We start from the raw sequence: 57,671 nt of genomic DNA on the forward strand, positions 1-57,671 counted from the left end.
TATGCCTTTTTAACTGTTTTTTTACTGACTGCGTAAAGTTTCAGCAACACGCTGTTTTTATGTGCAGAATAAGGCGGTGCATGATCTTCACCACATCATCTGCTATAAAAGGAGTAACTCTTTATTAACGTTGGAGCCCAATATGGCGGACTTACGCAGTTATCAAGAACATGAGCCTATTATTGGCGAGCGCGTCTATTTAGATCCTAGCGCGGTCATTGTAGGAAATGTCTCTCTCGGAGACGACAGTAGTGTTTGGCCGATGGTTGCCGCCCGAGGCGACGTAAACTCAATCAGTATCGGCAAAAGAACCAACATTCAGGACGGCACCGTATTACATGTTACCCGAAAGTCACCATCGAACCCTGACGGGCATCCACTTATCATTGGTGACGATGTGACCGTCGGTCACCACTGTATGTTGCATGGATGTCAGCTCGGTAACCGCATTTTGGTCGGTATGTCTGCCGTTATCATGGATGATGTTATTGTTGAGGATGATGTAATTATTGGGGCAGGGAGTTTAGTTCCTCCCGGCAAACGCCTGGAAAGCGGTTATTTGTATGTTGGCAGCCCCGTTGAAAAAAAACGTAAGCTTAATAAAGGAGAGTCTGCGTTTCTCAGCCAGTCGGCGCAAAACTACGTAGACCTGAAAGACGACTACCTACTGCAGGTAAGCCCCGTTTCCTGATATTAATGAAAACGACGGTTTTCGATTCTTTCAATAGTCAGTAGGGAGGTTAAGTCTTTTAACCTCCCAGCTATGACATGAACAACACCTGACTTTATTTCGACCACACCTTTTACCCAAAGTAACTTGCTGGTCAAATAGGCTTGTCTGAACTGTCTGGCCGTATGCGCCCAAACAACCACATTTATATTGCCCGTTTCATCTTCTAGAGTAAAAAATGTAACACCACTACTTGTTCCGGGTCTCTGTCTACAGGTTACTAAACCAGCTACGGATAACACCTGTCCTGAGCGACAGTCGGTTAATTCTTTTGCGACAACGCATCGACTCAGCTCTTTTGAGTGAGCTCGTAATAAGGTAACAGGGTGGCGTCTTAAACTGAGACCCTGTGTTTCATAGTCTGCTTTTATGTCTTCAACCTCCTGAGGCGCCGGTAACTGACGAGCAGGGCAGTCGGATACCTGAGCGAACAACGGCATTTGGCTGTCTCGTTCACTGAGGCTTTCCCAGTGAGCTTGGTATCGGTGTCCTAAAACGCTTCGCAACGCATCCGCTTTTGCCAACGCCTGTATATCAAACTTATTCAGTCCTGCGTTTTCTAAATCTTTCAGCCCTTTAAAGCCTGCTTCAGGTCGGTGCTTTAACGACTCTTTTATACGTACTTCTGACAAGCTCTTAATTTGTCGTAATCCAATTCTTACAACATTGGGCTCCTGGCTTAGCCACTCATAATCCCAGTTACTCTTATTAATATCAGCAGGTAAAAATTCGACATTGTGCCGCTGTCCGTCCTGAACCAGTTGGGAGGCAGAATAGAACCCCATCGGTAAGCTATTCAGTAAACCGACATAAAATGCGGCAGGATAGTGCGTTTTGAACCAAGCTGAGGCATAGGCTAGATTCGCAAAGCTGGCAGAATGGGATTCCGGGAAGCCGTACTGCCCGAAACCACAAATTTGACGAAATAAGCGCTCTGCAAAGTCCTGCGTATAGCCTCGCTCCCGCATTCCTTTTATTAGTTTATGCTCGAAGTGCGTTAACTGACCCCGCTTACCCCAGGATGCCATGGCTCGTCGTAATTGGTCGGCCTCTCCACCGGTAAACCCAGCTGCAACCATTGCCAGTTTTATAACCTGCTCCTGAAATATTGGCACGCCTAGAGTACGCTTCAGTACCGATTGAACCTCTTCGCTGGGATAGTTCACATTTTCCAGGCCATCTCGGCGCCGTAAATAAGGGTGAACCATGTCGCCTTGAATAGGCCCGGGTCTGACAATAGCAATTTGAATAACCAGATCGTAAAACGTTTTTGGTTTCAGCCTTGGCAGCATGGTCATTTGCGCCCGCGACTCAATTTGGAAAATACCCATAGAGTCAGCTTGGTGAAGCTGCTTATAAACGGTTTGGTCTTCCTGAGGGATATTTGCAAGGGTTAATGACTTACCGTTATTTGTGCCTTTCTCGTTCACTAACGCAAGCATTTTACGTAGTGCTGTCAGCATTCCCAGCGCCAGCACATCGACCTTAAGCAGACCCAGTGTTTCTAAATCGGTTTTATCCCATTGAATAACGGTGCGCTCAGGCATCGATGCATTTTCCACCGGAACCAGCCGGGCAACCTCGTCGGACGCAATAACAAAGCCGCCAACATGCTGAGATAAATGTCGCGGCGCTCCTTTTAACTGCTCGACAAGCAAGAGTAGCAGTTGTCCTTTTTTAGACCCAAATACGTTTGGGTGTTGCTGCATCAACTGTTGTTGCCAACTGTCTTCCTTATCTCGGGTATCTAAGTTCTGGCTATAAAACTGTAACTGTTGCTCAGAAAAACCCAGCGTTTTTCCGACATCACGAAAAGCGCTTTTAAAGCGATAAGTGATCACCGTTGCTGCCAGTGCCGCTCGTTTTCGAGTGTACTTTTTATAAATGTATTGAATGATCTCTTCGCGACGTTCGTGCTCAAAGTCAACATCAATATCTGGCGGCTCATTACGCTCTTTCGAAATAAATCGCTCAAACAACACTTCTATTTGCGAAGGGTTAACCGCGGTAATACCTAAGCAAAAACACACCACCGAATTCGCCGCTGAGCCTCGCCCCTGATACAAAATGCCCTGGCTGTTGGCAAATTGAACCAAGTCATAGATAGTTAGGAAAAACGCTTCGTACTGCATTTCCTGTATAAGCTTCAGTTCTTTTTCATACTGAGCTTTAACACTCGCAGGAATGCCTGTTGGATAACGTCGCCGCGCACCGTCTTCGGTTAACTGCCGTAAATACGCCGTAGCGGACAGGCCTTTCGGCGTAAGCTCTGCGGGGTACTCATAACGAAGCTCTGATAAGCAAAAATGACAATGGTTGGCTATATTGCTTGACTCATTCAGCCATGCCGCCGGATAGCACTGCTTTAGCTCTTGCAAACTTCGTAAATGACGCTCTGCGTTACCACTTGCAACACCACTGTTTTCATACAAACTATGGCCTTCGCGTATAGCACTCATAGTGTCAAACAATGGTTGTTGCTGCTTTGTGGCCATACGCACGCCACCGGCACAAACTACCCTGGCTTTTAATACTTTATTAAGCTCGACGATTGCATTGAATGTCTCGCTGTCATCGGCCTGGTAATGCCTTTCGTACAATAGCCAAAATCGCGAATGCCAAACATGGCAAAGCTTTTTGCCAACAGCCACGAGTTGAGATTGCTGAAAATCCGGAAGCCATAACAAAAAGCAGTCCGAAAAACCCGTAAAAAAGTCCTCAATATTCGCCTGGTAACTGCCTTTTTTCGAGCGCCCACGAAATTCAGTAATTTTCTGGCTCAATTCAGCATAGGCTTCTCGCGTTGGAGCTAGGACGACAAAAGTGCCGTAGTCAGTAATATGAAACTCACTGCCTATAATGAGCTTAATATCGCGCTGCTTAGCCTCTTCATAGGCTTTAACAACTCCTGCAACCGAGCATTCGTCGGTAATGGCTATAGCTGAGTAGCCTAGCTTTTCTGCTCTGCATACCAACTCTTCTGGCGCAGCCGCTGAGCGCAGAAAGCTGTAATGACTGAGTGCGTGTAACTCTGCAAATGCCATCATAAGATCTCAGGCTGACTGGGTGTGAAGCCAGATCAGCTAAACCATCCCTGCAAATACCACTGGCCGGACTCATAAAAAAGCCAACCTTTGCGATGCTTACTGTCCGTCGCTATCCAGTAGTCTCGCTCTATTGGTTGGTTGTCCCACCATCCGCAACGTTTTCGCTCCGGACCGTTGCTTAAAGACCACTCATCCAAATTGACCCGTTCAGGGTGATTTAGCCATAAAGGCCGCTTAACAGGCTTGACGGAGAAACCGCCGAAACGGCAGGGCGGTTGTTTGTATTCATTAATACCGGGCCTGGGATCATCGCTCACTGCCGGGGTATAAACCGCATTTTCGCCAAGCTTCACCTGTAATTTTCCAATGAGAGGAAATAAGCCCTGGGTGTCTTTTGCATCATGAAAAAAGTGACTTTTTTTTACCGACAATGAAGAAAAGTCTGATGCCTGAAGAGACACTTCCAAAACAGGCGCACTTAAAGGAGCTTGCTCCATTTTTAACTGCAGTAATGACCAAAAACTTTGCGCGCGCCAACTGGGGCTTGCTGTCGCAACTCTAACCTCTGAACAACTTTTATCACGCTGGTACAGCTGAAACTTGATATGCTGCACAACTTTTTGGCGTTGATATAAAAAGCTCTCTAATTCATTAAGCAGCCGCTTCATAGGAAAGCGTAAGCCCTGCCAATTAGATACCTCGGAAACTAAGTCGACGTGCTGAAAAAATCGCTCGGACGGCTGATAAAAGTCACTCGCTCGCTGCGTTTTCAACTCACCTTTTAACTCTTGTATATAAAACAGAGCTTCTTTTCCAAGTTGCCGGCCAATGTCACTAACCGGTATGTCCAGTAAATCACCAATAGAGAAAATGCCTGCAGATAGTGAGTCTCGAACGACTTTGTCCGGCAGTCCGCTACTTTTTATGGATAAACCTTTTAACTGGTGACAGGTTTTTTCGTCATTCATTGTCAGCGGGGCATCGGCTTCAGCCAGCACTTTCGCTGCTAACGCATTGTTAGTCACCGCCAGCTGCGATCTCACCCCCAATTGTTTTACCGCCAAATGCAACGTTTTCGCCGTATTCGACAACCCACCGTACAACTTTTCGAGGCTATCGAGCTCTACGTATATGCCCTGCGGCGGCTCTAATACCAATTTGGCCGCCCACTGGTACAAATGGTCAGCCACGCCACAAAGAAGCCTTTCTTCTTTTGCCACACTGTACTCTTTTAACTTTAAGTCTTCGCAGAGGGCTATAGCCATAACACTGGCAATGCCCTGACTAACTCCTGCCTGCTGAGCAACTTGATTACTTTGCTCAATAAGTGACTGTCCGTTTTGAACCTGATAAAGCGCGACCGCCTGTTTCTCAAACTCGGGCTGTGCTCTTAACAGGCTATCTAACAGCAACTGCGGAAAGTGACAATATAACCACATTAGCTCAGCTCTATATTCTCAACAGGCCATCCAGACTTGCGCTTTAAAATATCCAGAGCTAATCCATTTTCCGTTAAACGTATTTTTAACCGGTTACTATAGGGTCGAGCCTCCGGGTGATCGCTAAAGCCGCTAATAACGATGCCCATTTGCCCGGACTCTGCCGCTTTATACCAGCGCCGGACTTTCGGAGACGTCGTTTCTTTTTGCGGAAGCCAGGCAAACGCCATGGCGTTTTTCGTCTGTAATATCTGTTCAAGAGCCCAGCAAGCATCACTTCCTTTGGCCTCAACCACAACATGCATAGCATCGGCTAAGTCATGATAATGCAGACTGGCGGCAGACAACTGCGCCGGTGGATTTACCCAAAACACAGCAACCCCCTGTTCAATAGCTTGTTGCACAAGCGGCAATAACAACCGCTGCTCTGAAAAAGGCGCCTCTAACTGCCATTCATGCAGTCCGGGAGTTTGCCAACCACCACCTAACAGCTCATCAAGCTTGGAAAAGCCTGTTTTTATGTAATGGTCAGCTTGAGATGCTTTTGTCTGGCCCTGCCAAACAACCCCTTTTTCTATCAGTCGCTGTAGATTTGGCTGCATACTGCCCTCCAATACTGTATATTTATACAGTATCATTATTTTTTACCCTTTCGCAACAGACATAAAGCACGGCTTAAGTTATTATTTCTGTAACTATTTACTTTTAGGAAGGCACCAGGAAATATGCTGACATCGTTACTTATTCCCTTCAGAGTCATCGCTCACTTACTGTGGGGAGTTATCACAACCGCTATTATCGGCGTTTTGATTATTGGTGTCGGTGTTTTCAAAATTCTTCTGCCTTTTCCTGCAACTCAACGCTTGTGTTCAGCCGCCGCTAACGGACTATTCCGCGTCTGGGCTTACTGCATGTCAATGATGTTCCAGCTGACTCAACGCATGGAATGGCATATAAAAGGTGACTTAGATCTCCATGAAAACGGCTGGTATATGGTCATGGCGAATCATCGCAGCTGGGTGGATGTTCTTGTATTAATGCACTTAACCCGCCGCCATATGCCGACGCCTCGCTTTTTCTTAAAATCTCAGCTTATGTGGATACCCATTGTCGGATGGGGATGCTGGGTCTTAGATATGCCTTTTATGAAGCGTTATTCAAAAGACTTGATAGAGAAAAAGCCTCACCTAAAAGGCAAAGATATCGCCACAACCACACGGTCATGCGCTAAATTCCGACATATCCCAACAACGGTTGTTAATTTTTGCGAAGGCACTCGCTTTACGCCCGAAAAGCATAAGAAAAAGAACAGCCCGTTTAAAAATTTATTGCCTCCAAAAGCAGGTGGAACAGCTTTTTCCATGCAAATAATGGGAGAGCAATTTGAGGCCATTTTAGACGTGACTATTGTTTACCCAGGTAACGATTCGCGCCCTGTTGTTTGGCATTTACTCAGCGGACGACTCAAAAACGTTTACGTGGATATCAAAACACTGCCAGTTACGGCGGACTTAATTGGCGACTACGCTAATGATCCGAAGTTCAAAGAGCACTTTCAAAACTGGCTTAATCAGCGTTGGCACGAGAAAGATCAAACCATTTATGATATCCGTAAGACCATCACGGAAACCCGATAAGGAGCGTTGCCATGGACTTTAAGTTTGTAAGCCAGTGGCTGAAAAGTATGGGCATCGAAAACAATTTGCAGGAGCTCAGCTTAGTCATCGGTGTGACTATTATATTAGTCGCAAGCTATATCACTTACGTCATTGCCCGTTGGGTATTCGACCATGCTATTGAACGTGCGCTACGCCGAGCGCCGGAACGGTGGTATCGGGCATTAGTAGACAGTGGTTTTTTCAAACGCTGCGCCAACTTAGCACCGGTTGTTATTATTAATAGCTTTATTCCGGTGTTGTTCACCGGCGACTTCGAAAGCTGGCAGTCACCCCTGCGAACGGCTGTCGGCATTTATCTTACCTGGGTTATCACCAGTATTCTGACGTCTATTGCTAACTTTGTATCCATCGCCTACGACTACACACCAAAAGCGCGAGATGTGCCTATAACCGGCGTTATTCAGGTTGTGAAATTGGTCTTGGTATTAATGGCCATCATTATCACTGTGGCTATTATCATGAATAAGTCGCCCATGTACTTGCTCAGCGGCTTTGGTGCCATGACCGCCATACTCATGGTGGTGTTCAAAGACACACTGATGGGCTTTGTCGCTGGTGTTCAGCTTGCCACTAACCGCATGGTTGCAATAGGCGACTGGATAGAGCTGCCTGATCACAATGTTGATGGCACCATACAAGAAGTCGGGCTTATTACGCTTAAAGTCGAAAACTGGGATAAAACCATTGTGTACCTGCCAACCTATGTGCTGATTCATCAGTCCTTCAAGAACTGGCAAGGCATGATTGAAACAGGCGGTCGCCGTATGAAACGCTCTCTGATGATTGACCTGGATAGCTCAAAGCTACTGTCTGACGACCAGCTCGAAAAGGTTGTTGATACGTATTTTGGAAAGTCAGTGGATGAATGGCTTAAGGAAAACGATTTAGAAAAGCCTGTCAGTAACCTAACCGCATTTCGAATTTTTGCGGATGGCTACCTGAAGCATCATCCTAAAGTGCGCGAGGACTTAACCTGCATGGCTCGTCTAATGCAGCCAACCGCAGCTGGCATTCCATTAGAAATTTACGCCTTTTCAAAAGATACCGAGTGGACCAAGTACGAAGCGATTCAAAGCTCTATTCTTGAGCACTTGTACAGCGTATTACCGGAATTTGGCTTACGGAATTATCAGTACCTGAATAATCAAAACGCCTTCTCCAATAATGAAGAAGGCGCTTATTGTAAGTACAACCCTTAAAGCTTCTTACTGTCCAGGCAGGTTACTTCTCTAATAAGTAGCCTGCCAGATCCGTAAAGTCACCGGCAAAGTCATCACTGTCACGGAAGCCCTGTGGCAGCATTTTATACTTACCATTAACGATAAAAGTTGGAGTTGCATTAACACCTAAATTAGTCGCTCGGCGATCCATTCTCGCGGCAGCCGTTCTTACCGTGAAGCTTTTCATTGCTTTATCAAACTCTTCGCCAGAAACACCGTTCACAATAAAGACGTTACGAATGTCTTGTTTGCTGGTCAGCATATTATTCTTGTTGAAGTTGTAATCAAAAATAGCCGCTGACAGTTCGTCGCTTTTACCCAGCTTTTCCGCTACCACAAACGCCTGAGTCATTTCCTCGCCGACATTACCGCGCGGGCTGATAAAAGACACGTGGGCTTTTTGAAACGCATTTGGATATTCTGACTTCATCTCTTTAGCGATAGGTTCAAAGCGGTAGCAATGCACACAGTAAAACGAGAAGAATTCTGTAATTTCAGGCTTGCTGGTCGCTTCGTCTGCAATCACTTCGTAGTGCACGCCTTCCTCAAAGTCCTGAGCCTGAGCGACACCAACCACTAACAATAAAGAGCCAATAATACTGACTAACCAATTTTTCATTACGTCTTCCTGTTATCTGCTAAAACTATCCGTTAAAACCAAGGTTCAGCGGCGCATCGTCAAGCCCCGCCAGTTGTTCTTTGAGCGCAAGAATTTGCTGCTCCCAATAACGACTTTCCGCAAACCACGGAAATGCCCGCTGAAATGCACTGTCTTGCCAACGCCGCGACAACCATGCCATATATTGAATGATTCTGAAACTACGCAAAGGTTCAATTAAAACCACTTGTTCGGTGTCAAAATCACAAAAATCTTCATAGCCACAGACTAACGCATCGAGTTGCAGCGTCTGCTCTTCTTTAGGCCCGCTCAACATCATCCAGAGATCCTGCACCGCAGGGCCAGAGCGACAATCATCGAAGTCGACAAAGGTCAGTTTGTCATCGTATTGAAGAATATTGCCGATATGGCAATCTCCGTGCAAGCGTTGAAACTCAAATTGATTCAGTGGCATGCTTTTTAGACGCTCTGCTAACGGGTCCAAAATGGCAAAAAAAGCGTTTTTTAACTCTGCGGGCAGCAACTCAGACAGCTTCAGCTCGACCACTGACTGCGCAACGAAACCGTCATAAGTAATTGTCTCACGACTTTCGAAACGGCCGGCTTTTGCGACCGCATGCATTCGGCCAATTTGGCGACCCAACCGCTCTAACTGGTCTAAATCATTAGGCTCAAAAGCGCGTCCACCAACACTTGGGTAGACACAAAAGCGATAACCGTCGAATTCATGCAGACGCTGACCTTGCAGCGCCAAAGCAGATACCGCCGGTACTTCCGCTTGCGCCAATTCTTCAGCAAAGTTTAGCTCTTCTTGTATTTGCTCTGTGGTCCAGCGACTGGGACGATAGAATTTCGCGACATAACGTTTGCGTTCGTCGTCCGTGAATTGATACACACGGTTTTCATAGCTGTTAAGCGCCAGCAATCCCGAAGCAGGATACAGTCCGACAGATTCCAACGCATTAACAACAATATCTGGCGTCAGACCCTGAAATGCAAAGTCTGACGAATGATCCAGTAAATTACTCATATAAGAAACGGCTTTGGTGCTCAGTTGTGATGTCCGGATTATCAACGGCTGTCACCACAAAGTAAAACTCTGTCACCTGGCCATCTAATAAAGTAGGGGGTACCGCTAAGGTCACCGGCATTGTGCCCACTTCACCGGCAGAAACATCTTTTGTCGTTTCTCCAATGAGTTCGAACTGTTCAAAGCCTTTGACTTCTATTCGGTATGTCTGGTCTTGCTGCGATTTATTCACTAATTTAAGGGTGAAGGCGTTTTCAATTTGACCTTCAATGTTCTCACGATACAACTGATTACGGTCACGAAGCACATCGACTTCCAATGGAATACGCGTCGCTACATCCCATATCAAGACAGCACTTACCGCCAGCAACATAATAAAGTAACCAATACTTTTCATGCGCCACGGGTTGGTCTTCTGCTTTTTATCTTTTGCCGCCAGGTTACGTTCTGTAGTGAAACGGATGAGACCGCGTGGGTAATTCATTTTGTCCATAACGTCATTACAGGCATCGATACAAGCCCCGCAATCTATACACTCGTACTGGAGCCCGTTACGGATATCGATACCTGTGGGGCAAACCTGCACACACATATAACAGTCGATACAATGGCCCAAACCTTTTTCGGCAGGGTCCGCTTTTCGCGATCGGGGACCTCGCGGTTCACCGCGTTCGACATCGTAAGAGACTGTGTAAGTGTCTTTATCGAACATGGCTGACTGAAAGCGCGCGTACGGGCACATGTGCGTACACATAATTTCGCGCATATAACCGGCGTTTCCGTAGGTACAGAAGGTAAAGAAGAGCACGCTGAACGTAGCCCAAAAGCCGGCGTCTAATGTGAAGAAATTAATAAAGAGTTCACGAATATCGGTAAAGTAACCAACGAACGTCATGGATGTCAGCAAAGCGACCAACACCCAGCTTACTTGCTTACCGGTTTTTCGCCACAGCTTGTCGAAATCCATTTTGCGTTCATCAAGCTTAATACGCTTATTACGCGGCCCTTCAAACTTCTTTTCAAACCACATGAAAATAAAGGTCCAGGTGGTTTGCGGGCACATAAATCCGCACCAGACCCGGCCAAATATCGTCGTTACAAAAAACAGAGCAACCGCCGCGACAATCGCAAACCAGGCAACTACGGTGAAGTCCTGAGGCCACAGGGTCAGTCCATAAATTCGGAAGCGTTGCTCCATAATATCGAGCAAAATGGCTTGCTCGCCCTGATAAGTAAGCCAGGGCAGCAGCGCAAATACGCCCAGGAGAATAAAACCAAAGCTGCGCCTGAAGTACTCTAGAGCACCTTTTACGCTACGCACATAAATGCGGCTGCGGGGAGAGTAATTGTTGTTGTGCTTTTGTCCGTCGGGGCGCTGGATTTTAACTTTGTCCGCAGACTGAACCGTTATCTTTTGCTTTTGTTCCATGAACAATACCACTTAGTGTCACAGCGAGGTGCGCCTAGTATAACGGATCATACTGCCCTGCGCAGCTCACTGAGCTGAATCAATTATACAATCAAAAAGTATGTTACAACCTGCTTCCACATCATGCCAATGCGACCACTCGTCGGGCGCATGGCTGACACCATTAACAGACGGTATAAAAATAAGCCCGGCATCGGTTAATTCCGCCAAAAACTGTGTATCGTGACCAGCACCACTGGGCATTTTCAAACACGAATACTTGCGTGCTTTGGCTTTATCGAGAATTTTCTGAGTCAGTGCTGTTGAACAGTCTTTTGGGTTAAGCCAGCTGACTTGCTCATACTCAAACTTCAAGCGATGTTTACGCGCAATGGCTGACAAAGCTTTGTTGCACGAGTCTGCCAGCTCCTTCATCACATCGTTACTCATATCGCGGCCGACTATGGTGAATATAGCTTCACCCGGCACGGTATGCGGACTACCCGGCTTTAAGTCGACTTTACCGACGGTAATACGGGTTTTGTCCGTGCCATCTTCAGCAATAATTCGGTCAATTTCATGGGCAAAGTCGGCCAATCCCATAAACGCATCGCTACGCATATTCATTGGTGCTGTACCAGCATGGTCCGCTTTACCTTTTAAGTGCACTATCCATTTGAAAACACCGGATATGCCTTCCACAGCACCAATGGTTATTTCCTTTTGGAACAACACCGGCCCTTGCTCAATATGCAGCTCATAAAACGCTTTAAGTCGCTCCGGTGGCCAGGCTGCATCAAGCACATCCATCACATTCATACCGTGTGCAGCCATAGCATCTTTCAAGTACACATTGTCGGCATCGTGCGCTGACATTAACCAGTCCGGGTTTATAACGCCCGCTATTGCCTGCGAGCCCATCATACCACCAAATCTACCTTCTTCTTCGGCTGTACCGACTACCCAGACAGGATGCTTCAATTTAATATCGTTTTCTTTGATCGAGCGCAAAACTTCGAATCCGGCAAGCACGCCCAAGGCACCATCAAAAATACCACCAGCGGGAACAGTATCGAGGTGAGACCCGGTTAGCACAGCCGGCTTCTGGGTAAAGTCGCCGATGCCGAAAAAAACATTGCCGGCACCGTCCATAAAGGTTTCAAAACCCTCCGCTTTGGCCTGTTCCATCATCCACTTTCGGGCTTCCATATCGGCGTCAGTAAAGCCCCACCGATACACCCCGTGATCCTTGTCGTTATAACCAATATTGGATAGCTCCAGGACAGACTTCTTTAAACGGTCAGCATTAATGCCTTGCATAATTCCTCCTTTGCCTTTGTTTTAAGCTTAGGACAAAACCAGCAGAGCAACCAAACGAACATAAAAAAGCCCGCACCATGACAGTGCGGGCAAGCGTTGCATGGGGCAAAGGGGAGCCCCAAGAGGGTTTACGACAGTTTGCGTGCAGTCAAAGCTGCATTAAGTACCGCCGCCAACTTAATGGATGATTGAATCGCTTGTGCTGTTACGTCGTGTTTCAGCAACGTTTGCACGTGCGAGTCAATACACATTCCACATCCGTTCAGTGCTGACACTGCCAGTGAAAAAAGTTCAAAATCGGCTTTATCAACACCAGGGTTAGCCATTGCGTTCATGCGCAGACCGGCTGGCATTTTGCCAAACTGCTTATCACTCGATAAGTGCAGGAACCGGTAATACACGTTGTTCATGGCCATTAAAGACGCTGCGGTTTTTGCCGCTGTCTTCACATTGTCTTCGATTTTACCTTCGGCTTCTTCTTCCACAGCTTCGATAAGTTCGTTATCCGCCAAGCTGTACACCAAAGAAAGCGCTGTTCCGTAGAACTGGTCAGCCGTTAAGCCTGACGCTTCCACATTCGAGAACAAACTCGACAGGTTCAGCTTGGTATCCTTGCTGTGGTCACCGAGTAACTGCTTATAATCGGCAATTGACATGGATTAACTCCTTATTAAAGCGTGTCGCCACCAACGGCGCGGTTACATGGGCACAGTTCGTCAGTTTGTAAACCGTCTAAAATACGCAGAATTTCTGCTGGGTTACGACCCACGTTCAGGTTGTTGACCGATACGTGTTGAATCACGTTGTGCGGGTCAACAACAAAAGTTGCACGCAAAGCAACGTTTTCTTCTTTGTCACGTACGCCCAGACCGTCGACTAAAGAGCCGTTGTCCGCAAAAGAATACTGATTCAGGCGGTCAAGATCAGGGTGCTCACGGCGCCATGCTAATTTCACAAATTCGTTGTCGGTGCTGCCGCCCATAACAACCGCGTCACGGTCTGCGAAGTCTTCGTTCAGTTTTGCGAACTCAACAATCTCAGTTGGGCAAACAAAAGTGAAGTCTTTTGGGTAGAAGAAAATAATTTTCCATTTACCGGCAAAACTGCTGTTGTCGATGGTTTCGAACGCGCTTTCGCCGTTTTCTTCAGGCATGTTGAACTTAGGTTTTGCTGCAACAACGCTGAATTCTGGTAATTTATCGCCTACTGTTAACATAAAGTGTCTCCTTGATTGGGATTTAAATCTATTCGTTCCTTAACGAGTCGAGAGCTAGTGTACGGATGGATACAGATTGGATAAAACGAATAAAACGGATTATGATAATCGGAAATACCAATTAAGTTCGTTGCAAAAGGAAAACCATGAGCAAATTACCCAGTTTAAAAAACCTCAGTTATTTGCTGGCGTTGCATCAAGAGCAAAACTTCAATCGTGCAGCGGCTGAATGTAATGTCAGCCAATCGACGTTAAGTAGCGGCATTCAAAACTTAGAAGAGCAATTGGGCTGCCAGCTTATTGAACGTGACCATAAGTCATTTTTGTTTACGGCATTAGGCGAAGAAATTGTCGAGCGCGCACGGCAAATTTTAAGTGCCGCTGAAGAGCTCAGCCACTATGCCCAGGGGCAGGGCAATGTTATGGAAGGCCCGTTGCGTTTAGGCGTTATACCCACTATAGCCCCTTTTGTTATTGGTCAGTTAAGCAAGCGATTGCAGGATGCCTACCCGAAATTGCTACTGCAAATTTCCGAGGACACCACGCAAAACCTACTGCTTCGCCTTAAAAACGGCGAGCTCGATATTTTATTGCTGGCGTTGCCAATGGACATTCAGGGCAATCAGAAATGGGTATTGGGTCGCGACCCATTTAAGCTGGTTGTGCATAAAGAGCTAGCGGATAACATTGGTGAGCCGGTTGACTACGACAAACTTCCTGACAGAAGTATTTTTCTGCTGGAGAAAGAGCATTGCATGACAGGGCACGCGGTAGCCGCTTGTCAGTTAACCGACTCAGTAAAAATGAACCCTTTTACTGCCACCAGCTTACACAGTTTGGTGCAAATGGCAGATGCCCGGTTAGGCGCAACCTTTATTCCGCAAATGGCGATAGATCAGGGGATTCTCAGTAACACCGACTTAGTGCCGTTAAAACCAACCGGGCAAGAGGCGTCTCGTGATATTGGCTTGGTATACCGCCCTACGACCAGTCGTCGTCAGACATTCCGCAAAGTTGCGGAGGAAATAGCCCAACTACTGCCAATTAATACCTTACGCTAACAGCGCCTGTTAGCGTCTTCTTGCCGGCGGCAATGGGTATCGCTCTGCCAGACTGATACTCTCGCCGTCCGGCTTTATAACCCGGGCGTGGCGTCGGTTAAGCTGGCGCGGATCGGTTACGCCACAAGAGTGCGCAATGATGTTTACCCCGTATTCCATGTATTTATGATAGTTCGCCACGCGCTCGCACTTATCGGTTGGATCGAGCCCCTTCATCAGTTTAGGATCGTCCGTCGTAACCCCGGTCGGACAAGTGTTTTTGTTACACTGCATGGCTTGTATACAGCCCAGCGAAAACATAAACCCTCGGGCAGAGGTTACAAAGTCAGCCCCCATTGCAATAGCCCAGGCAACATCAGCCGGGGTTATCATTTTACCTGAAACAATAACTCGCACACGCCCATGCAACCCAGCTTCTGTGAGCTTATCTATTAACACCGGCAGGCTTTCTGATACTTTTAAACCGACATAGTCCATCAATGGTTGCGGTGCAGCACCGGTACCACCGTCAGCACTGTCGAGCGTAATGAAGTCAGGCGCGGATTCAACGCCTCGCGTTAAAATCGAGTCAATCAGTTCATCGATCCAGCTCGGGTCGCCCATCACGAACTTAAAACCGGTTGGCTTGCCAGTAATACGCCGAACCTTATCGATAAAGTCGAGCAGCTCTTCGTTATTACTGATTTCTGGATGGCGGTTAGGGCTAATAGCATCTTTACCAACTTCGATGCCACGAATTTGCGCAATTTCCTCGTTTACCTTAACCCCCGGCAAAATACCGCCTTTACCCGGTTTAGCGCCCTGGCTCAATTTTATTTCAAACATTTTCACGTTGTCGTGGCGGCCAAGTTCCGCTAAACGGTTTTCATCCAATCGACCTTCTTTATCTCTCACCCCAAACTTTGCTGTACCCATTTGGAATACTATGTCGCAATGACCCATAAGGTGGTAAGGCGACAAACCACCTTCGCCAGTATTCATCCAGCAACCCGCCTTCGCAGCCCCTTGCGACAATGACTTAACCGCCACCGGCGACAAGGCACCGTAGCTCATACCTGAAATATGAAAATAGGAAATGGGGGAATAAGGCGTCTCACAATAAGGCCCAATAAGCACGGGCTCGGGAGCGGCAGCTTGCTCTGCAAGAGGCGGATAGGGCGCGTTACTGAATATAATGGTGCCGGTACGGGTTAAATCTCGGGTAGACCCGAAAGCAACGTTTCTGTCTGAGTTTTTTGCCGCACGATACACCCAACTCCGCTGCGCCCTATTAAACGGCATTTCCTCGCGATCCATCGCGAAAAAATACTGGCGCATAAATTCGCCCATGCGCTCAAAAATATAACGAAAACGGCCGACAACAGGATAATTACGCCGAATCGTGTGCTTATTCTGAGTTTTATCCACCACATACATCACACCAACGGAAACAATCAGCGTGATAATAAGAAGAACAAAAATGGCCGCTAACCATTGCGCTAACACCAGAAGAGAGTCCGTACCAAAAAGCTTTTCGCTCATTCCATTCGCACTTATTTTGAAAGTTAATACGTCTATTAACGGCTAAAGCCATAAACAAATCAAGCCAAGAGTCATCAAAATTTCAATGAATGACGTATACTGAAGATAATGAAAAACAAAGGAGACCCTTATGTTTAACCGAAAACTCGTATTAACCGCACTTCTGGCGGCTTCTGCCAGCATGACTGCAGTAGCCGATACCGTCGAAACAGAGCGTCATAAAGTCACCGTTTCCACCTTTGCGGATGGCTTCACTAACCCTTGGGGCATGACGTTTTTGCCAGACAACAGCGTGTTAGTTACCGAGCGCTCGGGTGATCTTTACTGGGTGTCAGAAAACGGTCAATATCGGGAAAAAATAATTGGTGTGCCTGAGGTTGTTGCAAAAAGCCAGGGCGGTTTGCTGGATGTCACCATTGACCCAAACTTTGATGAAAACCAATGGGTTTACATTAGTTATTCAGAGCCTGCGCAAGACGCTGGCAAAGGTAACAGCACAGCCGTTATGAGAGCAAAACTGGTGGACAAAGCCTTTACCGATAAAGAAGTGATTTTCCGTCAGGCTCCGAAATATGAAAGCAACGCACACTTTGGTTCGCGTTTGGTGTTCTCGCCTGAAGGACACTTGTTCGTTACTTTGGGTGACCGCTATTCACGTATGGATGATGCCCAAACACTAGACAACCACCACGGTAAAGTCGTACGCATTTGGCCCGACGGCAGTATTCCTGAAGACAACCCCTTTGTTGGTGAAGATAACGCCTTAGACGAAAACGGCAGTATTCCTGAAGACAACCCCTTTGTTGGTGAAGATAACGCCTTAGACGAAATTTGGTCTTACGGTCACCGCAATGTCCAAGGTGCAGACATTCACCCTGACACGGGCGAATTATGGACAGTAGAACATGGCCCGCAAGGCGGTGATGAAGTGAATATTCCTGAAGCCGGCAAGAACTATGGCTGGCCAGAAATTACTTATGGTGTTGACTACGGCGGTGCCATTATTAGTGAAGACGCAGTGAAAGAAGGTATGGAACAACCGTTTTATTACTGGGTACCGTCGATTGCTACAGCTGGCGCAACTTTTTACACTGGCGACGCTTTCCCTGAGTGGAAAGGTGATTTTTTCGTAGCGGCACTGAAAAGCTCGTTAGTGGCTCGCCTGGACTTGTACGAAGGTCGAATGATGCATGAAGAGCGCTTGTTCGAGGATGCTGTTGATGCGCGTATTCGCGACATTAATCAAGGGCCGGACGGTTATCTGTATTTACTGACTGACGAGTCCAATGGCGCAATCATTCAAATTAAACCGGCAGATTAACGATGTTGTATTCAGCGGTATTTAGAAAATTAACTTACACGGGGCTGCCTTTACTGGCGGCCTCTTTCGTTGTGCAGTCCGCCGAAGTGGACGAAACCGTTGTCGTGACGGCAACAGAGAGCGAAACGCCCTGGCTGACAACAGCGGCGAGTATCGACCGGGTAAACGTCGAGAATACACTGCCATCGATGAACATTGATGCTGGCGATGCCTTAGCCGGTGTGGCAGGTATTCAGGCTGATAATCGTTACAACTACGCACAGGACGCACGCTTAGTGGTTCGAGGCTTTGGATCCAGAGCCGCTTTTGGTGTGCGTGGCTTGCAACTGAATGTCGATGGTATTCCATTGTCTATGCCCGACGGACAGGCACAAACCTCGAGTTTCATTCTCGACAATGTTGATTCGTTAGAAGTGCTTCGTGGGCCATTGGCGACTCTTTACGGCAACTCCGGGGGCGGAGTGGTTGAGTGGTTTAGCCGCCAACCCACCGAAACAGCATTAGAGTGGGGCGGTCAGTTCAGTGAAAACGACACGCAGCGCTACAGCGTCAACGCACAGTGGGCGACAGACACCAAGCAGTTGCAACTTATGGCAACCGACTTTCAGACCGACGGACCACGTCGCCATAATTCTGCAGAGCGCCAGCAACAGGCCGTACGCTGGTACCATCAATGGGACGACCAAAACCGGTTTATTCTGCGTTATGACAATAATGACGCGCCGCTACTGCAGGACCCCAGTGCTTTAACGCCGGAAGCCTGGCGGGAAGATCCGACACAGACCGTGCAGCGTGCTATCGACTTTAATACCCGCAAAGACATTCATCACCGACAAGGCTCTTTAAGCTGGTTTCATGAACGCGACAGCGGCGAAGGTTTAGTCTCTGTTTGGCAGGGCGACCGTGATATTGAGCAGTTCCTGCCATTTGCCGGAGACGATATTAATGAACAAGGCATTTACACCAGTTCCGGTGCGGTCATTGATGTCTCTCGCCAGTTTGAAGGCGCTCACGCGCGCTGGCGTCAACGCGGTAGCAATTGGTCAGCAACATTGGGAGCGCAGCTTGAGCGACAGCAGGATCATCGTTTTGGTTATGTGAATGACAATGGTGAAAAGGGTGAGTTGCGCCGCGATGAGTTTAATTGGATAGACAATGCGTCGGCCTACTTGCGCTTTCAATGGCAGTTAAGTACTGAGTGGTCAGCAACCGGTGGTGTTCGTTACAGCGATATCAGCTACGACGTTAAAGACTACTTTACGGAGCTTGATGGTGCTGATGACAGCGGCAGTAGTGAGTTTCAGGAAACCACCGCCGCGGCCTCTCTCACCTGGCAGTTTTTGCCGACATCCGCTACCTACTTAAGCGTAGGACAAGGCTTTGAAACACCCACCTTGACCGAGCTGGCTTATCGTAATGAAGGATCGGGTTTAAACCGGGAGCTCGGGCCGTCCACCAACGATCAGTGGGAATGGGGCATTAAGCACCAACTACCAAGAGACTGGCGCCTGCACTTAGCTTTCTTCGGTATTGAGAGCGAAAACGAGATATTGGTTAACCAGTCAACTGACGGCAGAACGACCTACCGAAATGCATCAGAGACCTCTCGCGAGGGCGCCGAACTAACCATTAACGGTGCGCTGACACAGCAGTTAAACTTACTGGTCTCGTACAGCTATATAGATGCGGTATTTGGCGAAGGACCGTTACAAGGTAACCAGCTACCCGGTGTCGCAGAAAGTCAGGGCTATTTGCGTTTAAACTGGCAGCCAACCGAGCAGTGGCTGGTTCAAGTTTCGGGTCAGTATCGTGACGAAACTCCGGTTAATGATGCCAACGACACGTTCGCGCCGTCTTATACCACCTGGAATTTTGCCGCGAGCCGCGAGTGGCAATGGGCAAACAGCGAATTAGACGTATGGGCTCGGGTCGACAATATCACCGACAAAGAGTACATCACTGCGGTTGTAGTGAATCAGCAATATCGCCGTTACTACGAACCCGGAATAGGGCGACAAGCAAGCGTCGGCATAAGTTGGCGCCGACGCTTTTAAGTGGCTTTAGACCATAGCTCTTAGTACATCGAGCAGGCGCTGAGCCGTCTGCTCGGATGATGCTGGGTTCTGACCGGTAATTAACATACCGTCCTGAACCGCATAGGCTTGCCAATCATCGACTTTACGATAATGACCACCTTTAGCTGTGAGCTCGTCTTCCAGTAAGAAAGGCACAACGTCCGTTAATTCAACGGCTGCTTCTTCACTATTACTAAAGCCCGTTACCGTACGGCCCTGAACAATGGAGTCACCGCTTGGTGTTTTTGCATTCAGCAGCACCGCTGGCGCATGACACACCGCCGACACCGGCTTACCTTTACTCCAGAAGTGCTCAATCAGCTTAATAGACTGCTCATTGTTGGTTAAATCCCATAACGGCCCGTGTCCACCTGGATAGAAAATAGCGTCAAAGTCGTCAGGGTCAACATCGTCCAGCGTGCAAGTTGTTTCCAGCTTGTGTTGCGCAGTCGAATCTTTCTCTAAACGCTTGGTCGCCTCAGTTTGCGCATCCGGCGCTGTACTGTTCGGATCCATTGGTGGCTTACCGCCTTTAGGAGACGCCAGCGTTACATCGACACCTGCATCCACAAAGACATAGTAAGGCGCAGCAAATTCCTCAACCCAAAAGCCAGTTTTATGGCCAGTGTCGCCAAGCTTGTCGTGTGAGGTTAAGACCATTAATACTTTCACTGGGTACTCCTTAAATTTCGTGTGAAATTCTCTGTAAACTTACGTGCATTTTACGCAAAAAGTCACCAATTTGATCACTCCGCCTCGTTATCAAGCCAGCGATACAGCGTGCGGCGAGTAACGCCGAGTATTTGTGCTGCCTGTGACTTATTGCCGTCGGTATGCTCTAAAACTTTCCTTATGTACTGGCTTTGGTGCTCATCTAACGTTGGCCAGGCTGACGTTGCCGCCGGATGATTGGTATCACTTTTCTCGACTATACGCTGCGGAAAGTCGTCTACCGACAGGGTCTCGTCACTGGAAAACGCAAACGCCCGCTCTATGGCGTTTTGAAGTTCCCGAACGTTCCCCGGGAATGGATACCGATACAATAAATCGAGAGCCTCCGCCGAAATTCCACGTACTGTTTTATCACTGCTCTTCTGTTGCTGCTGCAAAAAGAAATTTGCCAGTCGCTCGATATCCTCTCCTCGTTCTCGTAAAGAAGGCACTCGCAGGCTAAACGTCTCCAGACGATAAAATAAATCTTGCCGGAATTTGCCCTCCTCAACCAGACGCTCTAAGTCTTGGTGCGTCGCTGCAAGAATGCGAACATCCACTTGCTCTTCTTTGTCGCTACCAACAGCTCTTATCGTGCCTTCTTGCAAAACACGCAATAATTTGGCCTGAAGCGCCATTGGCATTTCGCCAATTTCATCCAACAATAAGGTGCCGCCGTCGGCTTGCTTTAAAAGCCCCTGCCGCTTATTCTGCGCGCCGGTAAAAGCCCCCGCCGCGTGACCAAAGAACTCACTTTCCATTAAGTCGGCTGGAATACCCGCACAGTTTACTGCCTGGAAAGGTTTGTCAGATCTATCACTCAGCTCATGTAAGGCTTTAGCCACTAACTCCTTACCTGTACCGCTTTTGCCGGTAATAAGGACACTGCCGCCGGTTGGCGCAATGTGTTCAATTTGGTCATAAAGCTTGCGCATAGCCGGACTTTGCCCCACCAAGCCACCGGGGCCTTTCTGCTGTTGTTTATAACGTTTCAGTTCCCGCTGTAATGAGCGATGCTCTAATATTCGATCAACGCTCAACAGCAAGTGCTCAATATCCAGCGGTTTTGTCAGAAAGTCATCGGCACCTTTTTTCAGCGCATCAACCGCCTGATCAACCGTGCCAAATGCCGTTATCAGCAATAGCGCAGGCGGGTTATCGTGCTGCTTCAAGTCTTCCAGTAAGGTTAAACCCGATTCTCCGGGCAGGCGTATATCGCTGACAATTAAGTCAGGGCTTGCATTGCTGCTCTTAAAGTCTTCTAAGCTTTCCCAGGCATCCACCTGGTAGCCTTCCGCTTCAAGTTCTTCGACCAAAAGCTCCTGTAATGCAGGGTCATCTTCAACAACACCTATGACAGCTTTCAGTACCGCCATTATTGACCTCCTAGTGCAGGCTTATCGGCCAGGCTCGATGCCGGCAAACATAAAGTGACCCGACAGCCACCCTTATCGTTATTCGTTAACATCAATTCGCCCTGATGATCACTCAAAACATGTTTCACTATCGTCAGTCCCAAACCGGTGCCTTTACCTTGTGGTTTATTGGTCTCAAAAGGGTGCAAGGCTTTTTCTTTCATATTGTCAGGCAGACCTTCACCGTCATCATCAATAATTATTTTCAACGTATTGCTGTTATCGAGCTCGGCATACAAGTGCACGATATGTTTTGCTGCCTGTAACGCATTGCGCATGACATTCACCAACGCCAGTTCCAACCGTTTAATATCAACTTTTAGTGTGACAGCAGGTAACTCACCCAGTTCGACTCTGGCGGCTCCTTTGTCTTGCTCAAACTGAATGCTGGTTATTGCCGTATCTATCAAGGTTGCCAGCGCTATAGACTCGCGGTGCTGAACTGGCGTTCTGGAGAACGCGAGCAATTGGTTGACCAACCCGGTTAACCGCTGAACCTGGCCTCGAACGGCCTGCAATTGACGCTGACTTTCTTCATCTTTGTGGGTTCTAAGCAATCGGCTGGCGCGTCCGTCGATAACGGTAAGCGGCGCCCCTAGTTCATGTGCAACGCCGCTGGCAACGCTCCCTATTGCCGCCATTTTTTCTTGTTCGCGTAATGCTTGCTGAAGCGAGGCTTCGTGCTGTCGGCGTTGTTCTAACTCTTTTTCGGCCTGCTCTATACTGTCCAACATTCGGTTAAGCCCTTGCGCAACCTCCTGCAACTCAGAAGGCCCCTCAGGTTTTACTCGAGCCGTACGGTTCCCCTCAGCCACTTGCAGCATCGCGTCTTTCAGTTTGACAACGTGTCGCCCCACACCTCGATAATGACCGAATACTAATACGGCGATAGTAATAACGGCAAAGGCGCCCCAGGTTAACCAGGCATATTGGCTAAGTTCTTCAAAAGACTCATCAAAGTCACTGGCTCGGCGGTTAATTTGCAGTAACCCGATAATTCGTCCGCCTCTGTCAACAATAGGGAGGAACTGGGAAAAAACATCACGTCCCTCTACACGACGATAGTCATCTTGTTTAATGCCTGTCTCTACTGTCTGTAAAGCCAACTGACTATTACTTAAGTCAGTTTCCGTTACGCCCGCTTCAGCAACTTGCTCACCATAGACGTTATATACAGAAGCACCATAAACCCGACCAATGCTAAACACAGAGTCCAGGTTCGCCTGCACGGTATCCAAGTCGTTATTCACCAATGCATCACTAATAGGCAAGCTAATAGCCCTTCCCAAAAGCTCTAAATCGCTTTTTAAACGATCATTAGCTTCCTCTGAAGCAATCTGTAAGCCAACACTTATCGCTATGCCTGAAATAAGCAACATAGGAAAAACAACATAGGCAAGTAATCGGCGTTGTAAGCTAGAAAGCGGCCATCTGTATACTTTTGTCACACTTTCCTCCTTTAACTGTGTATTCAGGATACATATTTTTTACAGGATCTGCCTACCGATACACTCATTTTATAAAAAGTCTATTAATAACAATAAGATGAAAAGTTGGCACAGTCTTCGCTTTAGTAAGAGCGTTAGTAAATCTGACAGAATCAACAAGGAGATTATCATGCAAAAGACAATTATCGCATTAGCAACTGTATTCGCACTGGGTAGCACTGCAGCTATGGCTCAACAGCAACAAGCTCAAGATCCAATGGCTCAGCAACAACAGCAAACTCAGGAAATTTCTGAAGGCATGTTGGTTAAGTTTGTTTCAGCAATGGAAGAGGTACAAGGCGTTACCGAGAAGTACCGTGACAAGTTCCAAAACGCAGAAAACCAGGAAGAAGCTCGCGAAATTCAGCAATCAGCTCAAGAAGAAATGATTGCGGCCGTTGAAGACGCAGGCCTTACTCCTCAAGAGTACAACATGATCATTCAGCAAGCTCAAAACGACGAAGAACTGCGCGCTCGTTTAGAAGAGTTAACCTCTGATTCTTAATTCGTTTTAGCTAAAACCCCACTACAAATCCGCAATCAGTTTGGTCTGATTGCGGATTTTTTTGATCATATCTCCTATGCTTTACGTAACTCATTAAACTAAAAAGAATTAACGCAAGGAGACAGCGACGTGAAAGCATCCGATTTATTCGTAAAAGCTCTGGAGAACGAAGGTGTTGAATACGTTTTCGGTATTCCGGGCGAAGAAAATCTGGACTTATTAGAGTCTCTTTCAAAATCTAATATCGAGCTTATTCTAACTCGTCATGAGCAAGGTGCCGGCTTTATGGCCGCCACTTATGGTCGACTTACCGGCAAACCAGGTGTTTGTTTGTCGACGTTAGGACCGGGCGCGACCAACCTGGTCACTCCGGTTGCTTATGCGCAGCTAGGTGCGATGCCTATGGTCGTAATTACAGGCCAAAAACCTATTAAAGAGCGCCAGCAGGGCCAGTTCCAGATTATCGATGTTGTCGACATGATGACGCCCATTACCAAATACACACAGCCTATTATTAGCGCTAATAGTATTCCGGCACATATCCGCGAGGCCTTTCGCCGAGCGGAAGATGAACGCCCCGGTGCTTCACACCTGGAGTTATCGGACGACATTGCTCGTGAGGAAGTGAGTGCTAACCCAATAACGCCGAGTTTCTCTCGCCGTCCTATAACTGAACATAAAGCGGTTCGTCATGTTCTGCAATTACTGAAAGATGCAAAACATCCGGTGTTACTTATTGGTGCCGCGGCAAACCGTAAAATCACAGCGAAAATGTTAAGAGCCTTTGTTGATAAAACCGGCATTCCGTTTATTACGACGCAAATGGGTAAAGGCGTTATTAATGAGGACCATCCCCGCTGGTTGGGCAATGCCGCAGTTTCAGATGGGGACTACCCGCACCGTGCCATTGAAAAAGCGGACTTAATTCTTAATGTGGGGCACGATGTTGTCGAGAAGCCGCCGTTTATGATGAAAACCGGGGTAAACGACGACAGAAAAGTGGTTCACATTAATTTTCAGGGTGCCCAAGTCGACCCTGTCTACTTCCCGCACGCCAGTATGATTGGTGACATTGGTAACAGCATTTGGCAACTGAAGGAAGGTATTGAGCCACAAGAGCACTGGGACTTTGACTTTATGCTGAAAGTCCGCGATCACATGCGTGACCATACCGACGAAGGTGCCGATGACGATCGCTTTCCAATTCTGCCTCAGCGTTTAGTTGAGGATGTTCGTGACGTTATGCCAGACGATGGCGTTATTGCACTGGATAACGGCATTTATAAAATTTGGTTTGCCCGTAATTATCCGGCACGTGAGCCAAATACCGTATTGCTGGATAACGCATTAGCCTCTATGGGTGCCGGTTTACCTTCGGCAATGGCTGCCAAACTGGTCAACCCTGAGAAAAAAGTCATGGCTATCTGCGGTGACGGCGGCTTTATGATGAACTCCCAGGAGTTAGAAACCGCAGTGCGCATGAATCTGGACATTGTCATTGTTATTCTTAACGACAGTGGCTATGGCATGATTAAATGGAAACAACAGCACATGGGTTTAAGCGACTATGGCTTAGACTTCAATAACCCGGACTTTGTGAAGTACGCTGAGTCCTATGGCGCTAAAGGGTATAGGGTGGATAGCACCGAAAACTTGATACCACTGATGAAAGAATGCCTGGATAAACCAGGCGTACACCTCATTGATGTTCCCATGGACTATTCACAAAACGACCGGCTGCTGAACGAAGAAATTCCTGAACGCAGCCGGGCGATAAAAGCCTATTAAGCTTTAGATGGGTCGGTATCCGCGAAGTAGGGGTAGTCGTTGAGCTTATCAACGAAAGCCTCAAGTCGCGGGTACTTATCCAAATTAAAACGCTGACGGAATAATCCCCAACTTAAAAAGCAGCCCAACCGCAGCTCACCATCACTGAATGGATGTGGACCCTCGTACGCCACTGCGTGATCTTTTTCTTCCATCAACTGCAATATGTCATTGATGCGCTCTTGCTGGCGCTGCAAATAAGGCGCCTGTGAACTTTTTATACCATCTTTTTCCAGCAAGAAAATATTAATGGCAGCATCCATTGCCGTATTGACCAGACAGTATTGATCGAAGTCTTTTGTATCGGCAAAGAAACGCTCACCGGCTTTCTCCCGCACGTACTTTAAAATACTGGTCGAGTCATGCAGTCGTAAATCGTTATGGTGCAAAAACGGGACCTTCTTCGCCGGGCTCAGTTTTGCGCTTGTGTCGAAATCAGTCTCTGTTAGCGAAAACTTCGTGTCCGTCTCTAGCAAGGCAATACGGCAATGTCTTACATAAGGTGACGTATAACTGCCAAACAATTCCATGGTAAACCTCCGTTAATGATCACGACAGGCTTCGTCCGGATACTCCAGCTCTATGGTTGTATGAGCTAATTCAAACTCGGCCAATTGTTCTGATATCTTTTCTTTTAACACCGCTCTCTCGGTGCTGGTTAACTCCTTTGATACCACAATATGTGCTGTTAATACATGCCGTTCGCCATCGAGCGACCAAAAATGTAAATGGTGTGCGTTATCGACTAAATCCAACGCCACCAACTTTTTATGGATTTGCTGATAAACCTGCGGGTCAGGGGAAGCCTGAACAAATAACTTAATAGTGGATCCTAAATGTCGTACCACGTTCACTAAAATAAACAGGGTAAACGCAATAGACAATAAAGGATCTAAAATAGGCCAGTCGACAAACAGTAAGACAATAGAGACAACCAGCACTGCAAGCCAACCGAGAACATCTTCCAGCAAATGCCAGTTCAATACCCGTTCATTAAGTGACTGACCTTTCGAGAGTTTGAATGCCGCATAACCGTTCACAATAACGCCAAATACGGCCAGCAAAGCCATGCCTTCAGCCATAGGCATAACCGGATTCCACAGCCGTGGAATCGCCTCAAACAGAATCCAAATGGAACCTACTGTAAGAATAACCGCATTAATAAAGGCGCCGACTAAGGAGAGACGACGGTAACCATAAGTAAAGGTATTGGTCGCGTCTTTGCGACTGAATTTATCCAGCAACCAGGCCATACCGATAGAGATACTGTCACCTAAGTCATGAACCGCATCGGCAAGTATCGCGGTACTGTTGGTGAGCACTCCGCCAATAAATTCGATAACTGTGAAGCACAAGTTTAAGAAGAACGCCCAGCCAATGCGCTCTGAAGCCGTATCATGATGATGGTGGTGATGCATAGTGCTCCTAACTTAACAATTCTTTGTACTAATAAGACTCTCAAATAGTATAAGCAATCATACCGCCTGCTAGCCAAAGAACACTCACTACGCATAATGTATTCATTACTTTATCCCCAACAGACGACCCGCCATGGTCATGATGATGGTGGTGCTCATGCTCTTTTTGTTTCTTACGCCAAAGTACAACCATGACAGCGCTAAGTAGTAAGAAAATAACATTCAGAACAAAACCATAATTGAGTTTGAAGTGTTCTTGCTTAGCCGGTGAGGACCATTGAGACGCATCGGGTAAGGCATCAAAGGCCAACAATCCGTAATGCATAGCAAGAGACGCCGCTACCAGGCAAATAAAAAGCATTAATGCAATGTACAGAGCCATTTTCCAACCATAGTAGCGCGCATTAATTTTCAGCACTGGCAGGACAATTAAATCAGAGAAAATGAATGCCATAACACCCGCAAAAGCGACACCTTCACCAAAAAGCACCGCCGCCAATGGAATGTTCCCCATGGAACCTATAAAAGTAAAAAACGCGGCAATAGGACCTACAGCAGCCTGTTGCAATAATGACCAGAAACCTGGCTCGCCTTGAGTCCCCACACCAATAAATAGCCATTCAAAAAACGCACTGGGAACAAAGGCAGAAATAACGCCGGCAACGGTAAAACCAATAAGTACGTCTTTCCAAACCATCTGCCATTCCATTACGTATTTTTGGCCGACCTTTTGCCAGGTATCCTTACTGAAAAGATCCGATAATGTGCTCTCGTGTTGATGTTCCTCGTCTTCTTCGTCCTCTTTTCGCGCGTTCTTAATCAGGTTTTGAGGGTTAGTTAACGTAATAAAGAGCCAGACGAATAGGATCAGCAACAACCCGCCAACGTATTCACCAACGACAAATTGCCAGCCTAGAAATATTGAAATAACAAAACCCAGCTCAATAACCAAGTTGGTAGAAGCCAGCATAAACGCCATAGACGCACTGAACGCCGCGCCTTTGTTAAATAAAGCTCTGGTGGTTGAAAGTGCTGCGAAGCTGCAAGAACTAGAGATAAAACCAAAGAAGGTACCCAGCGACACAGACTTTAAGTCATTACCGCCCATCGCCTTGCGCATGCGCCGCTTAGTAATAAGCACTTGGATTAAGCTACTGATCAAATAACCTAATACAAACGCCCATAACGCCATCCAGAAAAAACCAAGGCTCGTGTACGCCGATTCGCCCCATAGTGATATGAAGTTATCCATAAAAGTCCCATAAAAAAACCCAACCACCTCAAGGTAGTTGGGTTTCACTAAAAGATCAAATAACCTTTTAAAATATAGCTTTATAAATCAATATCTTACTCAACAGTAACTGACTTGGCCAAGTTCCTGGGTTGGTCCACATCGGTACCTTTTATCAGAGCTACGTAATAGGACAGCAGCTGCAACGGAACGGTGTAAACAATAGGCGCTATCACTTCGTCACAGTGACAAACGTTCAACACGTTCATTGTATCATCACTCTTGAAGTGGGCGTTTTTATCAGCAAAAACGTACATCAAACCGCCACGGGCGCGAACTTCTTCCACGTTCGACTTCAGCTTTTCCAGTAAATCGTTGTTTGGTGCCACGACAATAACTGGCATTTCTTCGTCAATAAGTGCCAGTGGGCCGTGCTTTAACTCACCAGCAGCATAGGCTTCTGCATGAATGTAAGAAATTTCTTTCAGTTTTAAAGCGCCTTCCATAGCAATAGGGTATTGGTTACCACGTCCGAGGAACAGGCTGTGGTCTTTGTTGGCAAAGTCCTGAGCCAGCTCTTCAATTTCATCGGCTAATGCCACCGCTTCTTCCAGCTTAGTTGGCAAGGCTTGCAGTGCATGAACAACGGCCTCTTGCTGCTGCTCTGGCATGCCGCGATATTTGCCAATACCTAATGTCAGCATTAATAGACCGGTAAGCTGGGTTGTGAAAGCTTTGGTAGACGCCACGCCAATTTCCGCACCAGCGCGGGTCAAAAAGGCCAGGTCCGATTCGCGCACCATAGACGACGAGCCCACATTACAAATGGTCAGGCTGCCTTTATAACCAAGCTCTTTCGACAAACGCAGTGCCGCCAAAGTATCCGCTGTTTCACCACTTTGAGAAATGGTGACCAGCAAGCTGTTAGGGTGAACATAAGACTTGCGATAACGAAACTCTGAAGCAATTTCGATATTGCATGACACATTCGCCATAGATTCCAGCCAGTAGCGGGCAACCATACCTGCATGGTAACTGGTACCACAGGCAACAATTTGCACATGCTCAATGTCTTTTAAAATCTCCGCTGCATTTTCACCAAAAGCATTATCCAGTACGGTAGTTTCCGACAAACGACCTTCCAGCGTATTACGAACGGCTATTGGCTGTTCGTAAATTTCTTTCAGCATGAAGTGGCGATACTGGCCTTTACCACCGGCGTCATAGCTGACATCAGACTCGACCACTTCGCGTTCTACCGAATTGCCTTCTGTATCGTAAATGGCAATATCTGTGCGATTAATGTCCGCAACATCGCCTTCTTCCAGGTAAATAAACTGGCGAGTAACCGGTAATAAGGCCAACTGATCAGAGGCGACAAAGTTTTCACCAATACCGACACCGATAACCAATGGACTGCCAGAGCGAGCAACGACTAGACGTTCAGGATGTTTAGTATCCATAACAACCGTGCCATAAGCGCCTTCTAACTGACGAACAGCCGATTGAACCGCATCTAACAAATCACCCTTTGTTTTGCGCTCGTGATGAATTAAGTGAGCGATTACTTCGGTGTCAGTCTGCGAGTTAAAAACATAACCTTCGGCTTTAAGCTCTTCTCGCAGGCGTTCATGATTTTCAATAATGCCGTTATGCACTACGGCAATTTCATCCTCAGAGCGGTGAGGGTGGGCGTTTGCTTCCGTTACACCACCGTGTGTTGCCCAGCGTGTGTGCGCAATGCCTATAGTACCGTCCAGTGGGTTCTGCGCTATCGCATCTTTCAGCTCCTGGACTTTACCGGTTCGTCTAACACTCTTTAATTCGTTATTGGCATCAATGACAGCAACGCCTGCTGAGTCATAGCCTCTGTATTCAAGACGTTTAAGACCTTCCAACAAAATACCGGCGACACGGCGTTCTGATGTTGCACCTACTATACCGCACATAACTTAACTTCCTTTTTTCTGAGGGCGTTGCCAGCCACTGATATTACGCTGTTTTCCACGTGCTACCGCAAGTTCTTCATCGGCCACTTCTCGGGTCACTACCGAGCCGGCCCCAACGGTTGCATTGTTACCTATTTTTACTGGCGCAACCAACGAGCTGTTAGAGCCAATAAAGGCTCCGTTACCTATTTCCGTCAGGAATTTATTAACACCGTCGTAATTACAGGTAATGGTTCCGGCACCAATATTGGCGTACTCGCCAACTTGAGCGTCGCCCAGATAGGTTAAATGGCTTGCTTTGGAGCCTCTACCTAAGCGACTTTTCTTCATTTCAACAAAGTTTCCGACCTGCGCTTCATCGGCAAGTTCCGCGCCTGGGCGCAAGCGAGCAAACGGGCCAACTTTACAGTTTTTCGCTACCGTCGCACCTTCGATGTGTGAATTAGCACGAATAACCGTGTTGTCGCCAATGATTGCGTCTTTAATCACACAGTTAGGCTCTACCGTCACGTTATTACCAATAGTGACATCACCTTCAATAACCACGTTTATATCGAAAGTAACGTCGTTACCGACAGTAAGTTTACCGCGACAATCAAAACGAGCCGGGTCAATTAAGGTAACGCCCTGTGTCATTAATTCATCAGCCTGACGACGTTGAAACGCACGCTCCAGCTGCGCTAATTGTTGACGGTTATTCGCTCCTTCAACTTCATAGGTCGCATCGGGTTGCGCAGTAGCAATTGTCACGCCTTGTTCAGCGGCCATAGCAACAATGTCAGTCAGATAATATTCTTTCTGGGCATTGTCGTTACTTAAGTTCTCTAGCCACGCTTTAAGCTTAGCGCCATCGGCAATCATAATGCCGGTGTTCACTTCCTGAATAGCGAGTTGCCCGGCATTTGCGTCTTTTTGTTCGACAATGCCGGTCACTTGTTTATCTGAATTTCTGACGATACGACCGTAACCGTTAGGATCGTCGAGAGTCATGGTTAGAAGACCTAACTCTGTCGTCTGGGTGGCAGTTAAAAGTTTAATTAAGGTCGACTCGGTTAATAGCGGCACATCACCGTACAAAATAACGACTTTTTCATCGTCTTTTAAGTAAGGGATGACTTGCTGAACTGCGTGTCCCGTGCCCAGTTGTTCGCGTTGCTCTACCCAGGTTAAGTCATCTCCCTGAATTGTGTTCTGTAGCTGCTCACCACCATGGCCGTATATTAGGTTTATTGCTTCAGGCTTTAACGAACGAGCCGTGTCTATTACATGCTCTACCATTGGCTTATTCGCTACTTTATGCAGCACTTTAGGCAAGTCTGAGCGCATTCTGGTTCCTTTACCAGCCGCCAGAATCACAACGCGTAACTTCATAGTCATCGAGTCCTTAATAAAACGTTCATAACCCGCATTGTAACGACAAAAAAGGCCTTGTTGTACTCACAACAAGGCCTTTTACAGGTTATATACAAACTTTTAGCGTCTAAGCTTACGAATAACCTCAAGCTGAGCCAGCGCACGTGACAATTCAGCAATTGCTTCTGCGTAGGTGACATCGGCACCTGAATCGGCAATAGCTTCTTCTGCACGTTTTTTCGCAGCTTCTGCGGCTTGTTCGTCCAGTTCGTCACCACGTACTGCTACGTCAGCAAGTACAATGACGTGACCCGGTTGAACTTCTAAAACACCGCCAGCGACATACATAAGCTCTTCATCACCTGCTTCACTGACATAACGCACCATACCTGGCTTAATTTTTGTCAGTAGAGGTGCGTGACCCGGGTAAATACCCAACTCACCTTCGCTACCAGAAACCTGAACCGTTTGTACTGCGCCGGAGAAAAGTTTTTCTTCAGCGCTAACAACGTCCAGAGTTAATGTCTGTGTGGCCATTTAAACCTCCAGATTGGTTACAGGTTTTTGGCTTTCTCAACCGCTTCTTCGATGGTACCTACCATGTAGAAAGCTTGTTCTGGCAGATCATCGTATTCGCCTTCAAGAATACCTTTAAAGCCAGCAATCGTGTCTTTCAGCGATACATATTTACCAGGAGCTCCGGTAAATACTTCGGCTACGAAGAACGGCTGTGACAAGAAACGCTGAATTTTACGAGCGCGGGCAACAGTACGCTTATCTTCTTCTGACAATTCGTCCATACCCAAGATAGCAATGATGTCTTTCAGCTCTTTATAACGCTGAAGTACTTCCTGAACACCCATTGCCGTGTTGTAGTGCTCGTCACCGATAACCTGAGGGTCCAACTGACGTGACGTTGAATCCAACGGGTCAACCGCAGGGTAGATACCCAATGACGCAATGTCACGGTTCAATACAACAGTCGCATCCAAGTGAGCGAAGGTTGTTGCAGGTGATGGATCCGTTAAGTCATCCGCAGGTACGTAAACGGCCTGAACAGACGTGATTGAACCCGTCTTAGTTGAGGTGATACGTTCCTGAAGAACACCCATTTCTTCAGCAAGTGTAGGTTGATAACCAACCGCTGAAGGCATACGACCTAACAGTGCTGATACCTCAGTACCTGCCAGTGTGTAACGGTAGATGTTATCGACGAAGAATAGTACGTCGCGACCTTCGTCACGGAATTTCTCTGCGATAGTCAAACCAGTCAGAGCAACACGTAAACGGTTACCCGGTGGCTCGTTCATCTGACCATAAACCAGTGATACTTTATCCAGAACGTTTGAATCGTTCATCTCGTGATAGAAGTCGTTACCTTCACGAGTACGCTCACCAACACCTGCGAATACTGAGTAGCCGCTGTGCTCGATAGCGATGTTACGGATAAGCTCCATCATGTTAACGGTTTTACCAACACCAGCACCACCGAACAGACCGACTTTACCACCCTTAGCGAATGGGCAAATCAGGTCGATAACTTTGATACCAGTTTCTAACAGTTCGTTAGTGTTTGACTGGTCTTCATAAGTTGGCGCTGCGCGGTGAATAGACATACGCTCTTCTTCACCGATAGGACCCGCTTCATCGATTGGGTTACCCAATACGTCCATAATACGGCCCAGAGTTTTCTTACCTACTGGAACCATGATTGGCTCACCGGTGTTCTCAGCGGTGATACCACGACGCAAACCGTCAGTTGTACCCATTGCGATGGCACGTACAATTCCGCCGCCCAGCTGTTGCTGAACTTCGAGAATCAGACCTTCTAAACCACCGTCGGTCACTTTCAGTGCGTCGTATACTTTTGGTACAGCGTCTTGTGGAAATTCTAAATCCACAACGGCGCCGATAATTTGTACGACCTTACCTTGACTCATGACGTTTCCTCTAACTCTTCAATTCTTTTTACCGTTGCCGCGTTATACCGCTTCGGCGCCGGATACGATTTCCGAAATTTCTTGCGTAATTGCTGCCTGACGCGCCTTGTTGTACTGCAATTGCAGCTGATCGATAAGATCTTCGGCGTTGTCCGTTGCGGCTTTCATCGCAATCATCCGTGCGGCTTGCTCGCTTGCAAAGTTATCTACGACGCCTTGGTACACCTGCATTTCTACAAAGCGGCGAATAAGCGTATCTAAGATACTTTCAGGATTCGGTTCATACAGGTAGTCCCAGCTGCCTGTTTGTACATCATCTTCCGAACCTGTTTGCGGCAATGGCAACAATTGATGAATGGTCGGCTCTTGGGTCATCGTATTCACAAACTTGTTGAATACAACGTACAAGCGATCGATTTTGCCTTCTTCGTAGGCATCCAACATGACTTGGATAGAACCGGTAATTTCTTTCAGCTCAGGCTTTTCACCCATGCCTGATACTTGCGCCTGCAATTTACCAAAGCGCTTAAAGAATCCAGTTCCTTTACTGCCTATTGCAGCAAAATCAGCTTCTACACCTTGCTCTTTCCACTCATTTGCGTGCTTAACGACTTTTTTGAACTCATTACCGTTCAAGCCGCCACACAAACCACGGTCGGTAGAAATCACAATATAACCCACGCGTTTTACCTGGCGTTCTTCCATAAATGGATGACGATATTCCAGATTACCGCGTGCCACATGACCAATCACCTTGCGAATGGTTTCAGCGTATGGGCGACTTGCTTCCATACGTTCCTGCGCCTTTTTCATTTTAGACGCAGCCACCATTTCCATAGCGCTGGTGATCTTCTGAGTATTACCGATACTCGAGATCTGAGTTTTTATCTCTTTACCGCTGGCCATGACGATTCTCCTGTTAACTCAACGACAAATGGCCGCAAATAGGGCGGCCACGTTCGATTACCACGATTGCGTCTGCTTGAATTTCTCAAGCGCCGCTTTCAACTGGGCGTCGATGTCGTCGTTATAGTTGCCAGTTTTATCAATCTCAGCCATTAGGTCGGCGTATTCACTCGCCATGAAAGATTGCAGAGACTCTTCAAAATCCATGATCTTGTCGACAGCAACGTCTTTCAGGAAGCCTTTTTCAACGGCGTAAATTGATACAGCCATTTGAGCAACGCTCATTGGCTTGTACTGTTTCTGTTTCATCAGTTCGGTAACACGTTGACCGTGCTCCAACTGCTCGCGAGTAGACTCATCAAGGTCAGATGCGAACTGAGCGAAAGCCGCCAATTCACGGTACTGAGCAAGAGCAAGACGGATACCGCCACCCAGTTTCTTGATGATTTTGGTCTGTGCTGAACCACCGACACGAGAAACCGAAACACCCGCGTTAACTGCAGGACGAATACCTGAGTTAAATAAGTCAGTTTCTAAGAAGATCTGACCATCGGTGATTGAGATTACGTTAGTTGGTACGAACGCAGAAACGTCACCCGCTTGGGTTTCAATGATAGGTAACGCAGTCAATGAACCGGTTTGACCTTTCACTTTACCGTCGGTGTGTTTTTCAACGTAGTCGGCGTTTACACGCGCAGCACGCTCAAGCAGACGAGAGTGAAGATAGAAAACATCACCCGGGAATGCTTCACGACCTGGTGGACGACGCAGCAACAATGAAATCTGACGATAAGCAACAGCTTGCTTAGACAGATCATCGTATACGATAAGAGCGTCTTCGCCGCGATCACGGAAGAACTCACCCATTGTACAACCTGAGTAGGCTGCCAGGTATTGCAGTGCTGCTGATTCAGAAGCAGAAGCCGCAACTACAATGGTGTTTTCCATTGCGCCGTGCTCTTCCAGCTTACGAACAACTGCAGAAATAGTGGAGTTTTTCTGACCGATAGCAACGTAAACACACTTAATACCAGAGTTTTTCTGGTTAATGATAGCGTCAACGGCTAATGCAGTTTTACCGGTTTGGCGGTCACCGATGATAAGCTCACGCTGACCACGACCAACTGGAATCATCGAGTCAATTGATTTGTAACCAGTTTGTACTGGTTGATCAACAGATTGACGCTCGATAACGCCCGGTGCGATTTTCTCAACCGGCTCATAGCCGTCTGCTTCGATAGGGCCTTTACCATCGATAGGCTGGCCTAGCGTGTTAACCACACGACCTAACAGTTTATCGCCAACCGGAACTTCCAGGATACGACCGGTCGATTTTACTTTGGTGCCTTCTTGCAAATCTGCATATGGGCCCATAACAACCGCACCAACCGAATCACGTTCAAGGTTCAATGCGATAGCGTAACGATTACCAGGTAGCTCAATCATTTCACCTTGCAGACAGTCTGCAAGTCCGTGAACACGAATGATACCGTCTTGAACAGACATGATGGTACCTTCGTTGCGAGCTTCGCTGGTGACTTCGAACTTCTCAATTCGCTGTTTGATCAGTTCTGCGATTTCATTTGAATTCAATTGCATGCTCAAGTCCCCAATTAGGATTGCAGTGCGGTGGCAAGTCTATCGAGCTTGCCACGCAAGGTGCCATCGATAACGGTGTCACCTGCTTCAATTACCAGTCCACCAATGATGGACTTATCAACACTGCAGTTCAGCTTAATTTTGCGTTGCAGACGTTTTTCCAGTGCTTTGCTTAACTCTGTTTGCTGAGCTTTCAGCAAACGAGTGGCTGATTTGACATCGACAGTGACTTCTTTGTCATATTCTGCACGAAACGCCTGATAAAGCTCACTAACCGCCGGAAGTGCCGGTAAACGTTCGTTTTCCGCCATAACCTTCAGGAAGTTTTTAACGTTTTCGTCGATTTCATCGCCGCAAACACCTAAAAATACTTCCGTGGTTTTCCCAACAGTCGCAGAGCTGCTCAAGAAAGACGCGATAATGTCATCTTGTGCTACCGCGGCAGCAAAAGAGAGCGTTTCGTCCCATTTATCAAGCGCTCCTTGTTCCAAAGCAAAATCAAAAGCTGCTTTAGCGTAGGGGCGAGCGACCGTAGTCAATTCTGACATAAGCTCTAAACCCCTTTATTAAAGTTCAGCGACCAGTTTTTCAACAATGTCACTGTGAGCGTCTTTATCAATTTCACGCTCGATGATTTTCTGAGCCCCTGTTACTGCAAGAACAGCAACTTGCTTACGCAGCTCTTCACGAGCGCGATTACGCTCAGCAGTCACTTCTTCGTGACCAGACGCAACGATTTTTTCACGTTCTTCGTGACCACGTTGAGTTTCTTCCTCAACGATTTTAGCGCCACGCTTTTTCGCCTGTTCAACGATTTCAGCTGCCTGCTGTTTCGCTTCTTTTAACTGCTCAGCAATTTCTTCCTGGGCTTTTTCTAAATCTTTTTGAGCGCGTTCGCCCGCATTTAGACCGTCAGCAATTTTCTTCTGACGCTCTTCGATAGCATTGATGATCGGTGGCCACACGAATTTCATGCAGAACCACACGAACACGATGAACGCGATCGTTTGTCCAATTAGAGTTGCGTTGATATCCACAACGGACCTCCTTTATCTGGTGACCGTCGAATCGCGCTTAGCCTAACTGAGTTAAGAACGGGTTTGCGAAAGTGAATAGCAATGCAACCGCAACACCGATCATCGCGATAGCATCGATAAGACCCGCTACGATGAACATTTTAACTTGCAGCTGAGGCGCTAGTTCAGGTTGACGAGCAGCAGCTTCCAGGAATTTACCACCCAGCATACCGAAGCCAAGTGCTGTACCTAGTGCAGCAAGACCGATCATGATTGATACAGCGATAGCAGTAAAAGCAACTACAGTTTCCATTGATTTCTCCAGTTTTTCAGTAGATTAAAGTTAAAAAGTAAAACAAAAACTTTTCAGTTAAAACGTATTAAAACTTAGTGTTCAGATGACGCCATGCTTAAGTAAACAATGGTCAGCATCATGAAAATAAACGCTTGCAATGTAATGACCAGAATGTGGAATACCGCCCAGGCAAAGTGCGCCGGTAGCTGGAACAAACCAATCATTGCAATTAGGATGAAGATTAACTCACCCGCATACAGGTTACCGAACAAACGCAGCGCCAGTGACGCTGGTTTTGCCAGTAAAGTAATGCTTTCAAGTACAAAGTTGACCGGGATAAGTGTCCAGTGATTGAACGGGTTCATGGTCATTTCTTTGGTGAAACCTTTTATACCTTTGTATTTGATTGAGTAAATAATGATTAGAGCAAAAACACTCAGACTCAATGCAAAGGTGGTGTTCAAGTCCGTGGTTGGAACCACTTTGAAATAAATGTCATGTGGACTTTCAGCAAAACCTAACCAGTAACCAATATACATAGCCGCTGTTGGCAGCCAGTCTACCGGCACAAGGTCCATTAAGTTCATCAGGAATATCCAGACGAAAATGGTTAACGCTAAAGGTGCAATGAGTTTATCTTTGCCGTGGAAGGACTCTTTGACGCTATTATCGACGAATTCGACGATCATCTCGACAAAGCATTGCCACTTACCAGGTACCCCCGCGGAGGATTTTTTCGCTACTTTGCGGAAGCTCCACAAAAATAGCGTACCCAGTAACACGGACCAAAGGATAGTATCGACATTAACCGCCCAGAATCCTTCACCAACCGTCCAGTTTTTAAGGTGGTGCTGAATATACTGAGTCGGAGTTTGCTCTCCACTTATCATGTTGTTTCCCAGTTACGTTGATTTTAAATACAAAATTGGTGCAATCCACTGCATGATGACGGTAATGATAAAGCCCGTTAACAACCACACAGGATTAAAATTTGTTACCAGCAACGCTAATACGAGTAGCACTGCCGTTAAAATTAACTTTACGCCTTCACCCACAAAAAAACTCTGGACGACTTTTTTATTCGCTCTTGCCCCTGCATGGCGAAACGCAATGACTGCAAATAGAGCGTTGGGTATTACCGCTGACAGCCCACCAGATAAAACGCCGAGGCCTGACTGTAAGCTAAAAATTGTTATCGTGACTAATGATGCAACCAGCAACACCACAAATTGTGTTGCAACGATTTTTCCTGCCAGTTGTTTGCCTACCGCATTCAATGCCTGTGTCACGATGAAAACCTTTTAACTGGCGGCTCTTGTTGCACAGCTTTTAGACAGCTGTAATGAAACTGGCGCTAGTATAAAGATCTACCCCGAAATTGCAAACAAATTTGGCTGTAGGCGTTGTTTTCTATGCCATTTAACAAAAGTTCTACACGTTTCAGTAAGATGCGGATTTTTACTTGATGTGAGTCAGTATTCCGTCCAATTCATCAAGACTTGTATAGTTGATAACCAGTTTACCTTTACCTTTTCGACCATGATTGATTTGCACTTTCGCCCCAAGTGTTTCTGACAACTTGGTTTCTAAATGTTCAATATTCGCATCGGGTTCTGGTTTTTCAGGTTGTTTGGGTGGGTCGATAGTACGGCGGACTAATTTCTCAGCGTCCCGCACCGTCATATCTTTCGCTACAATTTGCTGCGCAACATCGGCTTGTTGTTCACCTTGCAAAGCAAGCAACAACTTAGCATGACCAAGTTCAATATCACCACGCTCTAAAAGTACTTTAACGCCATCTTCGAGGTTATTAAGCCGCAATAAATTGGTCACAGTCGTGCGCGACTTACCAACCGCCTGTGCGACATCTTGATGAGTCATTTGGAACTCATCGAGCAGCCGCTGTAATGCGGTCGCTTCTTCCATTGCGTTTAAATCTTCACGCTGAATGTTTTCAATCAAAGCTATAGCAACGGCAGCTTCATCGGGTACCTCTTTCACTAAGCAAGGTACCATATCAAGCTTCGCTAGTTGCGCAGCACGCCAGCGTCGTTCGCCAGCAATAATTTCATATTCGTCTTTAGCGGTCGGGCGCACCACAATCGGCTGAATAATGCCTTGCGCTTTAACCGACGCCGCTAGGTCTTCCAGCGCTTCCGGTGACATGTCTTTACGAGGTTGGTAGCGGCCCGGTTTCAGCTGCTCAATAGGCAGCTTTTGAAGTTCGCCTTTCGCTTCTTCAGAAACTTGTTCTGATGATTGACGCTCAGAGTTTTGCTGGTTACTCGTTAAAAGCGCATCTAAACCGCGACCCAGTCCTCGTTTTTTTGCCGACATGCTGAATAAATTCCCTTGTTAAGATTCTTCTACAACGCTGTTATTTTTTGTTTCTGCTCGTCGAATAAGCTCACCGGCCAATGACAAGTAGGCTTTAGAACCCGTTGACGACTTATCGTAATACATTGCTGGAGCACCAAAAGATGGCGCCTCGGCCAAACGTACATTACGGGGTATAACCGTGCGATATACTTTGTCGCCGAAGTGATTTTTTAACTGTTCTGACACATCATTTGCCAGGCGATTACGAGGGTCATACATAGTTCGCAGTATACCTTCAATCTCAAGCCCCGGGTTCACAACATCAGCAAGTTGACGGATGGTTTCCATCAATGCCGTTAAACCTTCCAATGCATAATATTCGCACTGCATTGGTACTAAAATAGAGTCAGCTGCTGCCATACCATTCACGGTCAACATGTTCAGTGAGGGTGGGCAGTCTATAAAGATAAAATCGTAACTGTCCTGAACCGACTTCAATGCATTTCGTAAACGCAGTTCGCGAGCAAAGACTTCCATTAACTTTATTTCAGCAGCAGTAGCGTCTGCGTTAGCGGCAATAAGATGGTATTTACCGTTAGTGTCAGTAATAGCAACGTCTTTGACCGGCTTTTCTTCTATCAGCAGTTCGTAAATGGTGTTTTCAACGTCGTACTTATCGACGCCGCTGCCCATAGTGGCATTACCCTGTGGATCTAAATCTATAAGCAGCACTTTACGGCGAGTCGCAGCCATAGAAGCTGCTAAATTCACCGCTGTTGTTGTTTTTCCAACGCCACCTTTTTGGTTTGCAATAGCAATGGTTGTAGCCACGGGTTTGGTAACCTCTTGTTGTTGTCGTCGACTCGACGTTCGGTTTTACGACCGTTTGCTTATAATGACGATATGTCGGCTCGCGTCAATGCCCGGAACGTTAATTTGCTGAATATCATCGACTTCAAAGCCCTCAGTCAACTCGTCCAACTCATCTTGAGGGTATAAGCCTTTCAATGCATAAAATTTACCGTTCTTTTTCGGTAAATGCTGACACCAACTCAGCATATCATTAAGCGAGGCAAAGGCTCTACTGATAACGCCATCAAACTGAGCTTCGTCCTGATATTCTTCTACGCGAGCCTGAACAGCCGTGACATTATCAAGTTTTAGTTCATGACAAACCTGACGAATAAAACGAATTCGCTTGCCCAGGCTGTCCAGTAATACAAACTCTTTGTCTGGCTCCGCTATAGCCAGCGGCAGTCCTGGTAAACCCGGACCAGTTCCTACATCGATAAAACGCTGCCCCAGCAAATATGGGCGTACTGTCACACTGTCCATAATATGCCGTGTTAGCATATCGTTCGGATTACGGACACTGGTTAAATTATACGCTTTATTCCATTTATCCAATAAACCAACAAGCGCGACTTGTTGTTGAACTTGTTGGCCTGTCAGGGTTATGTCAGCTTGCTGTAAATACTGCTTTAACTGCTCTTCCACACTCAATCCTTAAGCACTTTTGCGCAATAACCCTTGTTTTTTAAGATGCACCAATAACATAGAAATTGCGGCCGGCGTAATACCTGAGATACGAGCTGCTTTACCCACGGTTTCCGGCTGATGATCATTCAGTTTCGCAATGACTTCGTTCGATAAGCCTTTAATTTTAGCGTAATCGAACGGCGAGGGCAGCAGCGTATTTTCATGTCGTTGTTGTTTCGCAATTTCATCCTGCTGACGAGAAATATAACCGGCGTACTTAATTTGAATTTCTACCTGTTCAGCAGCTGCAGGATCAGTTACTCCCGGGGCGAAAAATTCTGTTTTAGCCAAATCTTTGTAATGAATTTCCGGGCGACGTAACAGTTCTTCACCGTTAACTTCTTTCGTGACCGGACTTTTCACTAACGCATTAATTTGCTCGACCGCTGGATGATCTTTATGAACCCAGGTCGCTTTTAAACGTTGTTTTTCCTGCTCAACCGCTTCCATTTTTTCATTGAATGCTGCCCAGCGTTCGTCATCAACTAAGCCCAGGTTTCGACCAATTTCTGTTAAACGAATATCGGCATTATCTTCCCGCAGCAACAAACGATATTCCGCTCGAGACGTAAACATGCGATACGGCTCTTGGGTTCCCAGAGTCGATAAATCGTCGATCAATACGCCCATGTAGGCTTGATCGCGACGTGGTGACCAGGACTCTTTACCTTGTGCCTGTAATGCCGCATTAAGACCAGCGATAAGGCCTTGCGCTCCGGCTTCTTCGTAACCTGTAGTGCCATTAATTTGTCCGGCAAAGAACAAGCCATTAATAACTTTGGTTTCCAAAGACTGTTTTAGATCTCGCGGATCGAAATAATCATATTCAATGGCGTAACCCGGACGCGTAATGTGGGCATTTTCAAACCCTTTAATGGAACGAACCAACTGCTGTTGCACATCAAATGGCAGGCTTGTAGAAATACCATTAGGGTAAACTTCGAAGGTATTTAACCCTTCTGGTTCAACAAAGATTTGATGCGATCCTTTGTCGGCAAATCGCATAATTTTATCTTCTATCGATGGGCAGTACCGAGGTCCTACGCCCTCGATTACTCCTGAATACATGGGCGATCGGTCGAGCCCTGAACGAATAATATCGTGGGTATTTTCATTGGTGTGAGTGATATAACAAGGGATCTGCTCAGGATGATCAGCCTGAGAACCCATGTAGGAAAATACCGGGGTTGGATTATCACCGGGTTGTTCCTGCATCACTGAAAAATCAATGCTATGACTGGCAATACGTGGCGGTGTACCGGTTTTCAGTCGTTCTACTCGTAAAGGCAGTGAACGCAAGCGTTTCGCTAATGCGTTTGCCGGAGGATCACCAGCTCGTCCACCCTGGTAATTATCTAAACCAATATGAATTTGGCCACCCAGGAATGTACCAACGGTTAATACAACGGTTTTAGCCGTAAATTTAAGACCCATTTGGGTAACCACACCCGTAACTTGATCGTTTTCTACGATCAAATCATCACAGCCTTGCTGGAATATTGACAGGTTAGGCTGTGTTTCTAATGCATAGCGTATGGCTTGCTTATAAAGCTGTCTGTCGGCTTGAGCTCGTGTTGCACGTACTGCCGGGCCTTTCGATGAATTCAGCGTTCTGAATTGAATGCCTGCTTTGTCAGCAGCTTTTGCCATAACACCGCCTAAAGCATCAATCTCTTTAACTAAATGACCTTTCCCTATGCCACCAATAGCGGGGTTACAAGACATTTGTCCTAAAGTATCAATATTGTGCGTAAGCAATAGGGTATTAACACCTGAACGTGCGGCAGCAAGCGCGGCTTCCGTTCCGGCGTGTCCTCCACCGACAACAATAACATCAAAGTGTTGTTGGCTCTGTTGTGACATTTAAATGACCTTTCGTTAAAGAAGAGAAAAATAGCCGATTATTTTAACGTGCTTTGACTCAGATCGAAACGGTTAAATTTCGTTCACTGGTTTTGATCTAAAAAAAGATCAATAAAGGATCTTATTTAGATCTTTTATTACTATTACTACTAGTCAGCGGTTTTCTGTGAATAGATCGCTGAATGCTTTTATATTCAACGCGTTCAGAGAGATCAAAAAGTGTAGATAACTGCATAATAACCCCGATCATAGATCGTGGATAACTAGGGTAGTTATACACAGATCGAATTGTCCCCACAGTTATACCCACCTCGTGGACAGTGCTTAACTGATCTTATGCTTATCTTAATCACAGCTGTACAAGTCTGTGCAAAAGCCTGTGGGTATGATCACAGAGCCTTTAATGCGTCGGTCATTGACGGGATCCACTGTGCCGCTTTTTGTTCTGGATCGTCCTGGAGCATATCTATTTCAAGTCGCTCTAACATTCGGGTACCGCCAAGTTCTTGCAAACGTTCGTCACAGTGACGACCTGCCTGGCAAAAGGTGTCATAAGAAGACTCACCAATAGCAATAACCGCGTAATTAAGATCGCTTAAATCCGGTGTTTGTGGAGCAGTTATTTCGTCGTAAAAGTCGAGCATAGAGTCGGCATAATCGCCGGCACCATGGCTGGATAACAGCACTAACCAAGGCTCTGAGGTTGGCAAGGCTTCAAGTTCAGGTTCGTAATGGAGTTCGGTTTCAAAGCCCTGTTCTATAAGTTCATCACTTATAGTATCGGCTAAAAATTCCGTATTACCGGATGTAGTGCCAACTAATAGATGTAAAACAGCCATATTTCGAGTTACCTTTGCTATATTAGAAAAATACGAATCATACAGGAGAACAATTATGGTAAAAGGTTTTGCTAAAGTATTAGTACTTGTCAGCACCGTTTTAGTTTCAATGAATGCTTATGCGGGTATTGAATCGCCTAAACAAGTGTCAGATCACCTTTGGGTGATGGGTACGCCGTCAGATCAGCAATTGTCTGAATTTTCTCAAAATGGCGGTGAAGTGGTTATTAATTTGCTGTCTCAAAGAGAAATGAAAGACAGTAATGAAGCGGCTGTTGTGACTAAAAACGGCATGGTGTATTACCATGTTCCGGTTAATGGCGCTGACGGTGTGACGCTGGAAAATGCTCGTATGGTCGATCGTATATTACTGAAAAACAGCGATAAGAATGTATTGGTTCATTGTGCATCAAGCAACCGGGTCGGGGCATTAATGGCATTACGAGCGGGTTGGTTAGACGGTATGTCTGTCGATGAAGCAATTGCTGTAGGTAAAGAGCATGGTATGACATCGTTAGAAGCGAAAGTAAAAGGTATGTTGTCTCAGTAAGTAGTTAAAGAAGGTAAAAAAGCCAGTTCAAAAACGTTAAAACGCTCTGAACTGGCTTTGTGTTTTATAAATGTTCTTTGAGTAACTCAGGCTGACGCTCTGGCGTAAATATCTCAATCCAGTAGCCATCCGGGTCTTTAATGAAGGCAATGCCTTTCATATTACCGTCGTTTGGACGCTTCTGAAATTCCACACCCATTTCTTCAAAACGCTCACAGGCGGCGTCAATATCTGGTACGGCGAAGCCAATATGGCCAAAACCTTTAGGCTCTTCGTTACCGCTGTGGTACGAAACGGAATCGTCGTTTTCGTCGCCCCAGTTGTGAGTCAGTTCTAACATGGCGGGGCGACCAAAGGTTTGCTCAATGCGTTTATCGTGGTCTGTTGACCAGTCACTGCGTTCCTCCGGCGACATAGACGCCATAAAATATAGCGTGAACTTCATTTCCGGAAAGTCGAGGCGTTTTACTAATGTCATGCCCAGTACATCGCTGTAAAATTTTAACGTGCGCTCCGGGTCTTTAATGCGAAACATGGTTTGGTTGAACACAAAATCATGTGTCGCCGGGTCATGGTTTTCAGATAAACCTTTTGCTTCATCGAAATGTCTGCTCATAATGGAATCCTTCTGGGTCTCTTATGCCTCTCTTGGTACACTGTTATCTGAGGTTGATTACCAAAGAGTTCAAGTCATGTCGTGGTACGTTTATATTCTTAAATGCTCTGATAATACTTACTACACTGGCGTCACAAAGGATCTAAAACGACGTGTCGATGAGCATAACGGTGACGATAAAAAGGCAGCGAAATACACGAAAAGCCGTCGACCGGTTCGCTTGTTTTGGTCCGAGCCACATGAGTCGCGGTCATCTGCCTGCCAGCGGGAAGCTGCAATAAAACGGATGAAACGAACCGAAAAAGCCGAACTAGCCAGTGGCGTTTAAGCGGCTTTGCCCTTCCAGTAATTGTTTGATAATAGGGGATTTGTCTTTCATCGCGAGTTTGTCAGCCAATTGAGTGAGCTTAAATATACGATGGTAAAATCTGGCTTTGCGACGTTTGTACTGACTTAATGTGAGTGATGTTTTGTTCAGAGCTGCTATTTCCTTTTCGAGTAATTCAAACAGTTGGTTATAGCGTTTTTTCAAACTGGTTGGATAAATTATCCGGTAGGCGAGCATGGCTAATAAGGGGGCTGCTATGACTGCCAGTGCAATGCTAATTGCATGACCTAAATTAAACACATAAGGTACAGCAGGTTGCATCAGCAGCAGAAAGACCAGGTTGAAGTCCATACTGCCATTGGCGGTTTTTTGATGAGACATGGGAAAACCACCGATAAGAATAATCGGCATAATAGCAATGAGCATCCAAAAAATAGAGTCACTAAATTGCCAAACACCTGCTTGCATAATTACAGCCGTTAATGCGCCGACACTTTGCCCAAAGAATACGTATTTCATGGTTAGGGCGGGGTTATCAGCGGTTGAAAACAGCGTCAACATGACCGATGCCCCAAGCATTAAATAAGCCATTTGAAACCAATGGGTGTACCACCATAACGCCCCAATTATGGCGAGTATAATGCAGGTTCTAATGGCAGAGTGACGAGCGCCGCGCCAGTCTCTGTGCAGTAATGTCGTTGAAAGTAGCGTTGAATTAGCGGTTTTGCCCGTATCTTTGAACGATAAGCGCTCTTCGGTTGCATCGATAAACTCTTTAAAACGACGTTTTACTGCATCGTTTTGCATTGCCTTATAGGCATTATTTAACGAACTTAAAATAGCCTTTCGGTGTACAGACGCTTTTATTTTATTTGAAGCTTTAAGTAAGTGTGTACTTACTTCGTTGTTTTCTTCAAAGCCCTGTATTTGTAATTCGGTGATAAAACCAAGTTGGGTGTTGATAACCTGGCGAATGGTTTTTGCTGACTCGTGAGCGCTGACTGAACCGGTACCGTGGTCTAACAACTGAGACTCTAAATTAGCCAGTTCTGAAAGCTTTTTATCCAGTTGAATAGCGGTATTTTTTGGGTCTGAGAACGCTTGAGCAAGCTCATATAGGTTAGCGGCCGTGTGTCGACGTAACTCGTTAATGATGGTTTGTTCAGCACGCTTGTAAGTGAATAGAAAACCAATGATTAACGAGCAAATAATTCCAACGAAAACGGTCAGCAGGCGGTCAATACCCAGCGGAATAAGGGCATCCGGGCTTTGGGTTAGAAGCACCACCATAGAGGCCGAGTAGCCTGCCAAAATAGTACCGTGGGAGATAAGCCCATGCAGGAGATTGCCCGTGTAAACACACAGCGTTACCCACAATGTCAGCCCTGTAACTAACCAAAGAATGTCACCGCCAGAGGTAACTACCAGAACCATACCAAATAAGGTTCCAAGCAGAGTGCCTAATGCCCGGTATGAAGCTTTTTCTATAAGAAGACCGCGGGTTGGTTGCGATACTGCCCAAACAGTCATAGCGGACCACTGAGGGTGTTCGAGACCTAACGCCCAGGCAAAAAGAAGCGACAGACAGGCAGCAACGCCGGTTCGAAAGCCAAACCGTAAACGGACGTAGTCAAACCCCCATTGCGCTAAGCTGTCTTTCAAAAAAGAGTCCTTATTTGTCGGTTTTTTTATTTACCGATGCAGAACGACCCAAAAATTTGGCCCAGTAGGTCATCAGAAGTAAATTCACCGGTTATCTCGTTTAGGTGTTGCTGCGTTAAACGTAGCTCTTCTGCGAGTATTTCGCCGGCCATATTGGCTTCTAACTGTTCCTGACCTTGCAGCAAATGTGTTTTCGCTTTGGCAAGTGCGTCTAAATGACGCCGGCGTGCCATGAAGCTGCCTTCCGAAGTTGCATTGTAACCGACGCAATGCTTCAGGTGTTCGCGTAACAGCTCTATGCCATGGCCGGTTTTTGCTGACAAATGAACAACCGGGATGCCGTTATGTTCGTCAATCCCCGTGGGCTCTTCGGACAAGTCGACTTTGTTACGAATAACGGTGTAAGGCATGTCATCGGGTAACTGAGCGAAAAACTCCGGCCAAATGTCGTCAGGGTGTATTGCTGAGGTTTCCTGACTATCGACCATGAACAGTACACGATCGGCTTGGCGAATTTCGTCCCAGGCACGTTCAATACCTATTTGCTCAACCTGATCCGGGCTTTCGCGTAAGCCGGCCGTATCAATAATGTGTAACGGCATGCCGTCTATTTGAATGTGCTCACGTAATACGTCGCGAGTGGTGCCTGCAATTTCTGTGACTATGGCTGACTCACGTCCGGCAAGCGCATTCAGCAAGCTCGATTTACCGGCATTGGGACGACCGGCAATAACAATACGCATGCCTTCGCGCATGAGTGTGCCTTGCTTGGCTTCTTGTTCTATATGGAAAAGCTGGTCGATAATGTCGGCTAAATCGTTGGCGACTTTGCCGTCACTTAGAAAGTCGATTTCTTCGTCGGGAAAATCGATAGCGGCTTCAACATACATACGAAGATGAATAACCGCATCAACGAGCTGATCGACCCGGTGAGAAAATTCGCCTTTTAAGCTTTGTAATGCGGCTTTTGCGGCTTGTTCAGAGTTGGTGTCGATAAGGTCGGCAATAGCCTCTGCCTGAGTTAAGTCGAGCTTGTCATTCATAAAAGCTCGTTCGCTGAACTCACCGGGGCGAGCAGGGCGAATACCAGGCATTTCCAGTATCGCTTTTATGATCATGTCGATTAATACCGGTCCGCCGTGACCCTGAAGTTCTAAAACGTCTTCACCGGTAAAGGAATTAGGACCTTTGAAAAATAGGGCGATACCTTCGTCGAGCAACTCGTTGTTACTGTCATAAAAGGGAAGGTATTCGGCTTTACGGGGTTTTGGGCAGTGGCCTAATAGCTGTTCGGCGACCTGGGTGGCAGCCGAACCACTAACACGGACAATACCAACACCACCGCGACCGGGTGGTGTCGCTTGAGCGACTATGGTGTCATCGCTAAAGGTATCGTCCATGTTGCTCTCTATCATGCTTATTTCTTCTTATTACCTCTTACCATCATGCCTTTCTTCTCTAGCCCACGGTAGATAATCAGCATTTGTGCAATGGTAATTAAGTTACTAACTAACCAGTACAGTACCAGACCTGATGGGAACCACAGGAAGAATACGGTAAATACAACAGGCATATACTGGAACAGTTTCTGTTGCATCGGGTCTGTTGCCGGCGTTGGCTGCAGACGTTGCATCAGGAACATACTAGCACCCATTAGTATAGGCAGTATGTAGTAAGGGTCTTTTGTCGATAGGTCCTGAATCCAGAAAATGAATTCTGAATGACGTAATTCGACGCTTTCCAGAAGTACCCAGTAAAGTGCCAGGAAGATAGGTAACTGCAACAGCATTGGCAAACAACCACCAAGTGGGTTCACTTTTTCTGTTTTGTACAGTTTCATCATTTCTTGAGACAGTTTCTGGCGGTCACTGCTGTAACGTTCACGAAGCTCAGTCATTTTCGGCTGCAGCATACGCATTTTCGCCATAGACACGTACTGTGCTTTGGTCAGCGGGAATAGCAGCGCTTTTACAATAACCGTGGTTAAGATAATAGCCAGACCCCAGTTAATAACGATACTTTGTAAGAACTGAAGTAATTTGAAAATGGGTTGCGCTAACCACCAAAGGAAACCGTAGTCGACGGTTAAATCCAGGTGCTCGACTAACTGAGCCATGGCGTCCTGATCTTTTGGACCCAAATACAGTTTAGATTCAATAGTTTCAGTGCTGTTCGGATTTATCTGAGTCGCAGGGTAAACGACACCGATAATAGCTTGCGAACCATTGGCAACACGTGAGAATAAACGATTGGTTTGTTGTTGCGTTGGAATCCAAGCAGAAACAAAGTAGTGCTCCAGCATACTCACCCAACCAGTTTGAGAAGTGACATCAAGACGTTTATCTTGCATGTCTTCGAAGTCGTACTTTTCAAACTTGTCGTCGTCGTGAGAATACGCGGCACCGAAGTAAGTTGGCATTATCATGCTGCCACTTTCACCAGTGCCCATTGAGCGTTTTAACTGACCGTAGAACTGCGTGCTTAAGGTGTCAGCGGAGTTGTTTTCAATTTCGAAACGAACATCAATATCGTAGTGACCCGGCGTAAAGGTGAATATTTTACGGTATACCACACCATTTTCAGAGGTGTAGGTAAGTGGCACTTCTATTTTTTCAGACGTCGATGAATAATCCGTCTTTTCGTAACTGTATACGGCACGACCGTTTTTATTGTCGATACCATCTGCGCCGATTAGTCCCGACTGAGCGACGTAAACAGCGTTTGATTCGTTTTGCAGTAGCTGAAAACGTTCGTCAGAATTGAGCTCTTTTGCGAACTGCAGCAATTTTGCAGAAACAATATCGCCGCCACGCGTATCTATTTGAACGTCTAGTACATCGGTTTCAACGTGAATAGTCGTTGCGCTCGAGGTTTTTGAGGCGCCTTCGGCTTCAGGCACATCGCTGGATGCAGCGACTGAACCGCTTGGAACGTCAGTTGAGCCAGATTTGTCAGCAGCTTGCTGCATAAACTCGGAATTTGCTGGAGCCGTTGTACCTGGTGCCGATTCCACAACCCAATTCTGGTAAAGGAAAAAGGACACCACTAAAAAGGCAATAAATAATATTGAACGTGGCGAATTCATAGTGATTTCGTCTCTGTTGGCTGTTTCGTTAATGATTGACTGTTATTTTCTGTTTTAGCTTTTTGTTCTTGCTCGCAAGGAGGGACGGGGTCATAACCGCCGGGGTGACCGGGATGGCATTTACCGATTCGCTTGGTGGCAAGAAAAACTCCACGGATTGTACCGTGTTTTTCAATAGCCTCACAGGCGTAATGTGAACATGACGGATAAAATCGACAACGCGGTCCAAGTAACGGACTTATGACCCATTGGTAGATTTTAATTAGCGCGATTGGTATTGCACGCAGCGCTTTGCTAATTTTCGCCATAAATAATTCAACGTATCCCGTAAAGCGGCGTTATCTTGCTCAACGATACCTGGCTTGGCAATAATAACAATGTCAAAAGCCGGTAGTTTATGTTGGCTTAAGCGAAAAGTCTCGCGCATTTGGCGTTTTATACGATTACGATCAACAGCGCGTTTGGCTCGTTTCTTACTAATAGTAACGCCGATGCGAGGATGGCCTTTCGTGTTGGGCGTTGCCAACATAGTAATGTGAGAAGTGACAGCTTTTACAGGAGGGTTTGAGAATACAGTCTGAAAGTCAGAGGGAGTTAGCAGACGTAACTCCCGTCCGTATGAGGTACTTTTAAGCACTCAATACTTTACGACCACGAGCACGGCGGCGAGCCAATACTTTACGGCCGTTTTTAGTTGCCATGCGAGCACGGAAACCGTGAGAGCGCTTGCGCTTTAATACGCTTGGTTGAAATGTTCTTTTCATAACTAATCTTCCATCGGTCAGTTTGCTAGTTCCCACGCTGGCCGAAAAAGTTGAAACCAAACGTGACGGGAATTTTTTAGAGCGCGGATCTTACCGATCTTTTACCCGCTAGTCAACGACTATGCGTGCATTTATTAGCCTTTTTCGCTGACTTTTTGACGGTTTTCGCAAATTGACGTCATCCACAATTATATCGGTTAAGTTTTCTTTAATGTGGATAATTTTTAAGTTATGCACTTTTTCTAATTTTTGTTTATTTTGTAATAGCTATTTTAAAGCAAAATATGAGCCAGGGTTATAGCTCTTTATAAAATAAAAAATCCTTTATTTATGCCGTTTTCAACGCATTTTGACTAGCAGAAACCGAATGACTGAAGTACAATCGATGAATACTATAATAAATAAACGATCCAGGAGAAGAGTGTGAATAATTCGCTTTGGCAACAATGTGCAGAGCGACTGCAATCGGAACTTCCGTTACAGCAGTTCAACACGTGGATCAGACCACTTCAAGCCGAACAAAACGGTGACACGCTAACATTATTTGCGCCGAACATTTATTCGGTTGATTGGGTGCGTGACAAATACTTAAAAACCATTAACGACTACCTTACAAACCTTTGTAATGGTGAAACCGCACCGAATGTTGTTTTAAAGGTAGGCGAAGTTTCTAATGGTCGTTCTTCTTCGGTGGCATCGGTGCAAAAACGAGCAGCAGCTGTTCGTAAAAAAGCGACCGGTTTTTCGGGAAGTAGTAACGAGTCCGCAGAAGAATTTGAAAGCAATATCCACCCAGAGTACACCTTCGATAATTTCGTTGAAGGTAAATCGAATCAGTTAGCGCGCGCGGCAGCTATTCAGGTTGCTGAGAACCCTGGTGGTGTCTATAACCCGTTATTTGTCTACGGTGGTACGGGTCTCGGTAAGACGCACTTATTACACGCTGTCGGTAATGGCATTATGGCCCACAAAAAAGGCGCCAAAGTGTTCTATATTAGAGCAGAGCGTTTTGTTCAGGACATGGTTAACTCCATCAGAAATAGCTCAACGAACGAGTTTAAGCGCTATTATCGGTCGGTCGATGCTTTGCTAATTGATGATATTCAGTTTTTTGCGAATAAAAAAGGGTCTCAGGAAGAGTTTTTCCATACCTTTAACGCCCTGCTGGAGGGAAATCAGCAAATAATCATGACCAGCGACCATTACCCGAAAGAAATAGAAGGGGTGGAGGATCGCTTAAAGTCACGTTTTGGTTGGGGACTGACCATTGCCATAGAGCCACCGGAGCTGGAAACACGGGTGGCTATTTTAATGCGCAAGGCGGAAGAACGTGGTTTAAATATGCCGCATGAAGTGGCGTTTTTTATCGCAAAACGACTACGTTCCAATGTTCGTGAATTAGAAGGTGCTTTGAATCGAGTTGTTGCAAATGTCCAACTGACCGGTCGTCCAATAACCATCGATTTTGTGAGAGAAGCATTACGAGACCTTATCGCAGCGCAGGAAAAACTGGTTACTATTGATAATATTCAAAAGACGGTGGCTGAGTACTACAACATTAAGTTGGCTGATATCCTGTCAAAACGTCGTAGCCGATCGGTGGCAAGGCCAAGGCAATTAGCAATGGCGTTAGCTAAAGAGTTGACCAACCACAGCTTGCCGGAAATAGGGGACGCGTTCGGTGGTCGGGATCACACAACTGTGCTCCATGCGTGTCGAAAAATACAAGAATTAAAAGATGCTCAGAACGACATAAAAGAAGATTATCGTAATTTAATACGGACGTTGTCGTCTTAAGCATGTCGTCATTACAGGGGAATGAGTCATGAAATTTTCTATCAATCGCGATGCGTTTTTAAAGCCACTGCAAGTTGTTAGTGGCGCAGTAGAAAGACGTCACACTTTACCTATTCTTGCTAACTTATTGTTACAGGTTGAGAACGGTCAGTTGAAGCTGACAGGTACGGACCTGGAAGTAGAACTGGTTTCGTCTGTAGCGCTAGAGTCGGCAGATATGGATGCGTCGGTAACAGTACCAGCTAAAAAGCTAGTGGACATTGTGCGTAGTTTACCCGATGGCTCTGTTATTGAATTTACTGCTGAAGGCGACAGCGCAACCGTAAAATCCGGTCGCAGTAAATTTAAACTCAGCACCCTGTCTGCTGATGATTTCCCGAATATTGACGACTGGAAAAGCGATATCCAGCTGGTGACAGAGCAAGGTATTTTAAAAGACTTAATGGAGAAAACACATTTCTCCATGGCAAATCAGGATGTTCGCTATTATTTAAACGGTATGTTGTTCGAAACAGACAGTGGTATGCTGCGCTCGGTCGCAACTGACGGCCACCGTTTGGCGATGAGCACCTGTGCCATCGACCAGCCGGGCTTAACTCAAAGACAGGTGATTGTGCCAAGAAAGGGTGTGGTTGAACTACTTCGTTTACTAGGCGATGACGAACACGAAGTTACGGTGTCTATCGGTAATAATCATATTCGTGTTGAAACACCTGAGCTTATGTTCACCAGTAAATTAGTAGACGGCCGATTCCCTGACTACCGTCGTGTATTACCTAGCGGCGGTGATAAAGTGGTAGTGGCTGATCGCGATACCTTACGCCATGCATTCAGTCGCGCCTCTATTTTATCGAATGAAAAATTCAGAGGCGTTCGCTTAAACTTGAGTTCGGGTGAGCTTTGCATTACCGCAACTAACCCAGAGCAAGAGCAAGCAGAAGAAATTATCGAGGTCGACTACCAGGGCGATGACTTGGAAATCGGTTTCAACGTCAGTTACTTGCTTGATGTCATGAACAACATTGATGAGGAACAGGTATCTTTCACACTGTCAGACTCTAACAGCAGTGCATTGATTGAGCCGCAGCATGATGACTCATGTTGTTACGTAATAATGCCAATGCGCCTGTAATATCATCGTAGATGTTTATTGAATCTCTCAATTTAAGCCACTTTCGAAACTTTAAGGAAGTGGCTATCTCTCCTGATAGACATATCAATTTAATTACCGGCAGTAACGGATCCGGTAAAACAAGCCTTTTAGAAGCGATTTATTTATTAGGCTTTGGTCGTTCTTTTCGGCCCGGTGGATTTCGTCAGCTGATAAATGAACACGCGGATCAATTTACGATATTTTGTCGTACGGCAAACCATTCTATAGGCGTTCGTCGAAGCACTTCCGGTGCTCAGACGTTGCGTTTAGATAATGCCAACGCAACAAAAATGTCTGAGGTCGCACGTTTGGTCCCTGTTCAGCTTTTGACTCCGGAGTCGGTCGATATTCTTTTAGAAGGGCCAAGTTTAAGACGTCAGTTCTTAGATTGGGGAGTGTTCCACGTGGAACATTCGTTTTATAAAAACTGGGTTTCTTACACTCAAATACTGAAACAGCGTAACAGTTTATTAAAGCAATACTCAGCGTCTGCAACACAAGATAAATATTGGCTAGAGCAACTCGCTTACTATGGTGAACTGATTAGTGTCAGTCGTGAAAATTATTTGAAAGAACTGTCGAATTATATACAAGAATTAGCGAAATCTTTCCTCTCAAATGTTACAATCGAGGTTCGACTAAAAAAAGGGTGGGATAGTACCCAATCACTTTTTTCGGCCTTAGAAAGCCATACAGAGAAAGATAAGAAATATGGCTTTACGTCAGTGGGTCCACACAAGGCGGATATAAAAATTTTAGCCGATGGCGTGGATGTTAAGCACAGATTGTCCAGAGGGCAGTTAAAGACGTTGGTTTCAGCATTAAAGTTGGCGCAAGGGAAGCATTTTCAGTCTGTTAAGGGCGAATCTTGCGTTTACTTAGTGGACGATCTGACATCTGAATTGGATGCGGATAATCAACGATTGTTTTGCCAGCAGTTAGAAAAGTTAAATGCGCAGGTGTTTGTCACAGCGATTACTGGAAAGCAGTTGTCGGATAAATTTCAAAAATCGCCCAAAATGTTCCACGTGGAACATGGGGCAATAAACGAATGATATCGAGATAATAACTATGGAAGAAAATAACTACGGTTCATCGAGTATAAAGGTCCTTAAAGGATTGGATGCAGTTCGTAAACGTCCAGGGATGTATATTGGCGATACGGATGATGGCACAGGTCTGCATCACATGGTTTTTGAGGTTGTCGATAACTCTATCGATGAGGCTTTGGCTGGGCATTGTTCAGAAATTCTCGTCACTATTCATTCTGACGGTTCCGTGTCAGTAAAAGATGATGGCCGTGGAATTCCTGTCGACATTCATGAAGAAGAGGGTGTGTCGGCCGCTCAAGTTATTATGACCGTACTTCATGCTGGTGGTAAATTTGACGATAACTCGTATAAAGTATCGGGCGGTTTACACGGTGTTGGCGTCTCAGTCGTTAACGCACTGTCTGAAAAGCTGAAGTTAACCATTCGTCGTCAGGGTAAGGTTTATGAACAAACCTATCATATGGGTGAACCTGAAAGTGACGTTAAGCCTATTGGCGATACCGACTCAACAGGTACAGAACTGCGGTTTTGGCCGAGCGCTGAAACCTTTAGTGACACTGTTTTTCATTACGACGTTTTGGCCAAACGTTTACGTGAACTGTCATTCCTAAACTCAGGCGTTGGTATTCGTTTACGTGACGAGCGCGATGACCGTGAAGATCTATTTAAGTACGAAGGCGGTATTGCCGCTTTCGTTAATTACTTAAACCAGAATAAAACGCCTATTCACGAGAAAGCATTCCACTTTTCGGCGGAACGAGAAGATGGTATATCTGTTGAAGTAAGTATGCAGTGGAATGATTCATTCCAGGAAAACATTTACTGCTTTACGAACAATATTCCACAACGCGATGGTGGTACTCACTTAGCTGGTTTCCGTGCAGCTTTGACGCGTACATTGAATGCTTACATGGAAAAAGAAGGCTTCACTAAGAAGACAAAAACCTCAGCGACGGGTGATGATGCTCGCGAAGGTTTGACTGCTATTATTTCTGTGAAAGTACCAGACCCTAAGTTTTCATCTCAAACGAAAGACAAACTCGTGTCTTCTGAGGTGAAGTCAGCGGTTGAGCAAGCAATGAATGAGCAGTTGGCGGACTACTTATTAGAAAACCCAACCGAATCGAAGCTTATTATTAATAAGATTATTGATGCCGCTCGAGCGCGAGAAGCCGCACGAAAAGCCCGCGAAATGACACGTCGTAAAGGCGCGTTAGATATCGCCGGCTTGCCAGGCAAGCTAGCTGATTGTCAGGAAAAAGACCCGGCACTTTCTGAACTCTATATAGTGGAGGGTGACTCGGCAGGTGGTTCTGCGAAGCAAGGCCGTAACCGTAAGAACCAAGCAATACTACCGCTTAAGGGTAAAATTCTGAACGTTGAAAAAGCTCGCTTTGATAAGATGCTGTCGTCGGCGGAAGTAGGAACGTTAATAACGGCTATGGGTTGCGGCATTGGTCGCGATGAATATGACCCGGATAAAACGCGCTACCACCGCATTATTATCATGACCGATGCTGACGTCGATGGCTCTCACATTCGTACATTGCTACTGACGTTTTTCTACCGCCAAATGCCGGAAATTATTGAGCGTGGTTATATTTATATTGCTCAGCCACCGCTTTATAAAGTGAAAAAGGGCAAACAGGAAGTCTATATAAAAGATGACCCAGCACTGATTCGTTATTTGACCAGCCTTGCGTTAGATAATGCATCTTTGCATGTGAATGAGACTGCTCCGGGTATTTCGGGCGAGCGTTTGGAAACCCTAGTAAATGGTTACCAAATGGCACAAGAAAACATTAAGCGGCTAAGTCGTCGTATGCCTGAGAAGTTCCTGCAGCGTTTATTCTATGCGCCTCGTTTAACGGATGAGCGCTTGAAAGACCAAAGCTACATGGAAGGCTGGGTTAAGACACTTAATGATGACCTAACAGCTCGCGAAGTTGATTCAGCCACTTATACTATCTCTTTGCATGAAGACGAAGAGCGTAAGATGTGGTTACCGACAACGACCATTCGCCAGCATGGTGTCGATACCGATTACCCGTTAAATTACGAGTTCTTAATGTCCAAAGACTACGAGCAAATTGTCACCTTGGGTGAAGAAATCGACTCTTTGGTTGAAGAAGGCGGTTACGTCTTGCGTGGTGAGAAAAAACAGCCAGTGTCGCATTTCGTCGATGCCGTAGAATGGCTGATTAGTGAATCCAAACGCGGCTTGTACGTACAGCGCTATAAAGGGTTAGGCGAGATGAACCCGGATCAGCTTTGGGAAACCACTATGGATCCTGAAACGCGTCGTATGCTTCAAGTAACTATTGAAGACGCGATTGGCGCAGACCAACTATTCACAACCCTCATGGGTGACGAAGTAGAACCACGTCGTGCCTTCATCGAGTCTAACGCTCTTAAAGTGGCGAACCTGGACGTTTAAGTCAGTTAGTAATGATATAAAAAAGGCGGCTACCGTTTCCGGAGCCGCCTTTTTCTTTGTCTTTTAAACGATTACTGCAGTAATGAAATATCCGCTATTTCCAAGAACAGTTGGCGTAAACGGTACAGTAAGTTCAGGCGGTTAAGCCGGATATCATCCTGTTCAGCATTCACCATAACGTGTTCGAAGAACTCATCGACAGGCTCTTTCAGGTTAGACAGTTGCGTTAGGGCATCGGTGTAGTTACCGTCCTGAATGAGCGGTTTAACCGTTTGCTCTGTTTCATCTAGCAACTGATACAAAGCTTTTTCAGGCGCTTCGTTTAAAAG

At 46.3% G+C, this 57,671-nt stretch carries 54 protein-coding genes (1 of these 54 running past the window's edge); 14 read left to right on the forward strand and 40 right to left on the reverse strand.

The features are described 5' to 3' along the window. Positions 1-142: 142 nt before the first annotated feature. On the forward strand, positions 143-691 hold the full coding sequence (locus tag CWI73_RS06545) for a gamma carbonic anhydrase family protein (RefSeq protein ID WP_126752060.1): 549 nt from the start codon (positions 143-145) through the stop codon (positions 689-691). A gap of 2 nt (positions 692-693) precedes the next feature. Here the strand turns inward: CWI73_RS06545 and CWI73_RS06550 are convergent, their stop codons facing one another. Genes CWI73_RS06550 through CWI73_RS06560 form a run of 3 tightly spaced genes read right to left on the reverse strand, consistent with a single transcriptional unit; the run spans position 694 to position 5,818 of the window. Beyond that, entirely contained in the window at positions 694-3,774 is a 3,081-nt protein-coding gene (locus tag CWI73_RS06550; RefSeq protein WP_126752283.1) for an error-prone DNA polymerase, read from the reverse strand. Between the two features lie 35 nt (positions 3,775-3,809). Continuing rightward, complete coding sequence (locus CWI73_RS06555) at positions 3,810-5,216, reverse strand: Y-family DNA polymerase (RefSeq protein ID WP_126752061.1); 1,407 nt, start codon at positions 5,214-5,216, stop codon at positions 3,810-3,812. Continuing rightward, positions 5,216-5,818 (reverse strand): ImuA family protein, encoded by a 603-nt coding sequence (locus CWI73_RS06560; protein WP_126752062.1) that lies wholly within the window; start codon positions 5,816-5,818, stop codon positions 5,216-5,218. The genes CWI73_RS06555 and CWI73_RS06560 overlap by 1 nt, the downstream gene beginning before the upstream one ends. A gap of 123 nt (positions 5,819-5,941) precedes the next feature. On the opposite strand from CWI73_RS06560, the gene CWI73_RS06565 reads away from it, so the two are divergent. Further along, positions 5,942-6,853, forward strand: coding sequence for an acyltransferase (locus CWI73_RS06565; protein ID WP_126752063.1), 912 nt, complete (start codon positions 5,942-5,944; stop codon positions 6,851-6,853). Between the two features lie 11 nt (positions 6,854-6,864). Then, positions 6,865-8,094, forward strand: a complete 1,230-nt coding sequence (locus tag CWI73_RS06570; RefSeq protein ID WP_126752064.1) for a mechanosensitive ion channel family protein — start codon at positions 6,865-6,867, stop codon at positions 8,092-8,094. 22 nt (positions 8,095-8,116) lie between these two features. On the opposite strand, the gene CWI73_RS06575 is transcribed toward CWI73_RS06570, so the two are convergent. The 6 genes from CWI73_RS06575 to CWI73_RS06600 form a co-directional block, all read right to left on the reverse strand. Continuing rightward, complete coding sequence (locus CWI73_RS06575) at positions 8,117-8,734, reverse strand: thiol:disulfide interchange protein DsbA/DsbL (RefSeq protein ID WP_058576435.1); 618 nt, start codon at positions 8,732-8,734, stop codon at positions 8,117-8,119. Positions 8,735-8,759: 25 nt separating this feature from the next. Then, the gene (locus CWI73_RS06580; protein ID WP_126752065.1) at positions 8,760-9,764 is read right to left on the reverse strand and encodes a serine/threonine protein kinase; all 1,005 of its coding nucleotides are present in this window, start codon (positions 9,762-9,764) and stop codon (positions 8,760-8,762) included. Beyond that, entirely contained in the window at positions 9,757-11,193 is a 1,437-nt protein-coding gene (gene ccoG, locus CWI73_RS06585; protein WP_126752066.1) for a cytochrome c oxidase accessory protein CcoG, read from the reverse strand. The genes CWI73_RS06580 and ccoG overlap by 8 nt, the downstream gene beginning before the upstream one ends. 66 nt (positions 11,194-11,259) lie before the next feature. Beyond that, a complete protein-coding gene (locus CWI73_RS06590) occupies positions 11,260-12,492 on the reverse strand; it encodes a Zn-dependent hydrolase (protein ID WP_053954551.1) in 1,233 nt (410 codons plus the stop codon). A gap of 128 nt (positions 12,493-12,620) precedes the next feature. Then, positions 12,621-13,148, reverse strand: coding sequence for a carboxymuconolactone decarboxylase family protein (locus CWI73_RS06595; RefSeq protein WP_126752067.1), 528 nt, complete (start codon positions 13,146-13,148; stop codon positions 12,621-12,623). Between the two features lie 14 nt (positions 13,149-13,162). Then, complete coding sequence (locus CWI73_RS06600) at positions 13,163-13,708, reverse strand: peroxiredoxin (RefSeq protein ID WP_053954553.1); 546 nt, start codon at positions 13,706-13,708, stop codon at positions 13,163-13,165. 146 nt (positions 13,709-13,854) lie between these two features. On the opposite strand from CWI73_RS06600, the gene CWI73_RS06605 reads away from it, so the two are divergent. Then, entirely contained in the window at positions 13,855-14,769 is a 915-nt protein-coding gene (locus tag CWI73_RS06605) for a hydrogen peroxide-inducible genes activator (protein ID WP_126752068.1), read from the forward strand. Between the two features lie 9 nt (positions 14,770-14,778). Here CWI73_RS06605 and CWI73_RS06610 read toward each other — a convergent pair whose 3' ends face one another. Further along, a complete protein-coding gene (locus tag CWI73_RS06610; protein ID WP_126752069.1) occupies positions 14,779-16,290 on the reverse strand; it encodes an FMN-binding glutamate synthase family protein in 1,512 nt (503 codons plus the stop codon). Between the two features lie 130 nt (positions 16,291-16,420). Between CWI73_RS06610 and CWI73_RS06615 the strand changes: the two genes are divergently transcribed. Then, positions 16,421-17,611 (forward strand): PQQ-dependent sugar dehydrogenase, encoded by a 1,191-nt coding sequence (locus CWI73_RS06615; protein WP_126752070.1) that lies wholly within the window; start codon positions 16,421-16,423, stop codon positions 17,609-17,611. A 2-nt stretch (positions 17,612-17,613) separates the two neighbouring features. Next, positions 17,614-19,665: a TonB-dependent receptor family protein gene (locus CWI73_RS06620; RefSeq protein WP_126752071.1), complete on the forward strand. Its 2,052-nt coding sequence runs from the start codon at positions 17,614-17,616 to the stop codon at positions 19,663-19,665. Between the two features lie 6 nt (positions 19,666-19,671). Here the strand turns inward: CWI73_RS06620 and CWI73_RS06625 are convergent, their stop codons facing one another. The 3 genes from CWI73_RS06625 to CWI73_RS06635 all read right to left on the reverse strand — a co-directional run bounded on the left by CWI73_RS06625 (position 19,672) and on the right by CWI73_RS06635 (position 23,260). Next, a complete protein-coding gene (locus tag CWI73_RS06625; protein ID WP_126752072.1) occupies positions 19,672-20,358 on the reverse strand; it encodes a type 1 glutamine amidotransferase domain-containing protein in 687 nt (228 codons plus the stop codon). 74 nt (positions 20,359-20,432) lie between these two features. Further along, positions 20,433-21,773 (reverse strand): sigma-54-dependent transcriptional regulator, encoded by a 1,341-nt coding sequence (locus tag CWI73_RS06630; RefSeq protein ID WP_126752073.1) that lies wholly within the window; start codon positions 21,771-21,773, stop codon positions 20,433-20,435. Further along, a complete protein-coding gene (locus CWI73_RS06635; RefSeq protein WP_241968854.1) occupies positions 21,773-23,260 on the reverse strand; it encodes a sensor histidine kinase in 1,488 nt (495 codons plus the stop codon). Before CWI73_RS06635 ends, CWI73_RS06630 begins: the two co-directional genes overlap by 1 nt. Positions 23,261-23,429: 169 nt before the next feature. Between CWI73_RS06635 and CWI73_RS06640 the strand changes: the two genes are divergently transcribed. Together CWI73_RS06640 and CWI73_RS06645 are read left to right on the forward strand one after the other, a co-directional pair. Next, the gene (locus tag CWI73_RS06640; RefSeq protein WP_126752074.1) at positions 23,430-23,804 is read left to right on the forward strand and encodes a DUF4168 domain-containing protein; all 375 of its coding nucleotides are present in this window, start codon (positions 23,430-23,432) and stop codon (positions 23,802-23,804) included. A 129-nt stretch (positions 23,805-23,933) separates the two neighbouring features. Continuing rightward, entirely contained in the window at positions 23,934-25,592 is a 1,659-nt protein-coding gene (locus CWI73_RS06645; protein WP_126752075.1) for an acetolactate synthase large subunit, read from the forward strand. Here the strand turns inward: CWI73_RS06645 and CWI73_RS06650 are convergent. From CWI73_RS06650 to CWI73_RS06740, 19 genes are all read right to left on the reverse strand, one after another. After that, entirely contained in the window at positions 25,589-26,161 is a 573-nt protein-coding gene (locus CWI73_RS06650) for a glutathione S-transferase family protein (RefSeq protein ID WP_058576446.1), read from the reverse strand. The genes CWI73_RS06645 and CWI73_RS06650 overlap by 4 nt on opposite strands. 12 nt (positions 26,162-26,173) lie before the next feature. Continuing rightward, a complete protein-coding gene (locus CWI73_RS06655) occupies positions 26,174-27,049 on the reverse strand; it encodes a cation diffusion facilitator family transporter (protein ID WP_126752076.1) in 876 nt (291 codons plus the stop codon). A gap of 40 nt (positions 27,050-27,089) precedes the next feature. Next, on the reverse strand, positions 27,090-28,301 hold the full coding sequence (locus tag CWI73_RS06660; RefSeq protein WP_126752077.1) for a permease: 1,212 nt from the start codon (positions 28,299-28,301) through the stop codon (positions 27,090-27,092). Positions 28,302-28,396: 95 nt separating this feature from the next. Then, positions 28,397-30,229, reverse strand: coding sequence for a glutamine--fructose-6-phosphate transaminase (isomerizing) (gene glmS, locus CWI73_RS06665; RefSeq protein WP_126752078.1), 1,833 nt, complete (start codon positions 30,227-30,229; stop codon positions 28,397-28,399). A gap of 3 nt (positions 30,230-30,232) precedes the next feature. Next, the gene (gene glmU / locus CWI73_RS06670) at positions 30,233-31,600 is read right to left on the reverse strand and encodes a bifunctional UDP-N-acetylglucosamine diphosphorylase/glucosamine-1-phosphate N-acetyltransferase GlmU (RefSeq protein ID WP_126752079.1); all 1,368 of its coding nucleotides are present in this window, start codon (positions 31,598-31,600) and stop codon (positions 30,233-30,235) included. Positions 31,601-31,702: 102 nt separating this feature from the next. Further along, on the reverse strand, positions 31,703-32,119 hold the full coding sequence (locus tag CWI73_RS06675; RefSeq protein WP_053954494.1) for a F0F1 ATP synthase subunit epsilon: 417 nt from the start codon (positions 32,117-32,119) through the stop codon (positions 31,703-31,705). A 17-nt stretch (positions 32,120-32,136) separates the two neighbouring features. Next, the gene (atpD, locus tag CWI73_RS06680; RefSeq protein WP_058576458.1) at positions 32,137-33,522 is read right to left on the reverse strand and encodes a F0F1 ATP synthase subunit beta; all 1,386 of its coding nucleotides are present in this window, start codon (positions 33,520-33,522) and stop codon (positions 32,137-32,139) included. A gap of 42 nt (positions 33,523-33,564) precedes the next feature. After that, positions 33,565-34,428: a F0F1 ATP synthase subunit gamma gene (gene atpG, locus CWI73_RS06685; protein ID WP_053954492.1), complete on the reverse strand. Its 864-nt coding sequence runs from the start codon at positions 34,426-34,428 to the stop codon at positions 33,565-33,567. A gap of 57 nt (positions 34,429-34,485) precedes the next feature. Then, entirely contained in the window at positions 34,486-36,027 is a 1,542-nt protein-coding gene (gene atpA, locus CWI73_RS06690; protein ID WP_053954491.1) for a F0F1 ATP synthase subunit alpha, read from the reverse strand. Positions 36,028-36,041: 14 nt separating this feature from the next. Beyond that, positions 36,042-36,575 (reverse strand): F0F1 ATP synthase subunit delta, encoded by a 534-nt coding sequence (gene atpH, locus CWI73_RS06695; RefSeq protein WP_126752080.1) that lies wholly within the window; start codon positions 36,573-36,575, stop codon positions 36,042-36,044. An 18-nt stretch (positions 36,576-36,593) separates the two neighbouring features. Further along, complete coding sequence (gene atpF, locus CWI73_RS06700) at positions 36,594-37,064, reverse strand: F0F1 ATP synthase subunit B (protein ID WP_053954489.1); 471 nt, start codon at positions 37,062-37,064, stop codon at positions 36,594-36,596. Positions 37,065-37,101: 37 nt separating this feature from the next. Continuing rightward, on the reverse strand, positions 37,102-37,356 hold the full coding sequence (atpE, locus tag CWI73_RS06705) for a F0F1 ATP synthase subunit C (RefSeq protein ID WP_053954488.1): 255 nt from the start codon (positions 37,354-37,356) through the stop codon (positions 37,102-37,104). Positions 37,357-37,430: 74 nt separating this feature from the next. Continuing rightward, complete coding sequence (gene atpB, locus CWI73_RS06710) at positions 37,431-38,228, reverse strand: F0F1 ATP synthase subunit A (protein ID WP_126752081.1); 798 nt, start codon at positions 38,226-38,228, stop codon at positions 37,431-37,433. 12 nt (positions 38,229-38,240) lie between these two features. Next, positions 38,241-38,615, reverse strand: a complete 375-nt coding sequence (locus CWI73_RS06715; RefSeq protein ID WP_241968855.1) for an ATP synthase subunit I — start codon at positions 38,613-38,615, stop codon at positions 38,241-38,243. 181 nt (positions 38,616-38,796) lie between these two features. Next, positions 38,797-39,675, reverse strand: a complete 879-nt coding sequence (locus CWI73_RS06720; RefSeq protein WP_053954485.1) for a ParB/RepB/Spo0J family partition protein — start codon at positions 39,673-39,675, stop codon at positions 38,797-38,799. An 18-nt stretch (positions 39,676-39,693) separates the two neighbouring features. Then, entirely contained in the window at positions 39,694-40,488 is a 795-nt protein-coding gene (locus CWI73_RS06725) for a ParA family protein (protein WP_126752083.1), read from the reverse strand. A gap of 45 nt (positions 40,489-40,533) precedes the next feature. Beyond that, complete coding sequence (gene rsmG, locus CWI73_RS06730; protein WP_126752084.1) at positions 40,534-41,154, reverse strand: 16S rRNA (guanine(527)-N(7))-methyltransferase RsmG; 621 nt, start codon at positions 41,152-41,154, stop codon at positions 40,534-40,536. 9 nt (positions 41,155-41,163) lie between these two features. Further along, positions 41,164-43,059, reverse strand: coding sequence for a tRNA uridine-5-carboxymethylaminomethyl(34) synthesis enzyme MnmG (mnmG, locus tag CWI73_RS06735; protein ID WP_053954482.1), 1,896 nt, complete (start codon positions 43,057-43,059; stop codon positions 41,164-41,166). 389 nt (positions 43,060-43,448) lie between these two features. Continuing rightward, entirely contained in the window at positions 43,449-43,898 is a 450-nt protein-coding gene (locus CWI73_RS06740) for a flavodoxin domain-containing protein (protein ID WP_126752085.1), read from the reverse strand. Positions 43,899-43,953: 55 nt separating this feature from the next. Here CWI73_RS06740 and CWI73_RS06745 point away from each other — a divergent pair, with 55 nt between their 5' ends. Next, positions 43,954-44,448: a protein tyrosine phosphatase family protein gene (locus CWI73_RS06745; protein ID WP_126752086.1), complete on the forward strand. Its 495-nt coding sequence runs from the start codon at positions 43,954-43,956 to the stop codon at positions 44,446-44,448. A gap of 64 nt (positions 44,449-44,512) precedes the next feature. Here CWI73_RS06745 and gloA read toward each other — a convergent pair whose 3' ends face one another. Beyond that, on the reverse strand, positions 44,513-45,064 hold the full coding sequence (gene gloA, locus CWI73_RS06750) for a lactoylglutathione lyase (protein WP_058576464.1): 552 nt from the start codon (positions 45,062-45,064) through the stop codon (positions 44,513-44,515). Positions 45,065-45,140: 76 nt separating this feature from the next. Here gloA and CWI73_RS06755 point away from each other — a divergent pair, with 76 nt between their 5' ends. Next, positions 45,141-45,392: a GIY-YIG nuclease family protein gene (locus CWI73_RS06755; protein WP_126752087.1), complete on the forward strand. Its 252-nt coding sequence runs from the start codon at positions 45,141-45,143 to the stop codon at positions 45,390-45,392. On the opposite strand, the gene CWI73_RS06760 is transcribed toward CWI73_RS06755, so the two are convergent. Genes CWI73_RS06760 through rpmH form a run of 6 tightly spaced genes read right to left on the reverse strand, consistent with a single transcriptional unit; the run spans position 45,375 to position 50,903 of the window. Next, a complete protein-coding gene (locus CWI73_RS06760) occupies positions 45,375-47,054 on the reverse strand; it encodes an FUSC family protein (RefSeq protein WP_126752088.1) in 1,680 nt (559 codons plus the stop codon). The genes CWI73_RS06755 and CWI73_RS06760 overlap by 18 nt on opposite strands. Positions 47,055-47,080: 26 nt before the next feature. Next, a complete protein-coding gene (gene mnmE, locus CWI73_RS06765) occupies positions 47,081-48,454 on the reverse strand; it encodes a tRNA uridine-5-carboxymethylaminomethyl(34) synthesis GTPase MnmE (protein ID WP_053954143.1) in 1,374 nt (457 codons plus the stop codon). Between the two features lie 17 nt (positions 48,455-48,471). Next, entirely contained in the window at positions 48,472-50,139 is a 1,668-nt protein-coding gene (yidC, locus tag CWI73_RS06770; protein ID WP_126752089.1) for a membrane protein insertase YidC, read from the reverse strand. Further along, positions 50,136-50,447, reverse strand: a complete 312-nt coding sequence (gene yidD, locus CWI73_RS06775) for a membrane protein insertion efficiency factor YidD (protein ID WP_126752090.1) — start codon at positions 50,445-50,447, stop codon at positions 50,136-50,138. Before yidD ends, yidC begins: the two co-directional genes overlap by 4 nt. Then, positions 50,402-50,776, reverse strand: coding sequence for a ribonuclease P protein component (gene rnpA / locus CWI73_RS06780; RefSeq protein ID WP_126752091.1), 375 nt, complete (start codon positions 50,774-50,776; stop codon positions 50,402-50,404). The genes yidD and rnpA overlap by 46 nt, the downstream gene beginning before the upstream one ends. After that, positions 50,769-50,903, reverse strand: coding sequence for a 50S ribosomal protein L34 (rpmH, locus tag CWI73_RS06785; RefSeq protein WP_011235863.1), 135 nt, complete (start codon positions 50,901-50,903; stop codon positions 50,769-50,771). Before rpmH ends, rnpA begins: the two co-directional genes overlap by 8 nt. Positions 50,904-51,326: 423 nt before the next feature. On the opposite strand from rpmH, the gene dnaA reads away from it, so the two are divergent. From dnaA to gyrB, 4 genes are read left to right on the forward strand one after another with little or no spacing between them, the layout of a single operon-like run. Continuing rightward, complete coding sequence (gene dnaA, locus CWI73_RS06790) at positions 51,327-52,700, forward strand: chromosomal replication initiator protein DnaA (RefSeq protein WP_126752092.1); 1,374 nt, start codon at positions 51,327-51,329, stop codon at positions 52,698-52,700. Between the two features lie 28 nt (positions 52,701-52,728). Beyond that, positions 52,729-53,832, forward strand: a complete 1,104-nt coding sequence (dnaN, locus tag CWI73_RS06795; RefSeq protein WP_126752093.1) for a DNA polymerase III subunit beta — start codon at positions 52,729-52,731, stop codon at positions 53,830-53,832. A gap of 11 nt (positions 53,833-53,843) precedes the next feature. After that, positions 53,844-54,908 (forward strand): DNA replication/repair protein RecF, encoded by a 1,065-nt coding sequence (recF, locus tag CWI73_RS06800; RefSeq protein ID WP_126752094.1) that lies wholly within the window; start codon positions 53,844-53,846, stop codon positions 54,906-54,908. Between the two features lie 16 nt (positions 54,909-54,924). Continuing rightward, complete coding sequence (gene gyrB, locus CWI73_RS06805; protein WP_126752095.1) at positions 54,925-57,342, forward strand: DNA topoisomerase (ATP-hydrolyzing) subunit B; 2,418 nt, start codon at positions 54,925-54,927, stop codon at positions 57,340-57,342. A gap of 71 nt (positions 57,343-57,413) precedes the next feature. Here gyrB and glyS read toward each other — a convergent pair whose 3' ends face one another. Continuing rightward, positions 57,414-57,671: the final stretch of a glycine--tRNA ligase subunit beta gene (glyS, locus tag CWI73_RS06810; RefSeq protein ID WP_126752096.1), read on the reverse strand. 1,809 nt of this gene lie beyond the right edge of the window; 258 of the gene's 2,067 nt are visible here — the last part of the coding sequence; its start codon lies off the right edge, out of view — the gene reads right to left on this strand; it ends in the stop codon at positions 57,414-57,416.

The sequence above is a fragment of the Idiomarina piscisalsi genome (assembly GCF_003987095.1).
In the GTDB taxonomy this organism is placed as follows: Bacteria; Pseudomonadota; Gammaproteobacteria; order Enterobacterales; family Alteromonadaceae; genus Idiomarina; species Idiomarina piscisalsi.

Excerpts from the sequence above, each read along its gene's own strand:
- mnmG (WP_053954482.1), bottom strand. The coding sequence starts at position 43,059 with ATGTCACAACAGAGCCAACAACACTTTGATGTTATTGTTGTCGGTGGA.
- CWI73_RS06595 (WP_126752067.1), bottom strand. The coding sequence starts at position 13,148 with ATGTCAATTGCCGATTATAAGCAGTTACTCGGTGACCACAGCAAGGAT.
- atpA (WP_053954491.1), bottom strand. The coding sequence starts at position 36,027 with ATGCAATTGAATTCAAATGAAATCGCAGAACTGATCAAACAGCGAATT.
- gloA (WP_058576464.1), bottom strand. The coding sequence starts at position 45,064 with ATGAGCAGACATTTCGATGAAGCAAAAGGTTTATCTGAAAACCATGAC.
- CWI73_RS06580 (WP_126752065.1), bottom strand. The coding sequence starts at position 9,764 with ATGAGTAATTTACTGGATCATTCGTCAGACTTTGCATTTCAGGGTCTG.
- recF (WP_126752094.1), top strand. The coding sequence starts at position 53,844 with ATGTTTATTGAATCTCTCAATTTAAGCCACTTTCGAAACTTTAAGGAA.
- CWI73_RS06655 (WP_126752076.1), bottom strand. The coding sequence starts at position 27,049 with ATGCATCACCACCATCATCATGATACGGCTTCAGAGCGCATTGGCTGG.
- CWI73_RS06660 (WP_126752077.1), bottom strand. The coding sequence starts at position 28,301 with ATGGATAACTTCATATCACTATGGGGCGAATCGGCGTACACGAGCCTT.
- rpmH (WP_011235863.1), bottom strand. The coding sequence starts at position 50,903 with ATGAAAAGAACATTTCAACCAAGCGTATTAAAGCGCAAGCGCTCTCAC.
- CWI73_RS06565 (WP_126752063.1), top strand. The coding sequence starts at position 5,942 with ATGCTGACATCGTTACTTATTCCCTTCAGAGTCATCGCTCACTTACTG.
- ccoG (WP_126752066.1), bottom strand. The coding sequence starts at position 11,193 with ATGGAACAAAAGCAAAAGATAACGGTTCAGTCTGCGGACAAAGTTAAA.
- CWI73_RS06600 (WP_053954553.1), bottom strand. The coding sequence starts at position 13,708 with ATGTTAACAGTAGGCGATAAATTACCAGAATTCAGCGTTGTTGCAGCA.
- CWI73_RS06630 (WP_126752073.1), bottom strand. The coding sequence starts at position 21,773 with ATGGCGGTACTGAAAGCTGTCATAGGTGTTGTTGAAGATGACCCTGCA.
- atpE (WP_053954488.1), bottom strand. The coding sequence starts at position 37,356 with ATGGAAACTGTAGTTGCTTTTACTGCTATCGCTGTATCAATCATGATC.
- atpH (WP_126752080.1), bottom strand. The coding sequence starts at position 36,575 with ATGTCAGAATTGACTACGGTCGCTCGCCCCTACGCTAAAGCAGCTTTT.
- CWI73_RS06615 (WP_126752070.1), top strand. The coding sequence starts at position 16,421 with ATGTTTAACCGAAAACTCGTATTAACCGCACTTCTGGCGGCTTCTGCC.
- CWI73_RS06640 (WP_126752074.1), top strand. The coding sequence starts at position 23,430 with ATGCAAAAGACAATTATCGCATTAGCAACTGTATTCGCACTGGGTAGC.
- CWI73_RS06745 (WP_126752086.1), top strand. The coding sequence starts at position 43,954 with ATGGTAAAAGGTTTTGCTAAAGTATTAGTACTTGTCAGCACCGTTTTA.
- yidD (WP_126752090.1), bottom strand. The coding sequence starts at position 50,447 with ATGGCGAAAATTAGCAAAGCGCTGCGTGCAATACCAATCGCGCTAATT.
- atpD (WP_058576458.1), bottom strand. The coding sequence starts at position 33,522 with ATGAGTCAAGGTAAGGTCGTACAAATTATCGGCGCCGTTGTGGATTTA.
- CWI73_RS06575 (WP_058576435.1), bottom strand. The coding sequence starts at position 8,734 with ATGAAAAATTGGTTAGTCAGTATTATTGGCTCTTTATTGTTAGTGGTT.
- mnmE (WP_053954143.1), bottom strand. The coding sequence starts at position 48,454 with ATGGACGATACCTTTAGCGATGACACCATAGTCGCTCAAGCGACACCA.
- CWI73_RS06560 (WP_126752062.1), bottom strand. The coding sequence starts at position 5,818 with ATGCAGCCAAATCTACAGCGACTGATAGAAAAAGGGGTTGTTTGGCAG.
- dnaN (WP_126752093.1), top strand. The coding sequence starts at position 52,729 with ATGAAATTTTCTATCAATCGCGATGCGTTTTTAAAGCCACTGCAAGTT.
- CWI73_RS06620 (WP_126752071.1), top strand. The coding sequence starts at position 17,614 with ATGTTGTATTCAGCGGTATTTAGAAAATTAACTTACACGGGGCTGCCT.
- gyrB (WP_126752095.1), top strand. The coding sequence starts at position 54,925 with ATGGAAGAAAATAACTACGGTTCATCGAGTATAAAGGTCCTTAAAGGA.
- atpG (WP_053954492.1), bottom strand. The coding sequence starts at position 34,428 with ATGGCCAGCGGTAAAGAGATAAAAACTCAGATCTCGAGTATCGGTAAT.
- atpB (WP_126752081.1), bottom strand. The coding sequence starts at position 38,228 with ATGATAAGTGGAGAGCAAACTCCGACTCAGTATATTCAGCACCACCTT.
- CWI73_RS06720 (WP_053954485.1), bottom strand. The coding sequence starts at position 39,675 with ATGTCGGCAAAAAAACGAGGACTGGGTCGCGGTTTAGATGCGCTTTTA.
- CWI73_RS06610 (WP_126752069.1), bottom strand. The coding sequence starts at position 16,290 with ATGAGCGAAAAGCTTTTTGGTACGGACTCTCTTCTGGTGTTAGCGCAA.
- CWI73_RS06650 (WP_058576446.1), bottom strand. The coding sequence starts at position 26,161 with ATGGAATTGTTTGGCAGTTATACGTCACCTTATGTAAGACATTGCCGT.
- CWI73_RS06740 (WP_126752085.1), bottom strand. The coding sequence starts at position 43,898 with ATGGCTGTTTTACATCTATTAGTTGGCACTACATCCGGTAATACGGAA.
- yidC (WP_126752089.1), bottom strand. The coding sequence starts at position 50,139 with ATGAATTCGCCACGTTCAATATTATTTATTGCCTTTTTAGTGGTGTCC.
- CWI73_RS06675 (WP_053954494.1), bottom strand. The coding sequence starts at position 32,119 with ATGGCCACACAGACATTAACTCTGGACGTTGTTAGCGCTGAAGAAAAA.
- glmS (WP_126752078.1), bottom strand. The coding sequence starts at position 30,229 with ATGTGCGGTATAGTAGGTGCAACATCAGAACGCCGTGTCGCCGGTATT.
- CWI73_RS06605 (WP_126752068.1), top strand. The coding sequence starts at position 13,855 with ATGAGCAAATTACCCAGTTTAAAAAACCTCAGTTATTTGCTGGCGTTG.
- CWI73_RS06550 (WP_126752283.1), bottom strand. The coding sequence starts at position 3,774 with ATGGCATTTGCAGAGTTACACGCACTCAGTCATTACAGCTTTCTGCGC.
- CWI73_RS06570 (WP_126752064.1), top strand. The coding sequence starts at position 6,865 with ATGGACTTTAAGTTTGTAAGCCAGTGGCTGAAAAGTATGGGCATCGAA.
- CWI73_RS06545 (WP_126752060.1), top strand. The coding sequence starts at position 143 with ATGGCGGACTTACGCAGTTATCAAGAACATGAGCCTATTATTGGCGAG.
- CWI73_RS06590 (WP_053954551.1), bottom strand. The coding sequence starts at position 12,492 with ATGCAAGGCATTAATGCTGACCGTTTAAAGAAGTCTGTCCTGGAGCTA.
- CWI73_RS06555 (WP_126752061.1), bottom strand. The coding sequence starts at position 5,216 with ATGTGGTTATATTGTCACTTTCCGCAGTTGCTGTTAGATAGCCTGTTA.
- glmU (WP_126752079.1), bottom strand. The coding sequence starts at position 31,600 with ATGAAGTTACGCGTTGTGATTCTGGCGGCTGGTAAAGGAACCAGAATG.
- CWI73_RS06755 (WP_126752087.1), top strand. The coding sequence starts at position 45,141 with ATGTCGTGGTACGTTTATATTCTTAAATGCTCTGATAATACTTACTAC.